The organism is Actinokineospora iranica (assembly GCF_900101685.1).
GTDB classification, from domain to species: Bacteria; Actinomycetota; Actinomycetes; order Mycobacteriales; family Pseudonocardiaceae; genus Actinokineospora; species Actinokineospora iranica.
In genome coordinates, this window is sequence record NZ_FMZZ01000004.1 from 111,686 (window position 1) to 167,294 (window position 55,609).

General features: G+C 69.8%; 59 protein-coding genes and 1 pseudogene (2 of these 60 cut by a window edge). 34 read left to right on the forward strand and 26 right to left on the reverse strand.

The window, feature by feature from the left end; translation table 11 throughout:
• Together BLS56_RS10465 and BLS56_RS10470 are read right to left on the reverse strand one after the other, a co-directional pair.
• Positions 1 to 93 carry the 5' end (the start) of a glutathionylspermidine synthase family protein gene (locus BLS56_RS10465; protein ID WP_091449792.1) on the reverse strand. It extends 1,071 nt beyond the left edge of the window, so only the first 93 of its 1,164 coding nucleotides appear in the window; its start codon is at positions 91 to 93; its stop codon lies beyond the left edge, outside the window.
• Position 94: 1 nt separating this feature from the next.
• On the reverse strand, positions 95 to 808 hold the full coding sequence (locus BLS56_RS10470; protein WP_324187510.1) for a hypothetical protein: 714 nt from the start codon (positions 806 to 808) through the stop codon (positions 95 to 97).
• 132 nt (positions 809 to 940) lie between these two features.
• On the opposite strand from BLS56_RS10470, the gene BLS56_RS10475 reads away from it, so the two are divergent.
• Both BLS56_RS10475 and BLS56_RS10480 read left to right on the forward strand, forming a co-directional pair.
• Complete coding sequence (locus tag BLS56_RS10475; RefSeq protein WP_091449793.1) at positions 941 to 1,912, forward strand: septum formation family protein; 972 nt, start codon at positions 941 to 943, stop codon at positions 1,910 to 1,912.
• A gap of 4 nt (positions 1,913 to 1,916) precedes the next feature.
• Positions 1,917 to 2,267, forward strand: a complete 351-nt coding sequence (locus BLS56_RS10480) for a metallopeptidase family protein (protein ID WP_091449794.1) — start codon at positions 1,917 to 1,919, stop codon at positions 2,265 to 2,267.
• Between the two features lie 21 nt (positions 2,268 to 2,288).
• On the opposite strand, the gene BLS56_RS10485 is transcribed toward BLS56_RS10480, so the two are convergent.
• Together BLS56_RS10485 and BLS56_RS10490 are read right to left on the reverse strand one after the other, a co-directional pair.
• Positions 2,289 to 3,461, reverse strand: coding sequence for a macrolide family glycosyltransferase (locus tag BLS56_RS10485; RefSeq protein ID WP_091449795.1), 1,173 nt, complete (start codon positions 3,459 to 3,461; stop codon positions 2,289 to 2,291).
• Between the two features lie 408 nt (positions 3,462 to 3,869).
• Entirely contained in the window at positions 3,870 to 4,769 is a 900-nt protein-coding gene (locus BLS56_RS10490; protein ID WP_091449796.1) for an AurF N-oxygenase family protein, read from the reverse strand.
• 727 nt (positions 4,770 to 5,496) lie between these two features.
• Here BLS56_RS10490 and BLS56_RS10495 point away from each other — a divergent pair.
• From BLS56_RS10495 to shbA, 5 genes and pseudogenes are all read left to right on the forward strand, one after another.
• Positions 5,497 to 5,839, forward strand: a pseudogene (locus tag BLS56_RS10495) (transposase); the annotation flags it as partial.
• A 207-nt stretch (positions 5,840 to 6,046) separates the two neighbouring features.
• Entirely contained in the window at positions 6,047 to 7,384 is a 1,338-nt protein-coding gene (locus tag BLS56_RS32210) for an SDR family NAD(P)-dependent oxidoreductase (protein WP_228771537.1), read from the forward strand.
• Between the two features lie 457 nt (positions 7,385 to 7,841).
• Positions 7,842 to 9,050 carry an endonuclease/exonuclease/phosphatase family protein gene (locus BLS56_RS10505; RefSeq protein WP_091449797.1) on the forward strand — a complete coding sequence of 403 codons (1,209 nt, stop codon included), beginning with the start codon at positions 7,842 to 7,844 and terminating at the stop codon, positions 9,048 to 9,050.
• A gap of 60 nt (positions 9,051 to 9,110) precedes the next feature.
• Positions 9,111 to 9,800 carry a glucosaminidase domain-containing protein gene (locus BLS56_RS10510; RefSeq protein WP_228771539.1) on the forward strand — a complete coding sequence of 230 codons (690 nt, stop codon included), beginning with the start codon at positions 9,111 to 9,113 and terminating at the stop codon, positions 9,798 to 9,800.
• 139 nt (positions 9,801 to 9,939) lie between these two features.
• A complete protein-coding gene (shbA, locus tag BLS56_RS10515; RefSeq protein ID WP_091449798.1) occupies positions 9,940 to 10,602 on the forward strand; it encodes an RNA polymerase sigma factor ShbA in 663 nt (220 codons plus the stop codon).
• Positions 10,603 to 10,705: 103 nt separating this feature from the next.
• Here shbA and BLS56_RS10520 read toward each other — a convergent pair whose 3' ends face one another.
• The 3 genes from BLS56_RS10520 to BLS56_RS31360 form a co-directional block, all read right to left on the reverse strand.
• A complete protein-coding gene (locus BLS56_RS10520; protein ID WP_091449799.1) occupies positions 10,706 to 11,047 on the reverse strand; it encodes a nucleotide pyrophosphohydrolase in 342 nt (113 codons plus the stop codon).
• Positions 11,044 to 11,376, reverse strand: a complete 333-nt coding sequence (locus BLS56_RS10525) for a PASTA domain-containing protein (RefSeq protein WP_091449800.1) — start codon at positions 11,374 to 11,376, stop codon at positions 11,044 to 11,046. Before BLS56_RS10525 ends, BLS56_RS10520 begins: the two co-directional genes overlap by 4 nt.
• An 83-nt stretch (positions 11,377 to 11,459) precedes the next feature.
• Complete coding sequence (locus BLS56_RS31360) at positions 11,460 to 11,609, reverse strand: hypothetical protein (RefSeq protein WP_175482763.1); 150 nt, start codon at positions 11,607 to 11,609, stop codon at positions 11,460 to 11,462.
• A 191-nt stretch (positions 11,610 to 11,800) separates the two neighbouring features.
• Between BLS56_RS31360 and BLS56_RS10530 the strand changes: the two genes are divergently transcribed.
• A complete protein-coding gene (locus tag BLS56_RS10530) occupies positions 11,801 to 13,516 on the forward strand; it encodes a sensor histidine kinase (RefSeq protein WP_091449801.1) in 1,716 nt (571 codons plus the stop codon).
• Complete coding sequence (locus BLS56_RS10535; RefSeq protein WP_091449802.1) at positions 13,513 to 14,160, forward strand: response regulator; 648 nt, start codon at positions 13,513 to 13,515, stop codon at positions 14,158 to 14,160. Before BLS56_RS10530 ends, BLS56_RS10535 begins: the two co-directional genes overlap by 4 nt.
• A 15-nt stretch (positions 14,161 to 14,175) precedes the next feature.
• On the opposite strand, the gene BLS56_RS10540 is transcribed toward BLS56_RS10535, so the two are convergent.
• Complete coding sequence (locus BLS56_RS10540; protein ID WP_091449803.1) at positions 14,176 to 14,862, reverse strand: DUF4232 domain-containing protein; 687 nt, start codon at positions 14,860 to 14,862, stop codon at positions 14,176 to 14,178.
• 230 nt (positions 14,863 to 15,092) lie between these two features.
• On the opposite strand from BLS56_RS10540, the gene BLS56_RS10545 reads away from it, so the two are divergent.
• A complete protein-coding gene (locus BLS56_RS10545) occupies positions 15,093 to 16,343 on the forward strand; it encodes an MFS transporter (protein ID WP_091449804.1) in 1,251 nt (416 codons plus the stop codon).
• Between the two features lie 73 nt (positions 16,344 to 16,416).
• On the opposite strand, the gene BLS56_RS10550 is transcribed toward BLS56_RS10545, so the two are convergent.
• Entirely contained in the window at positions 16,417 to 18,402 is a 1,986-nt protein-coding gene (locus BLS56_RS10550; protein WP_091449805.1) for a DUF6541 family protein, read from the reverse strand.
• A gap of 112 nt (positions 18,403 to 18,514) precedes the next feature.
• Here BLS56_RS10550 and BLS56_RS10555 point away from each other — a divergent pair, with 112 nt between their 5' ends.
• Positions 18,515 to 19,561 (forward strand): glycosyltransferase family 2 protein, encoded by a 1,047-nt coding sequence (locus tag BLS56_RS10555; RefSeq protein WP_175482764.1) that lies wholly within the window; start codon positions 18,515 to 18,517, stop codon positions 19,559 to 19,561.
• A gap of 12 nt (positions 19,562 to 19,573) precedes the next feature.
• Here BLS56_RS10555 and BLS56_RS10560 read toward each other — a convergent pair whose 3' ends face one another.
• Positions 19,574 to 21,496 (reverse strand): arabinofuranosyltransferase, encoded by a 1,923-nt coding sequence (locus tag BLS56_RS10560; protein ID WP_175482765.1) that lies wholly within the window; start codon positions 21,494 to 21,496, stop codon positions 19,574 to 19,576.
• Positions 21,497 to 21,732: 236 nt separating this feature from the next.
• Here BLS56_RS10560 and BLS56_RS10565 point away from each other — a divergent pair, with 236 nt between their 5' ends.
• On the forward strand, positions 21,733 to 23,673 hold the full coding sequence (locus BLS56_RS10565) for a glycosyltransferase (RefSeq protein WP_091449808.1): 1,941 nt from the start codon (positions 21,733 to 21,735) through the stop codon (positions 23,671 to 23,673).
• A 46-nt stretch (positions 23,674 to 23,719) separates the two neighbouring features.
• Positions 23,720 to 25,630 (forward strand): glycosyltransferase, encoded by a 1,911-nt coding sequence (locus BLS56_RS10570; RefSeq protein WP_091449809.1) that lies wholly within the window; start codon positions 23,720 to 23,722, stop codon positions 25,628 to 25,630.
• A 48-nt stretch (positions 25,631 to 25,678) separates the two neighbouring features.
• Here BLS56_RS10570 and BLS56_RS10575 read toward each other — a convergent pair whose 3' ends face one another.
• From BLS56_RS10575 to BLS56_RS10585, 3 genes are all read right to left on the reverse strand, one after another.
• Positions 25,679 to 26,413, reverse strand: coding sequence for a DUF899 family protein (locus BLS56_RS10575; protein ID WP_091449810.1), 735 nt, complete (start codon positions 26,411 to 26,413; stop codon positions 25,679 to 25,681).
• A 39-nt stretch (positions 26,414 to 26,452) separates the two neighbouring features.
• Positions 26,453 to 28,186 carry a hypothetical protein gene (locus BLS56_RS10580; RefSeq protein ID WP_139190598.1) on the reverse strand — a complete coding sequence of 578 codons (1,734 nt, stop codon included), beginning with the start codon at positions 28,184 to 28,186 and terminating at the stop codon, positions 26,453 to 26,455.
• An 84-nt stretch (positions 28,187 to 28,270) separates the two neighbouring features.
• Positions 28,271 to 28,474, reverse strand: a complete 204-nt coding sequence (locus BLS56_RS10585; RefSeq protein WP_091449812.1) for a cold-shock protein — start codon at positions 28,472 to 28,474, stop codon at positions 28,271 to 28,273.
• Between the two features lie 256 nt (positions 28,475 to 28,730).
• Between BLS56_RS10585 and BLS56_RS10590 the strand changes: the two genes are divergently transcribed.
• The 4 genes from BLS56_RS10590 (at position 28,731) to BLS56_RS10605 (ending at position 31,135) form a co-directional block, all read left to right on the forward strand.
• A complete protein-coding gene (locus tag BLS56_RS10590; RefSeq protein ID WP_091449813.1) occupies positions 28,731 to 29,087 on the forward strand; it encodes a hypothetical protein in 357 nt (118 codons plus the stop codon).
• Entirely contained in the window at positions 29,087 to 29,824 is a 738-nt protein-coding gene (locus tag BLS56_RS10595; protein WP_091449814.1) for a lysophospholipid acyltransferase family protein, read from the forward strand. The genes BLS56_RS10590 and BLS56_RS10595 overlap by 1 nt, the downstream gene beginning before the upstream one ends.
• Positions 29,825 to 30,038: 214 nt before the next feature.
• Entirely contained in the window at positions 30,039 to 30,662 is a 624-nt protein-coding gene (locus tag BLS56_RS10600) for a DddA-like double-stranded DNA deaminase toxin (RefSeq protein WP_139190599.1), read from the forward strand.
• Positions 30,659 to 31,135, forward strand: coding sequence for an Imm1 family immunity protein (locus BLS56_RS10605; RefSeq protein WP_175482766.1), 477 nt, complete (start codon positions 30,659 to 30,661; stop codon positions 31,133 to 31,135). The genes BLS56_RS10600 and BLS56_RS10605 overlap by 4 nt, the downstream gene beginning before the upstream one ends.
• 89 nt (positions 31,136 to 31,224) lie before the next feature.
• On the opposite strand, the gene BLS56_RS10610 is transcribed toward BLS56_RS10605, so the two are convergent.
• Both BLS56_RS10610 and BLS56_RS10615 read right to left on the reverse strand, forming a co-directional pair.
• Positions 31,225 to 31,443 carry a DUF397 domain-containing protein gene (locus tag BLS56_RS10610; RefSeq protein ID WP_324187516.1) on the reverse strand — a complete coding sequence of 73 codons (219 nt, stop codon included), beginning with the start codon at positions 31,441 to 31,443 and terminating at the stop codon, positions 31,225 to 31,227.
• A gap of 5 nt (positions 31,444 to 31,448) precedes the next feature.
• Positions 31,449 to 32,285, reverse strand: a complete 837-nt coding sequence (locus BLS56_RS10615; protein ID WP_091449818.1) for a helix-turn-helix domain-containing protein — start codon at positions 32,283 to 32,285, stop codon at positions 31,449 to 31,451.
• 539 nt (positions 32,286 to 32,824) lie between these two features.
• Between BLS56_RS10615 and BLS56_RS30550 the strand changes: the two genes are divergently transcribed.
• The 5 genes from BLS56_RS30550 (at position 32,825) to BLS56_RS10640 (ending at position 35,392) form a co-directional block, all read left to right on the forward strand.
• A complete protein-coding gene (locus BLS56_RS30550; protein ID WP_139190600.1) occupies positions 32,825 to 33,118 on the forward strand; it encodes a hypothetical protein in 294 nt (97 codons plus the stop codon).
• Positions 33,112 to 33,381 (forward strand): hypothetical protein, encoded by a 270-nt coding sequence (locus tag BLS56_RS10625; protein WP_091449820.1) that lies wholly within the window; start codon positions 33,112 to 33,114, stop codon positions 33,379 to 33,381. The genes BLS56_RS30550 and BLS56_RS10625 overlap by 7 nt, the downstream gene beginning before the upstream one ends.
• Complete coding sequence (locus tag BLS56_RS10630; protein WP_139190601.1) at positions 33,378 to 33,851, forward strand: hypothetical protein; 474 nt, start codon at positions 33,378 to 33,380, stop codon at positions 33,849 to 33,851. Before BLS56_RS10625 ends, BLS56_RS10630 begins: the two co-directional genes overlap by 4 nt.
• A 34-nt stretch (positions 33,852 to 33,885) precedes the next feature.
• A complete protein-coding gene (locus BLS56_RS10635) occupies positions 33,886 to 34,464 on the forward strand; it encodes a hypothetical protein (protein WP_091449822.1) in 579 nt (192 codons plus the stop codon).
• 91 nt (positions 34,465 to 34,555) lie between these two features.
• A complete protein-coding gene (locus tag BLS56_RS10640) occupies positions 34,556 to 35,392 on the forward strand; it encodes a DUF5753 domain-containing protein (protein ID WP_091449823.1) in 837 nt (278 codons plus the stop codon).
• 34 nt (positions 35,393 to 35,426) lie between these two features.
• Here the strand turns inward: BLS56_RS10640 and BLS56_RS10645 are convergent, their stop codons facing one another.
• From BLS56_RS10645 to BLS56_RS10660, 4 genes are all read right to left on the reverse strand, one after another.
• Positions 35,427 to 35,951 carry a hypothetical protein gene (locus tag BLS56_RS10645; RefSeq protein WP_139190602.1) on the reverse strand — a complete coding sequence of 175 codons (525 nt, stop codon included), beginning with the start codon at positions 35,949 to 35,951 and terminating at the stop codon, positions 35,427 to 35,429.
• Positions 35,948 to 36,619 carry a hypothetical protein gene (locus tag BLS56_RS10650; protein ID WP_324187511.1) on the reverse strand — a complete coding sequence of 224 codons (672 nt, stop codon included), beginning with the start codon at positions 36,617 to 36,619 and terminating at the stop codon, positions 35,948 to 35,950. The genes BLS56_RS10645 and BLS56_RS10650 overlap by 4 nt, the downstream gene beginning before the upstream one ends.
• A 130-nt stretch (positions 36,620 to 36,749) precedes the next feature.
• Entirely contained in the window at positions 36,750 to 37,628 is an 879-nt protein-coding gene (locus BLS56_RS10655; protein ID WP_091449825.1) for an N-acetylneuraminate synthase family protein, read from the reverse strand.
• A 38-nt stretch (positions 37,629 to 37,666) separates the two neighbouring features.
• A complete protein-coding gene (locus BLS56_RS10660; RefSeq protein WP_091449826.1) occupies positions 37,667 to 38,857 on the reverse strand; it encodes an acylneuraminate cytidylyltransferase in 1,191 nt (396 codons plus the stop codon).
• A gap of 74 nt (positions 38,858 to 38,931) precedes the next feature.
• Here BLS56_RS10660 and wzm point away from each other — a divergent pair, with 74 nt between their 5' ends.
• The 5 genes from wzm (at position 38,932) to BLS56_RS10685 (ending at position 42,781) form a co-directional block, all read left to right on the forward strand.
• Entirely contained in the window at positions 38,932 to 39,849 is a 918-nt protein-coding gene (wzm, locus tag BLS56_RS10665) for a galactan export ABC transporter permease subunit Wzm/RfbD (protein WP_228771541.1), read from the forward strand.
• A gap of 15 nt (positions 39,850 to 39,864) precedes the next feature.
• Positions 39,865 to 40,656: a galactan export ABC transporter ATP-binding subunit Wzt/RfbE gene (gene wzt, locus BLS56_RS10670; RefSeq protein ID WP_091449828.1), complete on the forward strand. Its 792-nt coding sequence runs from the start codon at positions 39,865 to 39,867 to the stop codon at positions 40,654 to 40,656.
• Positions 40,657 to 40,669: 13 nt separating this feature from the next.
• Complete coding sequence (gene glfT1 / locus BLS56_RS10675) at positions 40,670 to 41,572, forward strand: galactofuranosyltransferase GlfT1 (protein WP_091449829.1); 903 nt, start codon at positions 40,670 to 40,672, stop codon at positions 41,570 to 41,572.
• A 64-nt stretch (positions 41,573 to 41,636) separates the two neighbouring features.
• Positions 41,637 to 42,263, forward strand: a complete 627-nt coding sequence (locus tag BLS56_RS10680) for a NucA/NucB deoxyribonuclease domain-containing protein (protein ID WP_175482767.1) — start codon at positions 41,637 to 41,639, stop codon at positions 42,261 to 42,263.
• Positions 42,263 to 42,781, forward strand: coding sequence for a hypothetical protein (locus BLS56_RS10685; protein WP_091449831.1), 519 nt, complete (start codon positions 42,263 to 42,265; stop codon positions 42,779 to 42,781). The genes BLS56_RS10680 and BLS56_RS10685 overlap by 1 nt, the downstream gene beginning before the upstream one ends.
• A 138-nt stretch (positions 42,782 to 42,919) precedes the next feature.
• On the opposite strand, the gene BLS56_RS10690 is transcribed toward BLS56_RS10685, so the two are convergent.
• A complete protein-coding gene (locus BLS56_RS10690) occupies positions 42,920 to 43,426 on the reverse strand; it encodes a DUF6817 domain-containing protein (protein ID WP_228771542.1) in 507 nt (168 codons plus the stop codon).
• Positions 43,427 to 43,517: 91 nt separating this feature from the next.
• Between BLS56_RS10690 and BLS56_RS10695 the strand changes: the two genes are divergently transcribed.
• Positions 43,518 to 43,787 carry a hypothetical protein gene (locus tag BLS56_RS10695; RefSeq protein WP_091449832.1) on the forward strand — a complete coding sequence of 90 codons (270 nt, stop codon included), beginning with the start codon at positions 43,518 to 43,520 and terminating at the stop codon, positions 43,785 to 43,787.
• Between the two features lie 48 nt (positions 43,788 to 43,835).
• Here the strand turns inward: BLS56_RS10695 and BLS56_RS10700 are convergent, their stop codons facing one another.
• Positions 43,836 to 44,252, reverse strand: coding sequence for a GtrA family protein (locus BLS56_RS10700; RefSeq protein ID WP_091449833.1), 417 nt, complete (start codon positions 44,250 to 44,252; stop codon positions 43,836 to 43,838).
• Between the two features lie 76 nt (positions 44,253 to 44,328).
• Between BLS56_RS10700 and BLS56_RS10705 the strand changes: the two genes are divergently transcribed.
• Together BLS56_RS10705 and BLS56_RS10710 are read left to right on the forward strand one after the other, a co-directional pair.
• Positions 44,329 to 45,696, forward strand: coding sequence for an FAD-binding oxidoreductase (locus BLS56_RS10705; RefSeq protein ID WP_228771543.1), 1,368 nt, complete (start codon positions 44,329 to 44,331; stop codon positions 45,694 to 45,696).
• Positions 45,693 to 46,448, forward strand: a complete 756-nt coding sequence (locus BLS56_RS10710; RefSeq protein ID WP_091449834.1) for a decaprenylphospho-beta-D-erythro-pentofuranosid-2-ulose 2-reductase — start codon at positions 45,693 to 45,695, stop codon at positions 46,446 to 46,448. Before BLS56_RS10705 ends, BLS56_RS10710 begins: the two co-directional genes overlap by 4 nt.
• A 400-nt stretch (positions 46,449 to 46,848) precedes the next feature.
• On the opposite strand, the gene BLS56_RS10715 is transcribed toward BLS56_RS10710, so the two are convergent.
• Complete coding sequence (locus BLS56_RS10715) at positions 46,849 to 47,289, reverse strand: hypothetical protein (RefSeq protein ID WP_091449835.1); 441 nt, start codon at positions 47,287 to 47,289, stop codon at positions 46,849 to 46,851.
• A gap of 215 nt (positions 47,290 to 47,504) precedes the next feature.
• On the opposite strand from BLS56_RS10715, the gene BLS56_RS10720 reads away from it, so the two are divergent.
• The 4 genes from BLS56_RS10720 (at position 47,505) to BLS56_RS10735 (ending at position 52,556) form a co-directional block, all read left to right on the forward strand.
• Positions 47,505 to 48,377, forward strand: a complete 873-nt coding sequence (locus BLS56_RS10720; RefSeq protein ID WP_091449836.1) for a helix-turn-helix domain-containing protein — start codon at positions 47,505 to 47,507, stop codon at positions 48,375 to 48,377.
• 6 nt (positions 48,378 to 48,383) lie between these two features.
• Entirely contained in the window at positions 48,384 to 48,620 is a 237-nt protein-coding gene (locus BLS56_RS10725) for a DUF397 domain-containing protein (protein WP_091449837.1), read from the forward strand.
• A gap of 180 nt (positions 48,621 to 48,800) precedes the next feature.
• Positions 48,801 to 51,941 (forward strand): AfsR/SARP family transcriptional regulator, encoded by a 3,141-nt coding sequence (locus tag BLS56_RS10730; RefSeq protein WP_091449838.1) that lies wholly within the window; start codon positions 48,801 to 48,803, stop codon positions 51,939 to 51,941.
• A 39-nt stretch (positions 51,942 to 51,980) separates the two neighbouring features.
• Entirely contained in the window at positions 51,981 to 52,556 is a 576-nt protein-coding gene (locus tag BLS56_RS10735; protein ID WP_091449839.1) for an NlpC/P60 family protein, read from the forward strand.
• Positions 52,557 to 52,567: 11 nt separating this feature from the next.
• Here the strand turns inward: BLS56_RS10735 and BLS56_RS10740 are convergent, their stop codons facing one another.
• From BLS56_RS10740 to BLS56_RS10755, 4 genes are all read right to left on the reverse strand, one after another.
• Positions 52,568 to 53,476, reverse strand: a complete 909-nt coding sequence (locus tag BLS56_RS10740; RefSeq protein ID WP_228771544.1) for a decaprenyl-phosphate phosphoribosyltransferase — start codon at positions 53,474 to 53,476, stop codon at positions 52,568 to 52,570.
• 144 nt (positions 53,477 to 53,620) lie between these two features.
• On the reverse strand, positions 53,621 to 54,124 hold the full coding sequence (locus BLS56_RS10745; RefSeq protein WP_407640508.1) for a phosphatase PAP2 family protein: 504 nt from the start codon (positions 54,122 to 54,124) through the stop codon (positions 53,621 to 53,623).
• An 82-nt stretch (positions 54,125 to 54,206) separates the two neighbouring features.
• On the reverse strand, positions 54,207 to 55,487 hold the full coding sequence (gene glf / locus BLS56_RS10750) for a UDP-galactopyranose mutase (RefSeq protein WP_091449842.1): 1,281 nt from the start codon (positions 55,485 to 55,487) through the stop codon (positions 54,207 to 54,209).
• 32 nt (positions 55,488 to 55,519) lie between these two features.
• Positions 55,520 to 55,609: the final stretch of an LLM class flavin-dependent oxidoreductase gene (locus BLS56_RS10755; RefSeq protein ID WP_091449843.1), read on the reverse strand. It continues 900 nt past the right edge of the window; only the last 90 of its 990 coding nucleotides appear in the window; its start codon lies beyond the right edge, outside the window — the gene reads right to left on this strand; its stop codon occupies positions 55,520 to 55,522.

Consider the following 55,609-nt stretch of genomic DNA (forward strand, 5'->3'; position numbering starts at 1 on the left):
GCCGCCGTACCGGGCGGGACTGCCGAAGACGAGTCCCTGGGATTCGATCTTCTTGCGCCAGTCGGCGCGGGGCTCGGACCGCTCTCGGCGCAACTCAGCTTCCCCCGCTCTTACCGCCGCTGCTCACGCCAAGACCGCCGCGTTGCACCGTCTTACCGGAAGAGGTCTTGACGGAGGTGTTGCCCGACGGCGCGACATAGCTGCCGCCGGTCACCTTCTGCCCGTATCTGCCGGTGCCGCCGTAGTTGTAGCGGTAAGAGCTACCGCCGATGTAGATGAAGCCGCCGCTGGAGTACCCACCGTGGCTTCTCGCGTAAGAGTCGTCACAGTAGTCGTCGTCCACCACCACGCCGTTGGTGTCGACACAGTGCGCGACCACCTCGTCATCGTCCGGGGTCGCCGCGGCGTAGATCGCCGCGACCACGGCGACGACGCCCACGCTGACGCCGGTCCCGATGAGGATGCGCCTGCGCTTCGTGCGCTTGCGCTCGGCCTCGGCGATCTCGGCCTCTTCCGCTTCACGCTCGCGCCGCAGGGCCTCCCGCCGGGCCCGCTGCTCGGCGAGGGTGGGCTCACGGGGAGTGGTGTTCTCGTCCTGAAAACTGATGGACCCGCGCTTGCGCTCGGGTTCCGGCTCGTACTTCGGCACCGCCAAGGGCGTCGTCTCGGGGTCGCTCGAAGTCGACGCGCCGCCGGTGGGCTCGCTCGTGCCGTCGCCCGCCCCAGTCGCCCGCGGTTCCTCGGTGGAGCCGTCGGGCGTGGCCGGGTTCTTCGGCTTGTCGCTGCTCGACCTGTCGTTGTCAGTCATGAACCACTCCCGGCGCGAACCCTACCCACCGTTGTCCGTTGAGGTCGGATGATTGTCCTGATCGCAACCTGACGCATCTCCGTTCGGTCCCGGTGGCCGCCGTCCCCGGCGGGACACGGCATCATGGAGTAGATGTCTGGACGCGGCGACTGGTTTCGGTCGAATGACAGCACGGCGAAAACCCGGCTCATGATGGTCGGGGCGTTCGTCGGCGCGCTGCTGCTCCTGGCCACCAGCATGGCGTTCTCCTGGCCGGTCGGCGTTGGCGGCGACCTGACCCCGGCCGAGGAGGAGCGCGCCCGCGCGTTCGACGCCCCCACCGGCAGCTGTCTCGACTGGACACCACCGGACGGGGCCGACCTGCGGCAGGTCGACTGCGCGCGGCCGCACCTGTTCGAGGTCACCAGCAACGTCGACATCTCCGCGGAGCACCCGCCGGACGCGCCACCGCCCGACCTGGCGCGCTGGCAGGAGATCGCGCTGGCCAAGTGCGCCCCCGGCGCGACCACGTACCTCGGCGGCAAGCTCGACCCGTTCGGCAAGTACACGGTCAACGCTCTCAAGCCCAGTGACGCCCAGTGGCGCGACGGCGACCGCAAGTTGCGGTGCGGGCTCCAGCGGGCGGGCATGTCGGGCAACCTGCTGCCCAGCACCGGTTCAGCGGCCAATCAGGACCAGTCCAATGTGCACGAGCCGGGCACCTGCCTCGCGCTCGACGGCCAGAACATCGGCGGCCCCATCGACTGCGACAAGGCGCACGCGTTCGAGATCGTCGGCAGCGTCGACCTCGGCCCGGCCTTCCCCAACGAGTTCCCGGACGAGGTGGCGCAGACCGAGAAGGCGATCGAGCTGTGCGCCCCGGTCACCGCCGCCTACACCGGCGGGGCCGACCTCGCGGCGAAGGGCCTCACCCCGTATCCGGACACGCTCCGGCCGGAGAGCTGGGAGGTCGGCTCCCGCAAGGTCGACTGCAAGGTCGGCGCGAAGCTGTCCGACGGCAGCGGCCTCGCCCCCGTCCGCGGCAGCGTGCGGGCCGCGCAGACCCCGTCGAGCACGGCCCCGCCGAGCAGCACGGCCCCGCCGCCGAGTTCGCCGGGCGGGTGAGCCGGTGGCCGTGGAGATGACCCGGCGCCGCTTCGACGAACTGGTGGCCGACGCCCTCGACCTGATCCCGCCCGCGTTCGCCTCGGCGATGGACAACGTCGTCGTGCTGGTGGAGGACCGCGACCCGGAGGACCCGACGCTGCTCGGCCTCTACCACGGCATCGCGCTTACCGAGCGCACGTCAATGTACGGCGGCGAGCTTCCCGACCGGATCTTCATCTACCGCGACGCGATACTCGACATCTGCGACAGTGAAGAGGACGTGGTCGAAGAAGTCGCCGTCACCGTGGTTCATGAGATCGCGCATCATTTCGGCGTGGACGACGACCGCCTCCACGAGCTCGGCTGGGGCTGAGCCCCAGCCGAGCCACGCGGTTCAGAGGTAGGACTCGACCACGTCAGCGGCGGCCCGAGCGCCGCCCGCGGCACGGATCTCCACACGCATCTTCGCGAGGTTGGCCGCGATCTGCGGGTCGGAGCTGACCCGCGAGACCGCCGCGCGCAGCGCCTCCGGCGTGACCTCGTCCTTGGGCAGATGCGCGCCGAGTCCCAGTTCGACCAGGCGGGCGCCGTTGAGCGGCTGGTCGACGGCCTGCGGAACGGCGACCATCGGGACCCCGAAGTACAGCCCCTCCATGGTCGACCCCATGCCGCCGTGCGTGACGAAAGCGCTTGCCTGCGACAGCACGCTCACCTGCGGCACCCACCGCACCACCTCGATGTCGTCCGGGACCTCACCAAGGTCGCGCGGGTCGACAAACCGGCCGACGGAAAGCAGAACGTGCCACCCCATACCGGTAAACGCTTCAACGCACTGCCGGTAGAAGTCGAGCTGGTCGGTGTAAGCGGAACCCAGGCTGACCAACAGCACCGGTTTGTCCCCCGGCGCCTGCCACTCCCCTTGGTGCGCCCGCTCGTCCACACTCGGCCCGACGAACGTGTACCGCTCGTCGACCGTCTCGCCCCGCAACTGCCAGGCGCGCGGAATGGTCACCACACACCGCTTGGGCTGGTATTTGACCTCCGAGGCGCTGATGTCGACCCCCACCCGCGCGGCGAACGCCTCCAATTCGGCCTCCATCGCCGCGATCGCGGGGTCCGGCGCGGCCTCGAGGTCGATGCCGAAGTCCTCGGCCCATCCCTCGTAGGCGACGAACGTCGGGGAGAGCTGGATCGCGGGCACTCCCCACTTCTTCGCCAGCACCGGCGCCTGCCAGGCCCCGATGTCGTACACCACGAGATCAGGCAGATCATCCGCGTACGCGGCCTCGATTCGCGGTGTCACCGCGATGAACTCGTCGTGAAACAACCGCTGCGCCGCGACAACGTCGTCGTCGTCCGGCCACTCCCTGCTCGGGTTCGACTCCGACGGGAAAGTCGAGTCATAGAGGACGGCGGTAGCCCCCGCCTCGGTCACCTGCTTCGCGAACTCCGAATTGATCGCGAACGTCACCCGATACCCCCGCCGAACCAGCTCGGCGACCAGGGACAGACTCGGATTGACGTGCCCGTGGGCGGGCACGGCCAGGAAAGAGATGTGCTTCGACAAGGTTGACTCCCAGGTACTCGATCAGCAGACGCACGACACGGGCTCCACGCCAAGCGCGGCGGGGTGCCCGAGGGCGGGATCAGAGGTAGAAGACCTGGAAACCGAACATGCTTCGACGGTAGCGCAGGCGGTTCGCCACTACACCTGATTTATCGCTCTGTCCACTGTGCTCGGTCGCCTGTGGATGGTTTCGGGGTATGTGGACAACTTCCTGCTCGCCTGCCGCCCCCGACCTAACCTCAAGCCATGACCACGTTTTCCCTGGCACCCAGCACATCCCCGGCACCGACCCACCTCTCGGCCGCGGCCACTACGCCCGGAGCCGTCGCCGCACGCGGCATCGACCCGACCGGCCCCAGGCCCGCCATAGCCCTCAGTGCCGCCGTTCCCGGTTGCGTCGGCCGGAGCTCACCTGATGAGGCGGGCTCGCTTCCAAATGGCCGCCGACGGGCCGCCGATCATCCCCGTCTCGGTGAGGAAGTCGACCACCTTCTCGGTCATCCAGCGGCGGGTCTCCAGGTAGTGCGGGTTCGCCAGGGCCACCGCGCGGCCTTCCCGAGGAGCGATCCCGACCGCCCGGTAGATCCTCGGATTCACCAGCGCGTCCATCACCGCGACCGCCGTGACGGCGGTGACCAGGCGGTGGAACTCCAACTGGGCGCGGCTGAGAGCGGGGACGCCGCGGATCACCTCTTCGCGGGCGTAGCGGACGTGCCGGGCTTCCTCGATCACGTGGATGCGGTTGACCATGCGGATCAGCGGCTGCATGTCCGGGTCGTCCATGGTCGAGCGCTGGAGCCGGTCGGTCGCCTCCTCGGCGACGAGGACGGCCGCGAACATCGACGGGCCGCCCGCGACGGCCTTGTAGACCCGGCCGAACCGGTGCAGCAGCCTGCCCGGGCCGTAGGCGGGCGCGCCGAAGCGCTCGATCGCCTTGGCGAACATGATCGAGTGCCGGGTCTCGTCCCCGATCTCGGTGAGGGCGTACTGAGCGTGCGGGCTGCGCGGGTCCAGGTCGTAGGCGTAACGGACCAGGAGCTGCATGAGGATGATCTCGAACCAGAGGCCGACGCTGGCGATGCTGGCGATCTCGTGCTTGGACAGCTCGACGCGCTGTTCCTCGCTCAGCCCGCGCCAGAGGTCGGTGCCGTAGAGCGAGACGCGCTCGAACGGCATGTAGGCCTTGCCCTCGGCGAGCGGCGCGGTCCAGTCGATGTCGAGGAACGGGTCGTAGGTGTTGCGCACCGACGCGTCAAGGAGCCGAGCGGCGACCTGATCGGCGTCCTTCGGTTGCGGTACCCGCGCCATTGCCGTCCACCCCTCAGCCTGGTGGCGTCGTCGCCACCGGTGTTACTAGCAGTAACAGTTACCTCCTGTTCAGAGTGGGTGACCAGGGCCACTCCTGTCAAGAGTCCGCACAGCTTTGTCGAGATTGCCCCCGCACCCCCTCCCTGGCAAGGGTCTGGACAGCCAAATCCCAGGGAACCGACCGCCCACGCCGCTCCCGTCACCTGGCATCGCCGGACCGCTGAGAGGGACACCGCCAGCCGCCCGGCAGGCCGCAACGCGGCTGTTGGTCGGCGATGCCCGTCCCGCGACCACACAGGACGACACGAAAGGCACCCAGCATGACCATCGGCTCCCAGGTGTTCCTCGGCCCGGACGTGGGCAAGGGCCTAACACCACGCCGTCGCCCTGGACGCCACCGGGCAACGCCTTCACGACGTCCCGCTGCCCAACACAGAACCTCGGCTCCGCCGCTGTTCGACAAGCTCGCCCGCCACGGATCAGCGTCAGTCGTGGTCGCGCCCGGCCCGGTCGCAGCTTGCTCGCCCAAGGCCGCCCGGTCACGACTTGCTCGCCCAAGGCCGCCCGGTCACGACTTGTTCCTCCAAGGCCGCCCGGTCACGGCTTGCTCGCCCGGGGCGGCGGCCCAGAGCTGCTCGACCAGCCGGTCACCCACCTGTGGGCAGCGGGTGCGGCGGCGATCGAGGCGACTTCGCTCCGTCCGGCCTTGCGAATGCAGCGGGACCGCGCCACAGCGGCCGACACGGTCCTGCCCAGACTCACCTACAGCCTCAAATCGTGCTCCAGAAGCGGAAAGCGGTGGTCGACGAGGTCGAAGGGATGCTCGCTGCGCACCCTCTTGCCCGATCCTCCATACCGGCATCGGGGGTCAGGACCGCGGCCCGCAACCTGCCCGAAGTCGGCGACGCCTCCGGCTTCGCAAGCTCCACCCACCTGGCCGCTCACACAGCCATCGCCCCGGTCACTGGCCGCTCCGCCACGAGCGTCAAGGGCGAACACCCGGCCCCTACCGGCGCCGCGAACTCAAACGCGCGTTCTTCCTCGCCGCCTGCGCAGCCACTTTCCGACCCGACGTTTGTTCGCCATGCTCCGCGACAAGACCCGCTACCGGCACCCCGAGATCACTCCCGCCCCTGCTGCGGCCTGGCAACCACATAGGCACCCCCTTCGCGAACAGGAACAGGAGGAAACCATGACATGAGGTGGCCGAACCCGGCCACGATCCGTCCCAGGTGGACGACCTGCGGAAACCCCATTCGGCGGCTAGCGTCGAAGCCATGAGCGTGGCGGCGAAAGTCCTCGACGCGGTGCTGGACCGCACGGTGGTTCCCGGCTACACCCGGCTCGGCTACGCGGTGCGCAGCAGGTTCTGGCCCGCCGATCCGGCGCCCGATGCCCTGGAGGGCTGCGTGGTGCTGGTGACGGGGATGAACTCCGACCTGGGCAAAGCCGCCGTCGTCGGCCTGGCGAGGCTCGGCGCGACGGTGCACATGCTGGTCAACGACCTTGAGGAAGGGGAACGGGGACGGCTCGACATCGCCGAGAAGGTCCCCGACGCCCACCTCGAACTGGAGGAGTGCGACCTGGCGGACCTGCGTGCCGTCCACGAGTTCGCCGAGCGCTTCCTTGGCTCCCACGGCAGCCTCGACGTGCTGGTGCACAACGCGGGCGCCCTCCCACCGGACCAACGGCCAGCCGCGACCGTCACCGACAGCGCGGGCACGAACCAGGCCGCGGCCGAAACGTGGCCTCCGCACGAACGCGACCTCTCCCGAGCGAGCGAGGCCGCCCCCGCGAACACGGCTGCCCCCGCGAACGCGGTCGGTCCCACCGACACGGGTGCCCCGGGGAACGACGCCACGGACGCCAGCGCGAACGCTGTCGTCGGGAACCTCGGTGCGGCCGCCGATGGCCCGGGTGCCGGTGAGGCCACCGACCTCGGCGGAGCCGACGAGGCAGGTGTGCCCGCTGGTTCACGCGAGGCCGTCGATGTGGGACGTGCAGGCGTAGGCGGAACCACTGGTCTGGACGAGGCTGGTACGGCTGCTGGGAAGGGCGCGGCCACCGATGGGAGCGCGGGCCCGGGCGAGGACGCGATCGTCCGGCATGTGCTGGGGCCGTTCCTGCTCACCGGGCTGTTGCGGCCCGCGTTGGCCGCCGCCAAGGGGCGCGTGGTGTTCGTGACCTCCGGTGCCGCCTACACCCATCCGCTGCGAGGGGATGACGCGCGGTTGGCGGGCGGGGAGCACGGGGGAAAGGGCGACGGGCGCATCAAGCGGATGCAGGTGGTGCTGGCCGAGCAGTGGGCGCACCGACTCGCCGACGACGGGGTTGTGGTGCACAGCGCCCAGCCGGGGTGGGCGGAGGTTCCGGGGGTGACGGCGTTGGTGCCCGGAGCCGACAAGGTCGTGGGCTCGCTGCTGCGCACTCCCGAGCAGGCCGCCGACACGGTCGTCTGGGTCGCGGCAGCGGACGAACCCGGGCGGTCGAATGGGCACCTGTGGCAAGACCGCGCCATCCGGCCCACTCACTACCTGCCCTGGCAACACGACGACCCGCGGTCCCGGAAAGACCTCTGGGACCTATGCGAACGGGAAACCGGCCTGCCGATCTGACCCGCGACCGCATCCGAAGCCCACAGCGGGAACAACGCGCAAGCGGGAACAACGCGCAAGCGGGAACCTGACCTCGAAACGCGCGAACGAAGCGCCGCCCTGCGGACACACACGAGTGAATCGCCACCCAACAGGCGAGACGCGCCCGGCCAACGGGCAAGACACCCGCCACGCCAACCCGGAACGGATGCCCGGCCACGGGCGAGACGCGTGCCCGGTCGCACAGCCCGAGCGGCGTTCCGCTCGCACCTAGCCCTTGCTCCCCGCTTGCGTCTCGCCGCTTGGCGCGGGATTCCGCTCGTGACTCGCCTTGGGAGGCACCCCGCTCGCGGCTTGTCCCTTGGGCAATGTGGGCCGGAGCGCGGAGGTGGGCAACGTGGAAGGTGCCAAGCCTTCACTCGGCGCTCACTCTGTGGTTGTGGGCGGGTGCCAAGGTGGCCTACCGCCCACTAGGAGGATGCCTGTGAAACGCGCCCTGTTACTCGTACTCCCGTTAGTCGCGGGGGCCATTGCCGCGCCGGTGGCCGATGCCGCTTCGGGGGTGTCGCCCGTGGTTCGGTTCGCGACGTTCAACGCGTCGCTCAACCGGGCTGTTGCCGGGCAGCTTGTGGCGGATTTGTCGACGCCGGATAACGCTCAGGCGCGGAAGGTGGCCGAGGTTGTTCAGCGCAACCGGCCGGATGTGCTGCTCATCAACGAGTTCGACTACGCGCCCGCGGCTGTTGATCTCTTTCGGGACAACTATCTGGAACGCGGGCAGAATGGGGCGGCGGGGATCGACTACCCGTACGCGTTCAGCGCGCCGGTCAACACGGGGGTGCCGACCGGGTTCGACCTCAACCGGGACGGGCGGACCGGGACTGCGGACGACGCCTACGGGTTCGGGTTCTTCCCGGGGCAGTTCGGGATGCTGGTGCTGTCGAAACATCCCATCGACACCGACGCGATTCGCACGTTTCAGCACTTCCGGTGGAAGGACATGCCGGGCGCGCTGCTGCCAGACGACCCGGCGACGCCCGCCGCTGGGGACTGGTACTCGCCCGCTGTCCTGGATGTGTTCCGGTTGTCGTCGAAGTCGCACTGGGATGTGCCGATCCAGATCGGACGGCACGAGGTGCACTTCCTGGTTTCGCACCCGACTCCGCCGGTGTTCGATGGGGCCGAGGACCGCAACGGGACCCGCAACCACGACGAAATCCGGTTCTGGGCCGACTACCTGACACCCGGTAAGGGCCGCTACATCTACGACGACAACGGCAAGCGTGGCGGCCTTCGGTTCGGGGAAAGGTTCGTCGTCGCGGGTGACCAGAACTCCGACGAGGTCGACGGCGACAGCATCCCCGGCGCGGTCCAACAGCTCCTCACCGCGCCCAGGGTGCTTGACGTGCGGCCCGGGTCGGCGGGTGGGGTCGAGGCGGCCCGGTTGCAGGGCGGCGCGAACAACACCCACATGGGCGATCCGTATTTCGACACCGGTGACTTCTCCGACAACGCTCCGGGTAATTTGCGGACCGATTACGTGCTGCCGTCCCGTGGGCTGTTCCCCCTGGAAAGCGCCGTTTTCTGGCCACTTCCGGACACCGAGTTCGACCGGCTCAACGACACGACCGACCATAAACTAGTCCGGGTGGACGTGCGCCTAAACCGAGTTAACTCGAAAGAGTGACCAACGGTTGCGGGTCATTCTCGACCGCATGACCCTCGAATGATGAATACAGCAACGAGGTTGCGATTGCGGTTCGTGGCCGGGATTGTCGGCGCGGTGGCGGCGTTGTTCCTCACCCAGGGGCAGGCCGTCACTGCGAACGGCCCGGCCGCGACGACCGCCATCGCCGACGCCAAAACCGACGACAAGACCACCATCGAAGAGGACATCGCGGTCGAGCAGGGTGCGATGACCGATCTCGACACCCAGGAAAAGGTGCGTGACCAGGCACTGCGCATGGTCGACGCCAAGTTCCTGACCGTCGCGGAGCCCGCGGCCCGAGCGGTGGCCAGCGAGTACAAGATCCCGGCTTCCGTGACGGCCGCGCAGTCGATCCTGGAGTCCGGGTGGGGTCGCAGCGCCCTCGCGGTGAACGACAGGAACTTTTTCGGGTTCAAGTGCACCGCCGCTGGCCCCGGCCCGATCGCGGTCGGTTGTCGTGACTATCCGACAACCGAGTGCACGCCGGTGTGTCACCCGGCCAAGGCGTGGTTCCGCGTGTACGACTCCCTGGGTTCCTCCTTCCGCGACTACGGCAGGCTGATCACAAGGAGCCCGTACTACGCCGCCGCGTTGCCGCTGGCCGGGGACCCGAACGCGTTCATCGCCGAGGTCGCCACGCGGTATGCGACGGACCCCATGTACGCGGACAAGGTGATCAAAATCATGCAGGACCACGACCTCTACCGGTTCGACCGGCCGAAACCGTGAGTGACGGGCCGTACGCGTTACGCCTCGTGACCGAGAAAGTGCCGCGCCGCTGAAAATAGAGCCCTTCGTCCTGTATTTCGCGCCTCCCTCAGCGCTCTGTAAGTGGTGAGAGCAACGCCCTTGGCGCAGGAGGATCGCGATGTTGTGCACAGTGGACCTGGACGAGGAGCTGGCAACTCTTGAAGCATCGCTGACCAGGGTCGCCGAGCCCGCCCGCCGCGGCACGCGCGTCACGACCCGGGTCGAGCGGGACAACCTGGACGCGGTCGTCGCCGAGGCCATCGGGGGCGACGCCCGCGCGACCGAGCAGCTCCTGGTCTTCCTGCGTCCCCTGGTCCTGCGGTACTGCCGGAGCAAACTGGGCAGGCTCCCGCGCTCGTTCAGCAGCGCCGACGACGTGGCGCAGGAGGTGTGCGTCGCCGTGTTCCGCGCGTTGCCCACTTACCAGCAGCTCGGCCGTCCTTTCCTGTCGTTCGTCTACGGCATCGCCGCGCACAAGATCGCCGACGTGCACCGGGCCAACACCCGGGACAAGTCCGAGCCGATCGCCGACACGCCGGACGTGATGAGCGTCGAAGACGGCCCGGAACAGCTCACCCTGCGGAACGAGCTGGTAGAGCAGACCGGCGCCCTCTTGCGCACGCTGACGCCCCGCCAGCGCGAGATCCTGGTCCTGCGCGTGGTCATGGGCATGTCGGCGCAGGAGACCGCGAGAATCGTCGGCACCACGGCTGAGGCCATCCGCGTCGCGCAGCACCGGGCGTTGAACCGGCTGCGCAAGACGCTGGCCCGCCGCCGGTAAGACCGACCATAAGACCAACACGGTAAGACCCGAGGGTGGGAGACCCGTCGGTCGTGGCCTGGCCGGGGAGGGACAGGCCACGACCGGCGTGGGGTTCGCCCGGTCAGTCCTTGCGCAGGGCCGCTCCGCCGACGCCGGGCGGGAAGCGGTGCTCGTTGCGGTCGATCTTGGCGTTGGCCGCCGCGACGAGGTCGACGCCGAGCACGTCGGCCAGCCGGATCAGGTACAGGAACACGTCGGCGAGCTCGTCCTCGATCTTGGGGCGCAGGGCCGGGTCGTCGGCCGCGCGCGCGGCCTCGGTGGCGGTGAGCCACTGGAACAGCTCGGTCAGCTCGCCCACCTCGCCGGTGAGGGCCATGACCAGGTTCTTCGGGGTGTGGAACGGGCCCCAGTCGCGGGCCTCGGCGAACGCGCGCTGCCGGGCGGCGAGGTCGTCCAGGGTCATTTGTCGGTCTTCTTCTTGGACCGCAGCAGCACCTTGTCCGACTGCGGCATGACCGTGCCCGCTGGTGGTATCTGCTCGACGACCACCCAGTTGCGGTCGGACACCAGGAACCGGCCCTGACCGGTGGCGTCTTCCTCGGTCAGGTAGTGGAAACCGGCCCTCTGCAGGGTGTCCTGGGCGTCCTGGTGGACCATCCCGACCACGTTCGGCAGCGCCAGCGACGCCGTGGACGCGCTGGGCGGGACCAGGGTCGGCACTTCGGGCACCGGGCCCGCCGGGTCGCAGCCCGCGAGGGCGACGGCGAGCAGGACAGCGGCGAGCACGCGCATGGGTCCCCCTGGGTTCGGCCTGGGCGCCCTCCATAGTCACCGATCGCCCCGCCCGGCGCTACCCTCCGCCACCGCTTCTCCGGTCACCCCGTCTCGCGGGCCGCGCGCCGCTGTTCGTGCTTGCGTTCGTAGTGGTTGGCGTCCATTTCCACGATCACCGGGCCGAGCGCCATCACCAGCAGCAGTCCGATCCCCAGCACGACCCCGACCCAGACCAGCACCGCGATCACCATGCTCCCCACCTCCGTGTTGTTTCCGCTGCTCACAGCGTCTCTCGTGACCCGGGGGCAGCGGATCGGCCGGACGGGTGGGCCTGCCGGGCCAACCGGTCAGCGCGCTGTGGCCGAACCGCGGCCGATCGGCTGACCCGCGTTCGCCGGTCGGCCGAGGCGAGGCGGCGCCATCGGCTCTACGTTTGTCCGCCATGGACCTTCACCTGCCCGTTCGGCGGTGGCTGGCTGGACTGCTCGCCTTGGCCTACCTGTTCGACCTGCTGCTGCTCGGCGCCGACGGCGGTGACCTGACGATCGCGCTCGTCCCGCTCCCGCTGATCGCCTGCGCGCTGCTCGCGCTGACCCGGCCGGTCGCGGGCGCGCTGGGCGGGGCGGGCGCCCTGCTGCTGGGCACCGCGGCGCTGCGGCTGGTCGGTTTGGCGCCGCCGAGCACGCCGGGCATCGAGAACCTGCTGCTGTCGGAAACGGTCGCGGGCGGCCTGCTGGTGGCCGTCGTGGTGTGGAAATGCGGGCGCGCGACGGCGGCGGCGACGGTGGCGGCGCTGGTGGCCGCTGGGCTGGCCGCGATGGTGGGGCGGGCGCCCCGGCTGTACCTGCTCGGCTGGCGGGAGATCCTGTTCTCGCTGTTCATGGGCCTGGTCGTGCTGATCGGCGGGTGCGTGGTCGGCATGGCGCTGCGCTCCCAGGGCGACCAGCGGATGGCTCCCCGGGCGCGAACTCTGATGCGGCGGCAGTGGCCGCTGGCGGTCGCGCTGGTGTTCCTGCTCTTCGTGGACCTGGCGGCCGCGGTCGACGGGCTGGGCCCGCGCGGCTTGGCCGATGTGGTCTACCTGGTGCCGTTGCTGCTCATGCTGGCCACCGGGGTGTGCGCGTTCCTCGGTCCGCTGGCCCCGGTGCGGTGGACGCTCACCGCCGCTGCGTTGGTGGCCGCTTCCGCGCTGGCGCTGGCCCCGTTCGACGTGCTGTTCGGCTTCGTGCCGCGGTTCCCGCCGCCCACCAGCGTCGCCGCGGCGCAGATGGCGCTGGTCGCCTACGTGGTGCGCTCAGCCGACCGGCGGCAGGCGGCGTCCTGCGTGGCCGCGCTGGCCGGGGCCGACCTCCTCGCGGTGATCACCACGGCGCACTACAGCGGCAGGGGCGGCTCCAGCGTGCCCGAGTTCGTGCTGGTCGCGGCGTTCCTGCTGGTCGTGTCGGTGGCCACCGGCCAGTATTTCCGCTCCCGCGACCGCGAACGCCACCAGACGGTCCAGGTGGCGGTCACCGGGGCGCAGCAGGCTGAGCGGATGGCGCTGGCCCGGGAGTTGCACGACGTGGTCGCCCACCACGTGACCGGGATCGTCGTGCAGGCCCAGGCCGCGCGGCTGGTCGCGGAGACGTACCCGGCCGCGGCCGTGCAGGCGCTGGCCAAGATCGAGAACAGTGGGACCGAGGCGCTGGCCGCCATGCGGATGCTGGTGGACAGTATGCGCGGGGCCGCGCCCGCAGGCGGGTCCGGCGCGGCGAGCCAGGCGACCAGCGACCTCGAAGCCGATCTGCGCGCCCTCGCGGACGGCTACGGCGGGCCCGCCGTCCAGATGGAGCTGGACCTGCCGGTCGCGCTGCCGCCCGAGGCGGGCCGATCGGTGCTCCGGTTAGTGCAAGAGTCGCTGACGAACGTCGGTAAGCACGCCCGCAACGCGCAGACCGTCCAGGTGCGCATCGAGACCGACGGCGACGAGTTGCGCCTGCGGGTCACCGACGACGCGCCGACCCCCGAGATCCGGCCGACGGCGGACGGGGGCGGCTACGGCCTGGTCGGGATGCGCGAGCGGGTCGAACTGCTCGGCGGCCGGTTCACGGCCGGTCCCGGCGAGACGGCAGGCTGGACGGTGGACGCTCGGATTCCGCTCAGAAGGGACGGCACGTGATCCGCATCCTGATCGCCGACGACCAGGAGATGGTCCGGGCGGGTTTCCGGATGATCCTGGAGACCCAGGACGACATGACCGTCGTCGCCGACGTGCCCGACGGGGTGAACGCGCTGGCCAAGGCCCGGGAGCTGCGGCCGGACGTGTGCCTGCTCGACATCCGGATGCCCGGCATGGACGGCCTTGAGGTCACCCGCGCGCTGGCCGGGCCGGACGTCGCCGACCCGCTCAAGGTCGTCGTGGTCACCACATTCGACCTCGACGAGTACGTCCACGCCGCGCTGGCCAACGGCGCGAGCGGCTTCCTGCTCAAGGACGCGGGGCCCGCGCTGCTCATGGAGGCGGTCCGCGCGGCGGTGCGCGGCGACGCCCTGGTCTCGCCGCAGATCACCGTGCGGCTGCTCAAGCACTTCACCGTGGCCGCGGTGAAGGCGCCCGCGCCCGAGACCGCCGCGCTTACCGACCGGGAGACAGACGTCGTACGCGCGGCGGCCAGAGGTCTCACCAACACCGAGATAGGCGCCGAGCTCTACCTCTCGCTGTCGACGGTGAAGACGCACCTGGCCGCCGTCCAGGCCAAGATCGGCGCCCGCAACCGGGTCGAGGTCGCCGCCTGGGCCTGGCGCACGGGGCTGATGAGCTGACCGGCTAGACCACTGTCATTTGACCACGGTCTTGACGGTGAGCTGGTTGCCCGGCGGGGAGCCCGCGCAGCCGACCCCGGGCAGTTCGACGAACATCGACGCGGTGTCGTGCGGCGGGTAGACCCGCAGGCCGCGCACCTCGGTCGGCTTGCACGCGGCTGCGTCGTAGTTGCGCACGTTGACGAACCCGACGTCGGCGCTCGCGCTCTGGCCGGGCGCCAAGGTCACCGGAGCGCCCTTGGCGCCGACCCGGAACGCGGCCGGGCCGACCTGGTGCCCGTCAGCGCCCGCGACGTAAGAGACACCGGGGAAGCCCTGGATGGTGCAGGTGCGTGTGCCGGAGTTAGTGAAGACCAGCGACCGGTAAACCGTGCCCGCGGCGGCGTCGCCGTCGCGGACGGCGAGCTTGAGGTCGGCGGCCTTGCAGTCGTTGCCGGTGGCCGCGCCGTTGTCGGCCTGGCTGGTTCCGGTGGGGCCTGCGCCCGCGTCGGCGGTCGCGGGCGGCGCCGCGGCGGACGACGTGGCTTCGGTCGTCGTCGTGGCGTCGGCAGTGGTGGTGGTCGTCGGAGTGGTGAGCTGGGTCTGCCCAGCGGATGGGGCAGCGGTGTTGTCGTTGCCGCAGGCAGCGGTCAACGCCGCCAACAGGACTCCGCTCGCGATCAGTGTCTTACGCCCGTGCACGGTGATCTCGCCTCCAGACATGCCTGAAACCGCTGGATCGTCCATACAGAGGACGGGTGACCACGCCGAAAGGTTGCCTGTCCACCGCATACGTCAACGATGGGCTAATTATTCACCATCCGCCACCGATGGTGCTTCCCAAGCCAGGGTGAGCTGGGCAAAGTGCCGCCCGTTCGGGTGTGGCACCACCCCGACGACGGACAGTAACGTCACGGTATGGCGGGGACCGCTGCGGGCGCCGGGGCCAGAGCATGACCAACCCGGACCGAAGACTCGGGTGGCTGCTCGGCTCCAGTGCGCTGTCCAACCTGGGCGACGGTATCGGCAAGGTTGCTTTTCCGCTGCTCGCGGCCAATCTGACCCGGGACCCGGTGCTGATCGCGGGTCTGTCGGCGACCGCGTTCCTGCCCTGGCTGTTGTTCGCGCTGATCAGCGGCGCGCTGATCGACCGAGTCGACCGCCGCCGCGCCATGCTCCTGGCCAACCTGTCACGCGCGGTGATTGTCGGCGTCCTCGGCGCCCTGGTGGTGGCCGACGCGGTCGTCATCTGGCTGCTCTACCTGGCGGCCCTGCTGCTGGGCACGGTCGAGACCGTCGCCGACAACGCGGCGCAGGCGCTGATCCCCGCGGTGGTGGCCCGCCCGGGTCTGGAAGCGGCCAACGGGAAGTTGCAGTCGGTCGAGATCGTCGGACAGACGTTCCTCGGCGGCCCACTGGGCAGCGTGACGTTCGCGGTGTTCGCGGCACTGCCGTTCCTGCTGAACTCGGTGGGTTTCGCGGTGGCCGCCGCACTGCTGATCGCTCTCCGTGGCCGCTACCGCCCGGCCGCGCCCGGCCCCGCGCCGCGCCTGCGGGAACAGCTCGGCGAAGGCCTGCGGTGGGTGGCCCGCCGACCACTGGTGATCCGGCTGGTGGTGTTCGCCGCCTGCCTCGCCCTGACCTCGGAACTCGCCCAGGCGCTCCTGGTGCTCTACGCCCTACAGGACCTGGGCCTGAGCGAGGCCGCGTTCGGCGTCTTCGCCCTGGTCGGCGGCGCGGGCGGCCTCATCGGCGCCGCCATCGCCCCACGCCTGACCCGAGGCCGCTCCCGCAGAACCGTCCTGACCCTGGCGGTCGCCTGCTGCGCCACCAGCTTCACCGCGATGGGCCTGGTGGCCGACCCGGTGACGGCAAGCCTCCTGTTCGGCCTGTTCGCCGCGGGCGTGGTGGCCGTCAACGTCATCCTCGGAGCACTGCGCCACGCCCTGGTCCCCGAACACCTCTTCGGCCGCGTCCTCGGCGTCTGGCGAACAGCCGTGTGGGGCGCGATCCCCGTCGGCGCCCTCCTAGGCGGCGTCCTGGCGGCCTGGCTGGGCACTCGGTCGGTCTTCGTGATCTCCGGCGGCCTGCAACTCATCCTGGCCGTCTGGCTGTGGCTGGCCCTGGCCCGACACCACACGGAAGTCGACACCCTGCGCGCCACCAACCCCGCCAACGGCAAGAACGCCGCAGCCGACGCCTGACCCAAGGACACCCGCCCCCTGCCCAAACGGAACGTCCGCCCCATCGAGCCACCCCGGGACGCCACCCCCGAGATCACGGCGTCGCACACGCGGTAATCCGGTACAGCTTCGCTTCACCATCGGAAGCGACAAGCTCGAACCCAGGTTTGCCAGCAGGGTCCTCGAACCCGGGATAGTTCGCATTGCGCGGGTCCCAAGGCCAGAACTCGGACTCCCCGATAAGCAGATGCGTCACCCCAAGCGCACGCGCCGCGGGACACACCTTGGGGTCGGTGGCGACGTCATCCAGATGCTGCGCGAGGTAAGTCTGCTCCTCAGTGGGGCTAGGCATCGTGAAGTGCGGATACAGGGTCTGCCGGTCCGCCAACGCCCACAAGAGCCCGCTGCCGTCCCACGGGTTGTTGGCGACCACGGCGTCCTCGGGGATCTGGTCCTTGACCCGAGCGAAGAACTCCCGCTGTTCGGCGTCGGCGAGGGTCGCGGTCTCCGGGAGGTTCTGGTACGAGCCCGCGATGCGGGCGGTCCGGTCCGGCAGGTACATGCCTCGGCTGCCGAGAGCGAGCAGCGCCACGACCACAACGGCGGCGGTAGTCGTGTTGGACAGCCCAAGCCGGGGCCTGGACCAGTCTTCCGCTGCCACCCGGCTGGCGATCTTTTCGGCGAGGAAGAGGACGCCAGCGGTGCCCAGGACGACGCCGGTGATGGGGAGCATGGCGGCCAGGCGGTACGAGTCGTTGTACCAGTATCCGGTGAACTTCTGGGTGTCCGGGCGGTTGAACGAGGCGGCAACCAGGTAGAGGAAACCGGTGGCGGCGTGCCCGGCGACCACCCAGCGCAGGGGGACCGACCGCAGGCAGGCGACCACGCCGACCAGGACGACGGCCGAGATGAACCACAGGGCGGGCCTGCCGTTGGTGGCGTTGAGCAGGATCTCGCCGACCGCGCGGGACGGGGTGTCGAACGGGGCCCAGTAGGTGGTGCGGGTGTTGGCGAACAGCGGGTTCGACGTGGTCGCCGTCCAGTACCAGACACCGCCGAGGACGGCGACGACCGCGACCAGTTCCGCGGCGCCGCGGGCGGACCGGCCTGCCTTGTGCAGCCGCCATGAGCGGCGGATGACGGACGCGAGCAGCGGGAACACGGCGAGCACGATCAGGCTGAACGCCGCGCCCGGGTTGGCCAGGCCGATGGCCAGCCCGACCACGGGCAGCAGCACCAGCGACCGGATGCGGCCGAGGGCGTCGTCCTTGGCCAGGCCGGTGATGGACACCGCCAGCGCCAGCGCGGCCGGGACCAGGGCGAGGCCGAGGGCGTTGGGCCAGAGCACCCCGAATCCGAGCAGGCCCCAGGGGAACGCGCCGAAGCCGATGCTCAGCACCCCGGTCACCGCCAGCGCCGCCCGGGACGGGCCGAAGACCTGCCGGGCCAGGACCAGGCAGGACAGCGGCCACACGACGATCGCGATCGCCGCAGAGAGCAGGTTCGCGGCCGCCGGGATGCTGGCGCCGGTGCTCATCACGACCAGCGACCCCAGGTCGTGCCAGGCCGCTGGGTAGAAGCCGCTGCCACCGTTGGTGCGGGCGCCGAGTTCCGCGAGGTTGAGCGAGGAACCGTTGCCGGAGTCGAGGATGAACGCGATGGCGTTCATGTGGAACATCGCGTCGTAGGTCTGCGACAGGTTGTCCGGCCTGCCGAAGCCGCGGAAGACCGTGACCGCGCCCAGCGCCAACGCGGGCAGCAGGCCGAGGACGGCGGCCAGGGTGACCGGGCGCGGATCAGGAGTGCGGGCCACCCGGAACCGGCGGCGCAGCACGAGCGCGCCGACACCGAACGCGACCCCCATCGCCGCGCACACCGCGACCGGTAGCAGCGGCGACCACGACATCCCCACCACATCCGCGACGACGGCGGTCACCGCGGTGGCCCCGGTCGTGATCGCGGGCGCCACTCCCCAGGCCGCCACCCCGCGCAACCCCAGCGGGTAGGTGACCGCCAGACCCGGCAGCAGGAGCCAGAGAGTGCAGACAAGCGCGACCGGAATGGCCTCGAACCAGGTCATGGACGTAGAGGGTAGCCAGCGTCAAGCGCCCTCCCCCGGGGGCCGGTACCCTGGCCCGGCACTCGTCGCCGGGCGTGACCTGCCCGCCCCCATTCCCCCGCGGAGCCAGCACATGGACACGCCATCGTCCCAGCCGACCACCCTGCCCCGGGTGAGCGCGGTCGTCCTCGCCTGGAAGTCGGAGCCGTGGCTGCGGCGCAGCGTGACGGCGCTGCTGGCCTCGGAGAAGGTCGATGTGGACGTGGTGCTGGTCGACAACGGCTGCACCGATGACGACGTCGAGGTGCTCGCTGAGCTTGACCGGGTGACGGTGGTCCGGCCTGGGCGCAACCTGGGGTACTCGGGCGGCAACAACGCGGGTGTCGCCGTGTCGGACGGTGACTACGTCGCCCTCATCAACGGCGACGCCATCGTGGAGCCCGGGACCCTCGCCCGCCTGGTCGATGAGCTGGTGGCTCGGCCCGAGGTGGGCATCGCCGCGGCGAGCGTGCGGCTGGCCGAGGACCCGAGCCTGCTCAACTCCAGCGGAAATATGATCCATGTGCTGGGGATCAGCTGGGTTGGTGGGCTCGGTGAGCCGGAGACCCGCACCGCGCCGACCGAGGTCGCGGGCGCCATGGGGGCCGGACTGGTCACCACTCGCGCGCATTGGGATCGGCTGGGTGGGTTCTTCGAGCACTACTTCGCCTATCACGAGGACGCCGACCTCTCCGTCCGCACGTGGCGGCTGGGGTTGAAGGTCGTGAACGTGCCCGACGCGGTTCTCCTGCACCGTTACGAGTTCTCGCGCAACACGAACAAGTACTACTTGGTCGAGCGCAACCGCCTGATCTTCGTGACGACGCTGTGGAGTGCTCGGGCGTTGCTGCTGCTCAGTCCTGCCCTGCTCGCGCTGGAAATCGCGATGCTGGCGCTGGCCCTCAAGGAGGGCTGGGCGCGGGACAAGGTGCGCGGGTGGGTGTGGCTGTGGAAGCACCGGCGTGATCTGCGGGAGCGGCGGGCGCTGGTGCGGGCCGCGCAGACGGTGCCGGACAAGGAGTGGATGCGGGTGTTGACCACGACTCTGGACACCCCGCTCATCAAGGTCCCCGGCGTGGTCCTGCGGCCGCTGAACGCTGTGACGACGGCGTACTGGAAGGTCGTCCGCCACCTCGTGTGACCAGGTCTGCCCCTAGGGCTTGCGGGTGACCACCACGTAGGGCCTGCTCAGGTCGTCTGAGACAACCCACTCCGGGGAAGCGAACTGGGCTGGGGTGAACGCTCGGTCCAGGGCGATCCAGGTTTGGTCGTCGCGTCGGTGGAGGACGAAGACGTCGATGGGGCCGAACTTGGTGTTGCCGGATGCTCGGGCGAGTTCCTGGGGGTCCTTGGTGTTGGACAGGCGCACGATTTCCTCGTGGCGGTCGTCCCAGTAGGAGAGGGAGCTGGCCGAGGTGCGGTCGGTGCCCATGTATCCGCGCCACGGTAGGAACGCGAAGAGGCGTTCGTCGGTGGACAGGGTTACCGGGCGGTCTTCTGTTCCGCGTACGCGCTGCACCCGATCCTTGATCTCTTCTGCGGGAAGACAGCCCTGCCTGCCGGCCTGTGGCGCGAATTGTGGATAAGAGCAGTCCGGTAGAGGTTCCAGGTGGGCCATCGTCGAGTAGTCGGCGCGGTCGGCGGCTGACTCCGATGTGCCCAGGGTGGGGAGGGGGCGCCACTCGTCCCAGTAGGTGACGCCTGCCCACAGGACTGCCACCGCTGTCGCCGCGACGCCTACCCGGGGTGGGGCGGTCAGGTTGACGCGGCGCAGCAGTGCGGGGGCCGCTTGGGCGAGGGTGAGCACGCCCGCCGCCGCCAGGGTGATGCCGGTGAGGCGGGGAATGTAGTGGATCAGGGTGGTGTGCTGGGTCAGGACGAAGCGGATGCCCATGAGGACCCAGAACAGGGACGAGCCGAGCACCAGGTACAGCATCGGCCAGGCCCAGGACGTGCGGGTGCGGTACCAGATCAGGCCCGCCAGCCCGGTCAGCTCCAAGGCGCCCAGGAGGGTGGGCTGGAGGAACGGGAAGCCGTTCTCCGGGATCTCGTAGCTCATATAGAGGTCGCCCAGGCCCTGTCCGCCTTGGGTCAGGACAGCCAGGGCGTACGGCGCCAGGTAAGGGGTGGCCACGATGAGGGCGACCACGCCGACGCCGACCACGTGCAGGGCGTAGGCCTTGCGGTTGTCGCTGCGGCGCCACGCGCTGACCAGGATCGCGAGGATGCCCAGGACGCCGAAGGGGAACCAGCCGTTGTAGGTGAGCATGATCAGGCCGCCGAGCAGGCCTGCGGGCAGCCAGTGCAGCTTGCCTCGGGCCGGGTTGGTGAACGCGGCGATCAGCCAGGGGACGAACACGAACAGGGTGATCACCGAGAACGCCTTGCGCGGGTCGCCGAAGACCAGCAGGCCGACGCCGCTGACCGCGAGGGCCGCCGCCGTGGGGACCAGCCTGCGCCACATCAGGAACGCGGCGAGCACGGCGAACGAGGTCACCAGCACCTCGGCCGCCGAGAGCAGCTGCCAGGCGGGGATGTCGAGCAGGTTCGACGCCCGGCCGACCAGCCACGGGTACAGCGGGGGGTACTCGGAGGTGATGGTCTCGATGAACGCGTCCGATGGCTTCGGGTTGACGCTGTAGCGGTTGGCCGCCGCCGCCATCCGGCCCATGTCGCCGACCAGGCCGGAGAAACCGAACGGGGTGCCGTTGAGGGCCACCTGCAGCGCGAACGCCACCCAGGCCGCGAACAGGCCCGCCCCGACCGCGGCGATCCGCTCGCCCGCGCGCTTGAGGCAGGCGGCGGCGGTGACGACGGCGAACAGGGCGCCGCCCGCGGCGAAGGGGACGAAGGCGCCGCGCACGCTGAACGGGTCGCTGTCGTTGGAGCGTTCCACGAGCAGCAACAGCGGAGTGGCGACAACCCAGGTCAGGATCGCGATTACCGAAGGGCCGGTAAGTGCGGTGCGCCACCGGCTCGGTTTCGCGGTCCGGGTCTCGCCTGGGGGCTCGTCCAGTGCGGTCGTGGCGGGCTGGGACCGCGCCGTCGACTCTGCCTGTGACGCTGATTCCGGCACCGAGACACCTGCCATGCGAGGGGAGTGGACGCCGCCCAGGCGGACGACCCGGCACGCACGATAACGCTGTCCCTGCCCCACCCCCGACCTGGGGGCCGCCACCCCAGAGGCTGGTAGGCGGACTCGTCCACAGCCGAACGGGTAGCCTGTTGAGGCCTCATTCGACGTGTGCCGTAACTGACCGAAACCGATACTGACGCAGCGCCGCCCCTGGCGACCCGGAGGACGACAGACCTATGCCCAGTAGCACCTCGTCAAGGAGCGGCTCGGCGGAAACGGAGAGCGCGGGCGAACGGGCGAACGCCGCCGCGCAGCCGGACGACAGCCTGGTGGGCCACGCCTCGACCGGTCGTCTGGTCGCCCAGCGCGGGCTGTTCGGAGGACCGGCGGTCATCCCGCAGGAGCTGTACGCGGGCATCGGGCACGGCTCGGCCACCCGGGGCCGCGAGCGCCTGGTGGTGAACCCGAACTCCGCGGTCACCACCGACACCTACTTCGGCCGGTTCCCGGCGAGCTACTGGCAGCGGTGGACGGTCGTCGACGAGGTCGTGGTCGAACTGGCCGCCACCGGGTCGGGCAAGATCGCGCTGGTCGCCTCCGACCTTGAGGGTGAGACCCGGGTCGTGGTGGCGCGGACCGTGCGCGACGCCGAGAACGAGACCGTGCGGCTCACCGCGAAGCTGAACATGTTCCTCGACGGCGGGTTCCTCTGGGTGGAGTTCACCACCGAGGAGACCCCGCTGACCGTCGAGCGGATGCGCTGGACGGTCGACGCGCCGGAGGTCATCCGCCCGACCGCTGTCGTCATCTGCACCTTCAACCGCGCGGACGACTGCGTGGCCACCCTCGGCGCGCTCGCGGGCGACCCGGCCGCGCTCGACGTGGTCGACGCCGTCTACGTCGTCGACCAGGGCACCGACACGGTGTCGTCCCGGGCGGCGTTCCCGGACGCGGAGAAGGCCCTCGACGGCAGGCTGCGCTACCTGCGCCAGCCCAACCTCGGCGGCGCGGGCGGCTTCGGCCGCGGCATGTACGAGGTCACCGAGGTCAGCCACGCCGACCAGGCGAACGTGCTGCTCATGGACGACGACGTGCTGCTCGACCCGGAGATCGCGATCCGGCTCACCGCGTTCGCCAACCGCACCGCGAAGCCGACCATCGTCGGCGGGCAGATGCTGCGGCTGCTGCACCCGACCAAGCTGCTCGCTGGCGCGGAGTACGCCGACTTCGCCCAGCTCGTCCCGGGCAAGGTCGTCAAGGGCGGGCTGGACGACGTCGACCTGCTCGCCGAGGCCGAGGACGACAACGGCAAGCCCACCGGCAAGCCCAACCGGGGCGACCTGCGGGTGGACGCGCACTACAACGCCTGGTGGTCCTGCCTGATCCCGTCCGAGGTGGTCAACCGGCTCGGCTACCCGCTGCCGTTGTTCTTCCAGTGGGACGACGTCGAGTACGGCTACCGGGCCCGCGCCCAGGGCATCGCCACGGTGACCCTGCCCGGCGCGGGGCTCTGGCACGCGGACTTCGACTGGAAGGACGCGGACAAGTGGAACGAGTACTTCGCCGTCCGCAACGCCATGGTCGTCTCCGCGCTGCACTCCGAGACCGACCCCAAGCGGATCGCCCGGGTGCTGCTGTCCCGCGTCGTGCGCTACCTGCTGAGTATGCAGTACGGCTTGGCGCTCACGGTCATCAAGGCCGCGGAGGACTTCCTCAAGGGGCCTGCGATCTTCGCCGACGGCGGCGCCGCGGCGGCGGCTGAGATCCGCAAGCTGCGCGCGGAGTACCCGGACACGATCATGCACTCGCCCGCCGAGGTGGGGCAGGTGCCGATGGTCAAGGCGGGCCCGACCCCGAGCTGGAACCGGCTGGTGCTGCTCAAGCGGCTCGTCTACCTGGCGATGGGCAAGACTGTGCACGACATCGCCGCGGTTCCCGCCGGGGACGCCGCATGGTGGCACGTGTCGCAGTTCGACAAGGTCGTGGTGACCGACGCGTCCCAGGAGGGCGTGCGCATCCGCAAGCGCGACCGGGAGCAGGTCGTCACCCTGGCCAAGCGGGCCGCCGCGGTGGCCCGCCTGCTGGTCTCGGAGACGCCCCGGCTGCGCGGGGAGTACCGGGCAGCGGTGCCCGAGGTCACCAGCAAGGACAACTGGAAACGGCTCTACGACCTGTAGACGGGTCGCCGAAAAACCGGGGCCGCTGGCCCGCTGGAGGAGTGCAGTGACCGAGCAGGCTAGTGCGACACGACCCGGTGGGGCGCCCGCCGCGAGCACGCACACGGTGCTCCAGCGGGTGATCCTCCCGCGCGACACCGATCCGCTGGACGTGCGCCCGCTTTACCTGGACGAGCCGGAGAACGTGCACAGCCACGTGTCGTCCCGGTCGGCGGTGACCGTGCCGGTGTCGGCGCGGGTGTCGTTCGCGTCGTACTTCAACGCGTTCCCGGCGAGCTACTGGAAACGCTGGACGCGGCTGAAGGACGTCGTGCTGCGGCTGAACGTGCGCGGCGGCGGCCGGATCGACGTGTACCGGTCCAAGCCCAACGGCGACCATGTGCACGTCCAGGGCCAGGCCGTGCGCAGCGGCGGCGAGTGGGAGACCGTCGAGTTCCGGATCAGCCTGGCGCCGTTCGAGGACGGCGGCTGGATCTGGTTCGACGTGTTCACCGACGACTCGACGTTCGAGGTCGCCGACGCGGTGTGGGCGACCGACCTCGACCTGCCCGCGAAGAAGCTGTCGATCGGCACCACCACGTTCAACCGGGTGGACGACTGCGTCGGCGCGCTGCTGGCCCTCGGCGAGGACCCGGCCGTGCTCGACATCATCGCCAAGGTCTACGTCGCAGACCAGGGCACCCAGAAGATCTCCGGCCACCCGCGCTTCGCCGAGGCGGTCGACCTGCTCGGCGGCAGGCTGGAGGTCATCGAGCAGGGCAACCTCGGCGGCTCCGGCGGGTTCAGCCGGGCGCTGTTCGAGTCGCTTGAGCACTCCGACGTCGACCAGATCATGCTCATGGACGACGACATCGCCCTGGAGCCGGACAGCATCCTGCGGGCCAGCGCGTTCGCCCGCGCCGCGGTGAACCCGGTGATCGTCGGCAGCCAGATGCTCAACCTGCAGGCCAAGTCGCGGCTGCACAGCATGGGCGAGGTCGTGGACCTGGCCACCTGCGTGTGGCGGCCGGCGCCGGGCGCGGTGGTCGACCACGACTTCGGCGCGCACTCGCTGCGCGAGACCCGCGCGCTGCACCGGCGCATCGAGTCCACCTACAACGGCTGGTGGATGTGCCTGTTCCCGCGCGAGGTGGTCGAGGCGACCGGGCTGCCGCTGCCGCTGTTCATCAAGTGGGACGACGCCGAGTACTCGATGCGCGCGCTGCGCAACGGCTACCCGACCGTCACGCTGCCGGGCTCGGGCGTGTGGCACATGCCGTGGACGGACAAGAACGACCTGTCCGACTGGACGGTCTACTTCCACCTGCGCAACCGGCTGGTCATCGCGGCCCTGCACAGCCCGCACGACCTGCGCAAGACGCTGCTCAAGCAGGGGCTGCGCGCGACGATCCGGCGGCTGCTGTCGATGGAGTACTCGACCGTCGCGATCGAGCTGAAGGCGATCGAGGACTTCCTCGCGGGCCCGGACCGCCTCTTCGACCTGCTGCGCACCGGTTTGCCGGAGGTCCAGCAGGTCCGCAAGAAGTACACCGACGCGCAGACGCTCCCGTCCGCTGGCGAGTTCCCGCCGCCCACGTTGGACTCGGTGCGCGCGGAGCAGATGCTGCGCCCGCCGGTCCACCCGGTGAAGATCGCCGCGCAGGCGTCGAAGGCGCTGCTGCACAACCTGCGCGCCCCCGAGCCCGCCGCGCGCGAACGCCCGCAGGTCAATGTGCCCGCCGGTAGCGCACTGTGGTTCCTCTTGGGCAATCTGGACAGTGCGACGGTGTCCAACCCGGACGGCAGCGGTGTCGCTTTCCGTCGGCGCGACCCGAAGGTGTTCCGGGAGCTGTCCAAGGCCGCCGCGCAGGCTTACCGGCGGCTGGCGACCGAGTGGCCGAGGATGCAGGAGAGCTACCGGGCAGCGCTGCCCGAGCTGACTTCCGCCGAGTCTTGGCGCAAGGTCTTCGAGAACTGACCGCAAGAGGGAGACCCCGCGAACCGCCCGGTTCGCGGGGTCTCCCTCTTAGGCGAGGTTGTCGTCGCGGCCTGCCTTGATTCGGGACCACTGGGCGGTCGGGCGGCCGTCGAGCCGGAACTGGCCGCCCCGCGAACCCCACCGCCGCGGCCAGCCGTCCGGTGAGTCCTCCCAGAACTCCTGCCTGCCGTAGACGGTCAGATCGAGCAGGCCGTACGACGGCGCCATCGGCTCGTTGCCGCGGCCGGTGGTCCAGTAGGTCTCATAGACCTTGTCGTCGTCGCGGAGATAGCTGACCAGGATGCCGAAGTGGCGGCCCGCGACCAGCCGGTCCACGGACTCCTCCGGCACCGAGTACCAGGGGACCGTCCAGCCCATGAAGTCGCGGTAGCGCGCGCTCTCGGCGTACGGCCCCTGGCAGAAGGTCGCGTAGCTGACGTCCCGCGAGTGCAGGTAGGACAGCTCGGTGATGTGGGCCGTGGAGAAGGTGCAGCCCTCGCACTGCTCCGCGGCGGGCTTGCCCAGGTGCCACATGTGGAAGTACGCGATCAGCTGGGACCGGCCGTCGAAGACGTCGGCCAACGGCGTCGGGCCGTCCGCCCCGATGAGCGGAGTCCGCGGATCGACCTCGACCATCGGCAGCCGACGCCGCTGCGCGGCCAGCGCGTCCCCGGCCCGGGTGTGCGCCTTCTCCTTGACCCGGAGCGCGTCGATCTCCGCCTGCCAGGCCTGCCGGTCGGTGACCTGCGGAAGGGGGCGCTCACCTGCGGGCGTCTCTGTCATGGGACGTGTCTAGCCCGGCCGGCGAGCGCCGCACAAGCCTTAGCTGGGTGTCGGTCCCTGGTCGGGGCGCAGCACCGGGCCGCAGGTGCCCCGGGGAGCGGCCTGCTGGAGCTGGATCGCGGGCCGGACCACGGTGTTGGCGTAGGCGCGCAGCGCGGCCAGGGCCTCCTGGCTCGGCACGGCGTCCTTGCGCACCCAGTCGCCGCCCACGACGCCGTCGTCGACGCCGACGACAACGTGGTAGTCCGTTTCCAGGCGTGGGTCGCTGATCAGGCCGGTCTGCGCGCTCCAAGGCGCGTGCATGTGGATGAAGGTCGGCTTCACCTCGGTGAACACGTGGTCGCGCAGGCCGCGCCAGTCCTTGTCGTGCCAGAAGTCGGCGATCGGGGCGTCCGCGAGCCCGGCGAGGTCGACCAGGGTGAGCCGGGTGGACATCGCGGTCGCGCCGAGGTCGGGGGCCAGCAGCGAGGCCTCCCGCAGGCCGAGCACGTCGGCGTAGCCGTTGACACCGCGGCCGAACGCCTCGCCGACCAGGCACATCGGCACGGTCGGGGCCGCGCGGAATGTCTTGCCCGCGGTGGTGAACACGGCCAGGCTCGGCAGCGTCGCCAGCACCAGGCCCGCCGCCAGCAGCAGCCGGGCCCGCGCGCTCACCGACCGCAGCGCCGTCGGCAGGGCCAGCGCCCCGGCCAGCGCGACGAGCACCCAGAACGGGGTCGCGAACCGCAACTCGCCCATCCAGTCCGGCGCGAGGACGCAGAACGCCAGCAGCGACAGCCCCAGCGGAACCAGCACCCCGCCGAGCGCGGCCCGCAGCCGCGACGGGTGCGCCAGCGCGATCCCGACGCACACGGCCCAGCCGAGGAACGCCAGCCCGCCGCCGTAGCCGATCAGCTCCCCGACCCGGGACAGGCTTTCCAACTCCGGGGGCTCCTGGCCCTTGGCGACGGCGGTGTTGGCGACCAGCCTGCCGAACACCATCAGCCGCCACCCGACGTACGCGCCGTACGGGACCAGGCAGGCCAGCGCGCTGATCAGCACCGCGCGCACGCTCACCGCGAACATCGGGCGGGTCAGCCGGAACAGCACGAGCAGCGGGTACGCGTCCAGGTAGATGATGCCGTCCGGCCGGGTCAGCGCCGCCAGGGCGACCAGCAGCCCGGCGTAGAGCGCCACCCGGGGCGACAGCAGGCGGTCGTCCATGACGGCCCGGAACAACAGGGACGCGAGAGCGGCCACGCTCAGCGCGTACAGGGAGTTCTCCAGCCCGGAGAAGGACCAGATCACGAACGACGGCACCACGGCCAGCGCGGCGCCGACGAGCAGTGTCAGCGCCCAGGGGCGGCGGGTGACCTTGGCCGCGGCCAAGTGGACCGCGGCGAGGATGCCCGCGCAGCAGAGCAGGGCGAGCGCCTTCGGGAACAGCACGTAGTCGGGAACCCCGAAGATCGCCCCCCGGTCGAACAGGCCGACCAACCTGCCGATCGCCAGCAGCGCCAGCCAGGTCGGGTTGGAATACCCCTCGACCGGGTCGGCCCCGGGTTGCAGCACCGGGCCGAGCCCGTCGGCGACGCTGCGCGCGTAGGCGAAGGTGATGGCCGCGTCGTCGACCACCCAGTTCCCGTACAGCGCGGCGTGCCCGCCGATCAGCGCGGCGCCGCCCGCGACCGCACCCACCGCGGACACCTGGCCCGCACGGCGTGGACGCTTCAGCGGCTGGTCCGGTTCAGTCGATTCCGCGGCAGGCTCGTGGCCCGCGACCAGTGTCTCCACCGGCGGGAGTGTACGGAACCGGTAAACAGCGCGGCCCCACCTCCCGCGGGAGGTGGGGCCGCGGTTGCGAAGCTCTCAGTCAGATCAGACGGCGCGGACGCCGGTGGCCTGCGGGCCCTTCTGGCCCTGGCCGATCTCGAACTCCACGCGCTGGTTCTCGTCCAGGCTCTTGAAGCCCGAGCCCTGGATCTCCGAGTAGTGCACGAAGACGTCGGCGCCGCCGTCGTCCGGCTGGATGAAGCCGAAGCCCTTCTCGGAGTTGAACCACTTCACTGTGCCCTGTGCCACGTCTATCTCCTCAACAGGTACCGCTTGGACGCTGCGCGGGTGCGCAGGCCCTGGTCGGTTTCAGACGGCGACTTCTCCGGCTTGACCTGGAGGAAAACCGCGCGCCCGCAACGATCTCTTGCGAGCGTGATCTAACACGTACTCAAGAAAATTCACGACCGTTTACAGTCAACCACACACCTGCTCGCCCCCGCACGTGTGACGTTCCACGACCCGGGGGGTTGCGGCGGCCTCCCTGCTGGGAGACTCTTTCAGAGTGAGCGAGCTCGCCAGTGACAAATCCGAGACCATCGCGTTGAACCTCGACGAAGCCGGAGTCTCCGTCGACCTGCCCCGCCCCGCGCACCGGGGAGACCAGGTACAGGGCGTGCCCTACCGCCCAGTCGAGTTCCGCGACGACGATCTCCCCACAGCCCTGGAACGCGCCGCGTCCTGGCTGCGCAGCACCCAGGAGTGGCTCGGCGAACCGGTGGACGTGATCGCCATCCACCTCGACTACGACGACGGCGAAGGTTCCCCGTACTACGACGTCAAGCTCCTCTGCAACGAGGAAGACCTCGCGGGCGCCCCCATCGCCATGCGCCAGCACGCCGCCAAGAGCGTGAGCGGCTAGTGGCCGAGTTCGTCTACCCGCCAGTCGTCCTGGCGGCCAAAACCCTGTTCCGCGTCATGGACTACCGCCTCGACGTCCAAGGCACCGAGCACATCCCGCCGACCGGCGGCGCGGTCATCGCCTGCAACCACGTCAGCTACCTGGACTTCATCTTCTGCGGCCTGGGCGCGCAACCGGCCAAGCGGCTGGTGCGGTTCATGGCCAAGCAGGAGATCTTCGCCAACAAGATCGCCGGGCCGCTGATGCGCGGAATGCGCCACATCCCGGTCGACCGCGCGGCAGGCCAGGCCTCCTACCAGGAAGCCCTGGACAAACTCCGCGCGGGCGAGGTCGTCGGCGTCTTCCCCGAAGCCACCATCAGCCGCTCCTTCACCGTGAAGGACATCAAAACCGGCGCGGCCCGCCTGGCGGCGGAAGCCGGTGTCCCCATCGTGCCGATGGCCCTGTGGGGAACGCAGCGGCTGTGGACCAAGGGCAGGCCCAAGGACCTCACCCAGCGCCACATCCCCATCTCGATCCTCGCCGGGGAGTCCTTCACCGTCGCCCCCGACGACGACCTGGACGAAGTCACCCGGGACCTGCGAATCCGGATGACCGCCCTGCTGGACCGCGTCCAGAAGGACTACCCGGAGTCCCCCAAGGACGCCAACGACTCCTGGTGGATGCCCACCCACCTGGGCGGCACCGCCCCCACCCCCGAGGAAGCCGCGGAACTCGACAAGCGCAAACCGGAGTAGGCCGACAAGCTCAGCGCACCCGCCGGACCAGCCAGGTGCGCTGAGCTCCCAAGCCGCCGATGGTCGCGAGTTATTCACAGCCGCAGCGCACTCTCTTCCACGCGCTTACCTGCGGCGATAGGATGGAGCAGGGCCCGGCGGCCCCAGGGTGGGAGGGGTTTGTTGCTCACGAGAGGGAACCGGCAACCCGACTGACTACTGGATTTTGGGCACCGTGGCATTGAGACCGGCAGGCAAGACCCTGTCGTCCCTGACTGGCATCCTGGTCATGGCAGCCGTGCTTTGGCTGCTCCTGAACTTCGTCTACGCGCCGAGCTGCGGCCGGTTCGCGTGCGGTCTTGAGCCTGCTTGGTGGCCGCAGGCGGAAGCCGACAGCGGGGTTGCCTGCCCGGACAGCATCAGCGCCGCCGCAGAGGACGCCGAGTGGGCAGCCGCCCGGATCGCGTCGCTCCGGGAGGCGGACGCCAAGGTCACGACGGGGTTGTTCTACGACTCGGATGGCACCGAGCACACCATCCGAAGTGGTCGGGACGCGGACGCCAAGCGGGCTGACAAGGCTTTGGTGGAAGCGGGCGTGGAGATGCCGCGCGCGGGGCCTCACCCGGCTGCGTCGCACGTGGAAACCAAGATCGCCGCGCTCATGCGCGAGAACGGCATCACCTACGGGATCGTTGTGATCAACAATGACCGCGGCCCCTGCGGCACCGATCCCGACGCGCTCGAACCGTTCAGTTGCGGAGTCGTCATTCCCGCCATCCTGCCCACAGGTTCGACCCTGGCGATATGGTCGCCGAAGGACCCCGACCGGCCGGTCATGCTGTCAGGAAGGGCGCAATGACTGATCACGTGGTGGTCGGCAAACGAGCGGGCTACGCCAGCGCCGAAGTCGTCGCGCGCACGTCGCACCAGCGTCGTGACCTGGTGGAGATGCTCGTGCTGCCGGACCAGGAGCAGACCGAGGTGTGGATCGGCATCCAGGGGCAGCCGAAACGTTGGAGCCGCGCGGGCTATGCGGGCGACTTCGGCGCCGTGTTGTTCGTAGACGAGACCACACCGCCTGGCGCCGATTGGGCGTGGGCTGCCCTGAGCCCCGAACCGCTGGCCACGCCGCCCACGATCTACTACGACCCAGATGGTGTGACGATCTTCCCGCCTGCCACGGTCATGCCCTTGGAACGCCTGCGCGCCGTGCTCTTGGAGTGGGTGCGCACCGCCCAGCGGCCTGCCGCCGTGGACTGGCTGCCCGTGAACGCCCTGGTCTGGGAGTTGACCGAGGACGGCCGGGTGCATGTGCCCGACCCCGCTCACTAGCCGCCCGCGACGGGTGGGCTATGCGTTGTTCGTGGCGGGTGGCCCCCTCCGTGGAGGGGGCCACTCCAGTTTCCGAACGCCGAGTCCGGTCAGCGCGAAGCGTGGCCTCGGACCCAGGAGACCAGCGACTCCACCGGCGCCGCAAGGGCCGGACCGCCCTGGTTCTTGGAGTCACGCAGCGCGTCGAGAGTCGACCGAACCTCGACACACTCGCCGCCGTTTGCGTCGCTGAAACTGCTCTTCCGCCATGTGACAGACCGGCTCATGCTGGCCCCTTTCTCGCTGCCCAGGATCGTTCCCCCTGCCATCGGGGTCACTCACGGCCCAGGGTAGTCAGCAGGTCAGCGGACTCTTCTGGCGAGAGCGCCATGTCACGCACACGGGTGAAGACCTGGCCATAGCGGATCAGGTCGCCCGGCTTCTCGAAGTACATGCTTCCGCGCTCAGTGGCGACGTAGACGAGATCCATGTCCTCGGTGTCCTCGAAGTCGTCGAACTTGAGCATGGAGAACGCGCCCGCCATCGCCGGATGGGCGCCTGCGGAGAACGGCAGCACGCGGACCTGCCCGCGCTCGGCTTCCGCACGCAGCCGAGTCAACTGCGCTCGCCACACCTCCGGCGAACCGATGGGCCGGTGCAAGACCGCCTCGTTGACCACAGCGGTTACCCGCGCCCGAACCACAGACTGGCGTTCCATCCGCAGTTCGATCAAGCGGTCGATCTCTTCCTGAGCCAACTCTGGACGGAGGGCGAGGTGCAGGGCCGCAAGGACGTCCGCCGTCTGGAAGAGACCTGGAACGAACTCCGCTTGGTACATCCAGATCTCGGCGGCGTCGGGCTCCAACGAGGCGTAGATCTCGAAGCCCTTCCCGATGATGTCGCTGTACGACTCCCACCAGCCGCGTTCTTCGGAAGACACCGCGAGGTCCATCAAACGGTCGGCCTCGGCGTCGGGCACGCCGTAGATCCGCAGGAGGCTCGCGACGTTCCGAGGCACGATGGTGCCGCGACCGCCCTCGATCCGGGACAGCGTCGGCTGCGAGATCCGCGCCTGGGCCATCACCTCGGCCGAGGATCGCTCGCCGCGCAGCGCGCGCAGCCGTTTCCCGAGGTAGCGGCGACGAGCCGCAGGTCCTGCGCCAGCATCCATGGAAACCATCCTGCCTGAGTCGTGACCGTCACCTTGTCCCCCATTCGATGGATATTCACTATGCATATCCACAGGGTATCGTCCCTGGTACCGGCTTCGGCCGGGGGCCGCGCGGCCCCCACTCCAGCCCAGGATCACGGGGCCGCGCAGGTCCAGGCATATCCCCACCATCGAGGGAGTTCGCAGTGTCCCCACACCAATGGGTTCACCGAGCACCGGGCCAGGACGGCGCCGACCAGAACCGACCCCTGACCGTCCACGGGGACGACTGCCCGAGCGTCCCACCCGGGACGAGCGCGCACTTCGTCACCGAGGACGCCACCCCGGTCCCCCATGACACGATCAGGGCATCACGAGTCGCGCGGCGCCGCACGATCCGCCGCCAGCGGTCCGAGTGACGTCATGGGTGCGGCTTGGATAGTCCTGTTCCCTCTCGGCGGGATGGTGCTGGCCGGGTTGCTCGTGCTCTTGATCGTCATCGCCCTGGACCGCCCTTCGAGACGTGCCCAGGGCGATGGCAGCGCGGGCAGGCACACGCGATGACCCCGTTTCAGCGCGGCGTCATCACCTGGTTCGAGTACATGGCCGTCGTCGGCCCACTGGTCATCGCCGCGCAGATCGCCCTCGTGGTCCGGCGACGCAGGAACACCATGCCGCCTCTGCCGTTGTCCCCGCGCTGGCGGGCGCGGCGCCGGTACCGCCGCCGCGCGGCCCTGAGCAGCCGGGCCACCGGTAGCGCTTCCCCCCTGCCGGTGGCCCGGCCCCACACCCCGGGCGGTGCGGGAACCCCCGACCCCGCACCGCCCGGGCACCGCGTGGAGACGCCATGGTGACCCCCGACCCGGAGCAAGTGGACTTGGCCGCGAACCTCGCCCGCCTCGCCGCCCGCCTGGACGAGGTAGCCCACACCATCACCCAGACCGCGAAGAAAGCACGCGTCTACGCCTCCGGAGTGGTGATCGGATGGGCCACCCGCGAACAAGCCGACCAACTCGCCGAACTCTTCGAAGAAGCGGCACGGCAAGTCCGACTACTGCGCCCCGACGACACCAGCGGGACGGTCATCACCGGAACCCCCCAGGAGCAGGACCAGTGACCCCCGCAGAGCACTCCACGCCGATCCAGCCCAGGCACGTCCTCGGCAGGAACGGCGAGCACTCACCCACCAGGCACGGCGAAAGCCTCGACCTGTGCCTGTCGGCATTGCGCGCACGACGCTGGCACATGTGGGCCTACGGAAACGACCCGGTCCAGGCGTTCGGGGCCACGCTGACCTGGCCCCACGTCGTGGACATGATCATCCTCTGGTCGCCCGCCACCGCCCTCGCCTACCGGACACCACGCCACCCGGACACCGACCCCTACTGCCCCACACACGTGACCGGCCACTACACCGGCCCGGCCCTGTGGGCCACCCGCTGGCTGCTGACCATCACCCCACCCGGAAACACGCTCTCGGCCCTGCGTCCTGTCGGGCCGGACTTCGCCGCCCTCCTCGAAATGCGGCTACACCCCGAAAAGACCTGGGTCCCCCTGCCGCCTCCCGGCCCGTCCGACTCTCGCTGACAACCCGCCTGACTCGAACAACGGAACGCTATACATGAGATTGCCGTATGAACCGGATGACGATCGCGCCGCAGAAGAACTGATCAATATCGAACTGCGGAACCCGGTCATCGCCCGCTGGCGAGCGATGACCAGCGACCACTACGTGATACAGACCGACCGAGTGTTGCTCCGCATCTACCGCCGAACCGAGGCAACATATATCACCCGCAACGCGCGGATGGCCGACATGCGCGCCGCGTTCGTCGCCAACGAGATCACCGCCGAACAACGACGCGACGCCATAGCCCAACACGAAGCATGGAAAGCCACGGTCGAGGTATTCCGCGCCGAAGTCGAACAACGCCGCGAACAGATCATCCACCGAGTGCGCACCCTCACCGGCGACAACGGATTCACCATCGCCCGCACGTCACTGCACGCCCTCGCCCGCGCCGTCGCCGAGCACCGAGCGACAGTCGACACCGAATACGAACCCACCAAAGCCGACCGGCTGCTCTGGTCCCGACTGTCGATCGTGACGTACCCGCTGGATCGACACGGCGAACACACCGCCACCCTTGACGAATATTTGCGACACGAAGAGCGAAAACAAAGGGGTCAACACGCATGAACCACCACAGGCGCCTTTCCTTTTAGCGCGCGATTCGCCTGCCGATTTCTTGACCAGCACACCCGCCCGCCTCTCCCCGGAGCCCGCACGAATGCCGCAACACGAACCCTCCCCCCGCGCCCGACGACTCGGGCTACGCCTGGCGCGACTGCGCAAAACAGCCCGTCTGCCCCAGGAGGAAGCCGGTAAGCCGCTGCGCTACGACCTCCGCAAGATGAGCCGCATCGAGAAAGGCCAGATCCCAGACTACGCGGGCCTGACCGCGCTACTCGACGTCTACGGGGTCCCCGTCAACGAATGGGAACCGTATGTCCGCCTCTGGGAACAGGCCAAGGACAAAGGCTGGTGGCACGGGCTCGGCCTGACGGATGCCGGATACATCAGCCTGGAACACCACGCCAGCACGGCACGCGTCTACGCGCTCACCGCCGTGCCGGACCTGCTCCAGACCCCCGACTACACCCGCCTCGCCCTCACCGACCCCATCACCGGCCGCCCTCACCGCAACACTGCCGCCGAAGTCACCGCGCGCGCCCAACGACAGCAGCGCCTGACCACCCACCCACCGCTGGCCCTGCACGCGATCATCCCTGCGCACGCGATCACCCCCCAGCACCAGACACCGGATTCAGTGCTGGACGGGCAACTCCGCCACCTGGCCGACCAAGCCCGCCTGCCGAACATCACCGTCCAAATCCTGCCCACCACCGTCGGCGCCCACCAAGCGCCGTTCACGATCCTGTCGTTTCCCGATGCCGACGACATCGACACCGTCTACACCCACCACGCCTTCGGATCGGTCATCACCGACAACCCCGACCGCGTCACCACCGCCACCCACCGGTTCCGGCACCTGGCGGAACTCGCGCTGAGCGAACCCGACTCCCGCGCCCTCATCGACCACCAGCACTACCTGGCCACAGGCTGAACACCCACCCTGGATGGGACGCCGACGATGCCCGTCAGCCTGCGGCGGCGTCCTCAAGCCGGGCGATGCGTTCCTCGTAGCGGGCGACCAGACCCAGCCGGGCACGGACCCGAGCGTGTTCCATCCGGATCTCCTCGACCAGCGAGAGCACCGAGTCGAGCCCGGAGTCCAGGCCGGAGCCCAGTTCCGGCGGGTCGGCGTCCATCGACGGAATGGCTCTGCCCGCCCGGTGCTCCAACTCCGCCAGCCGCGACTCCAGGGCGGCCAGCTGGGGCGCCATGCGGCGCTGTTCGTTGCCCAGCCAGTCGACCGCCGCGCCGACCTCGCCCAGGCGGTGGTCCAGGGCCTCGACCCGGCCCATCAGGTCGTCTCGGACGGTGTCGCGGAGGGCGGTGAGCTCGTGGGCCAGTTCGTCGTTGCGGCGGCCCGCGTCGTGGGCGACCGGGGCGATCTGCTCCCGGGCGATCGCCTCGATGCGGGGCCGGAGCCTGCGCCACACCGGGCCGCCGACCAGGCGGGCGGTGTCGCGGAGGCGGTCCACCACTGGTCCACTTGTCATGGCAGCACCTCGATCTTTCCGATGTCGATCCAACTTCTCAGTAGCGCCGCCTCGGCCGCCAGCCGGTGTTCCTCGGTGACCCGCACCGCGTCGCCCCAGGCGTGGGCGAAGGTGGTCTGGTCCGGCTGGTCGATGATGGACATGCCCGCCATGCGGACCGTCGCCTTGGGGAACAGTTCGGTGACCAGGTACGCGGTCAGGGTGCCGGTGGTCGACCAGATCGCGGCCCTCGGGTCGTAGCCGAGCAGGTCGTTCAGGGGGACCGTGAAGTCGCGGTTCGAGACCGGGACGAAACCCAGGTCGGCGGGCCACCAGTCCGGGATCAGCTCCGGCTCCCAGTGCAGCCTGCCCGGCTCGACGAGCAGGTAGAGCCGCGACGGGTAGTCGGCGAACGTGTGCGGGCTGGCGATGAGGCCGCGGTGCAGCACGACCACGTCGGTCCGGGAGCCCAGGGCGGGGGGCGCGTCCGGCGTGTCGACGGCGAAGCTGGTCATCCGGATGACCAGGTCGGCGGCGTCGATGGCGGCCGCGCGTTCCGGGTCGGGTGGGACCGGCGCGTTGCCGACGATGGTGACGGTTTCCGGCGCGTCCATGGACGCGGTGCGGCGGGCGTACGTGGCGACGAGCGCGGCCAGATCAGCCCGTGACCTCGCTGACGCCGGGGTCACGGCGTTGAGGGAAATCATCGACAAGTCGGTGCCTCGGGGGGACTAGGCGGGGCGGGAAGCACGTGCGTGGGAGTGACGAACACTACATCGGCTCCGTCCGGTGGGACACTTCAGCGGCCGAGTGGCGCGATCACACGCGGCGCAACCGCTTGCGGGGGGTCTCTTCCCCCGGGAATACCCGCTTCACGCCGTCACCCATGGCGGTTTCCACGATCCGGATGTCGCGCACGAGCCTGCGCAGGCCGTCGGGCTCCAGCGACGCGGCGTGGTCGGAGCCCCACATCGCGCGGTCCAGGGTGACGTGCCGCTCGACCACGCACGCGCCCAGCGCCACGGCGGCCACCGACACCTGCAAACCGCGCTCGTGGCCGGAGTAGCCGACCGGCACCGGGAAGCGTTCCCGCAGCGTGGTGATGCCGCGCAGGTTCGATTCCTCGGGCGGGCACGGGTACGTCGAGGTCGCGTGCAGCAGGATCAGCCGCTCAGTGCCCAGCACGGCCACCGCCTGGTCGATCTCCGCCATGGTCGACATGCCGGTGGAGGCGATGATCGGGCGGCCGGTGTCGCGCAGCGCCGACAGCAGGGCGGTGTCGGTCAGCGACGCCGAGGCGACCTTGTGCGTGGGGACGTCGAAGCGCTCCAGGAAGTCCACGCTCGGCACGTCCCACGGGGAGGCGAACCAGGCGATGCCGCGCGCCTTGCAGTGCCGGTCGATCTCCTCGTACTCCTCGACGCCGAACTCGACGCGGTAGCGGTAGTCGAGGTAGCTCATCTCGCCCCACGGGGTCTCGCGGCGGGTGTCGCGCATGTCCGGCGGGGTGGCGATGTCGGGGGTGCGCTTCTGGAACTTGACCGCGTCGGCGCCCGCGTCGGCCGCGACGTCGATGAGCCGCTTCGCCAGGTCCAGGTCGCCGTTGTGGTTGATGCCCGCCTCGGCGACGACGTACGCCGGGTGGCTGGGGCCCACGACCCGGTCACCCAGGACGACGGTGGGTGCGGCTGCGCTCATGTCCAGGCTCTCCAATTCAGCGTTTCTCGCCGTGCTCTTCACTGCCGCTTCGCGGCCAGGATCAGGTCGGCGACCTCGCGGACCGCGCCCGCGCCGCCGGGGCTCGCGAGCACGACCCTAGCCACAGCGCAGACCTCGGGCCGGGCGTCGGCCACCGCGATGGGCCACCCTACGAGCCGCAGGCAGTCGATGTCGCGCAGGTCGTTGCCCACGTACGCCACCCGGGCCGGGTCGAGGCCGCGCTCGGCGATCCAGTCGCGCAGCAGCACCGCCTTGTCGGCGACCCCGTGCGCGACCTCCACGCCGAGCTTGGCCGCGCGCGCGGCGACGACCGGGTTCACCTCGACGGACAGGATCATCACCGGCACCCCGGCCGCCCGCAGCGCGGCCACGCCCGCCCCGTCGGAGCGGCTCACGACCACCGCCTCGGTGCCGTCCTGCAGCACGATGGCCCGGTCGTCGGTGTGCACGCCGTCGAAGTCGGTGACCAGCGCGTCCACGGCGATCGGCTCCCGCTCGGCGCGGCCAGCGGCGATGCGCCGGGCCAGGTCGAGGTCGTCGGCGGTGTCGATCTCGATGGCGTCCCCGGCTGGCACCTCGACCAGCCCGATCCGGCCGAAGAACCGGTGCCCGCCCTCGCGCAGGCCCGCTGTGCGCATCGCGTAGACGGCCCCGGTCTCGCGGAACTCGGGGTCCCGGTCCTGCCTGCGCGGCCGGTAGGCGGCGGAGTGGTTGACCCCGGACGCGGAGCCGCCCGGCTCGACCCGCCACAGGAACTCGTGCACCCGGACCGCGGTGAACGCGCTGTCGCAGCCCTCGTCGCGGACCCGGGCCACCACCCCGTCGATGGTCTCGACCGCGATGAACGGCGAGGTGCACTGCACCAGCAGCACGGTCTCCGGGTCGCCGCCGTCGCGGGCGCGCAACTCGTCCAGCGCGTGCAGCACCGCCGACTCGGACGAGTTGGTGTCCCCGGACAGGTCCGCTGGCCGCCGCACGACCACCGCGCCCGCTGCGACGGCGACGTCGGCGATCTCGGCGCTGTCGGTGCTCACCACGACCTCGTCGACCCGGCGGGCCGCCCGCACCGCGCGCACCGCGCGGGCCACCAGCGGCACCCCGCCGACCCGGGCGAGGTTCTTGGCTGGCACGCCTTTGGAGCCGCCGCGCGCCGGGATGACGGCGACGACCTGCCCGGTCGATGAAGTGGGTTGAGTCACGGCGGCCATGCTGCCACGAGCGGTCCGCACGGCAGCCGCGCCCAGGGTAAGAGGGCAACAGGCCGCCGGTAGGCTCAACGATCGTGCAAGCAATCAGCGCGATCGACGTCCCTTCAGCACCCGTGGCCCACACCGGCCGCAGCTGGGCGCGCGCGGCCCAGGACATCCGCCAAGGCATCGGCCACCGCGAGCTGTGGGGCCATCTCGGCTGGCAGGACATCAAGCAGCGCTACCGCCGCTCGGTCATCGGCCCGCTGTGGATCACCCTCAGCATGGCGATCACCGCCGCGGGCCTCGGGCTGCTGTACTCGCAGCTCTTCGAGGCCTCGATCGGGACCTTCCTGCCGTACCTGACGGTCGGGTTCATCGTCTGGAACTTCATCCTCGGCTGCCTGACCGAGGGGTCGGACACCTTCATCGCCAACGAAGGCCTGATCAAGCACCTGCCCGCGCCGCTGACCGTCTACGCCCTGCGCACCGTGTGGCGGCAGACGCTGATGCTGATGCACAACCTGCTGGTCTACGTCGTCGTCCTGGCCATCTTCTTCAACGACCTGTCGACCCCCGGCTACGAGATCACCGAGCACGGCACACCGCAGCCGGGGTTGAGCTGGGCGGCGCTGCTGGCGATCCCGGCGTTCTGCCTGATCGCGCTCAACGGCGCCTGGGTGACGCTGCTGTTCGGCATCATCAGCACCCGCTACCGCGACATCCCGCAGGTCGTGGGCGCCCTGACCCAGCTGCTGTTCTTCATGACCCCGATCGTGTGGTCGACCGACATCCTGACCAAGCGGTTCGGCGAGGGGGCGGCGGACTGGAAGATCCTGGTCGCCGAGCTGAACCCGCTGTACCACTTCATCCAGATCCTGCGCGCGCCGCTGATCGGCAACACGCAGAGCTGGCACCACTGGGTCGTGGTCGGCGGCATCACCGTGATCGGGTGGTCCCTGGCCTTCCTGGCCATGCGGAACTACCGTGCCCGTGTTTCCTACTGGGTCTGAGTGAGGCAGCTAGCCATGGTCAGCATCGAGGTCCACAACGCCTCCGTCGACTTCCCCATCTTCGACGCCAAGACCCGGTCGTTGAAGAAGGCCGTCCTCGGCAAGGTCGGCGGCAAGATCGGCACCGAGGCCCGGGTCCCGGTCATCGAGGCCCTGCACGACATCACCCTGACCCTCAAGGAGGGCGACCGGGTGGCCCTCGTCGGGCACAACGGCGCTGGCAAGTCGACCCTGCTGCGGCTGCTCTCAGGCATCTACGAGCCCACCAGAGGCACATCGCGGATCAGAGGGAAGATCGCGCCGGTGTTCGACCTCGCGGTCGGGATGGACCCGGAGATCTCCGGCCTGGAGAACATCATGATCCGCGGGCTGTTCCTGGGCATGTCCCGCAAGGAGATGGAGAAGCGGGTCGACGACATCTCCAACTTCACCGAGCTGGGCGACTACCTGCACCTGCCGCTGCGCACCTACTCCACGGGTATGCGGGTGCGGCTGGCGCTGGGCGTGGTCACCTCGATCGACCCGGAGATCCTGCTGCTGGACGAGGGCATCGGCGCGGTCGACGCGGCGTTCATGACCAAGGCCAGGGACCGCCTGGTCGACCTGGTGCGCCGGTCGGGGATGCTGGTGTTCGCCTCGCACTCCGACGACCTGCTCTTCGAGCTGTGCAACACGGCCATCTGGATGGACGAGGGCCAGGTCAAGATGCAGGGCTCGCTGCGCGAGGTCCTCACGGCCTACAAGGGCCGTGACCCGTTCGAGCACATGAGCAAGGAAACCCTCGAAAGGCTCGGCGAGACCGGATGAGCGGCCTGATCCCATGAGCACAGCGCAGCTTCCGCCGAACTCGGTCGTGGCCGTGGTCGTCACCCGGCACCGCCGCGCGCTCCTCGCGGACTCGCTGAAGATGATCGCGGCGCAGAACCGGCCGCCGGACCACCTGATCGTGGTCGACAACGGCCCGGACGACCCGGCCCGCGACATCGTGGACAACTGCCCGCTGCCCGCGACCTACCTGGTCTCGCACCGCAACCTCGGCGGCGCGGGCGGGTTCGCGCTGGGGATGCTGCACGCGCTGGCGCTGGGCGCGGACTGGCTGTGGCTGGCCGACGACGACGGCCGCCCCGCGGACGAGAACGTCCTGGGCACGCTGCTGGAGGTCGCCGAGCAGCGCGGCCTGGCCGAGGTCTCGCCGATGGTGACCAACATCGACGAGCCTGCGAAGCTCGCGTTCCCGCTGCGCAGGGGCCTGACCTGGAAGCGCACCGCCGACCAGCTCGGCGAGGACTTCCTACCCGGCATCGCGTCGCTGTTCAACGGCGCCCTGTTCCGCGCCGACACCCTCGACGTGGTCGGCGTCCCCGACTACCGCCTGTTCTTCCGCGGCGACGAGGTGGAGGTCCACCGGCGGCTGCTGCGCTCCGGCCTGCCGTTCGGCACCAGCCTCAAGGCCGCCTACCTGCACCCCGACGGCTCCGACGAGTTCAAGCCGATGCTCGGCGGGAAACTGCACGCGCAGGACCCGGAGAACGAGGTCAAGCGGTACTACACATACCGCAACCGCGGATACCTGCTATCGCAGCCGGGAATGCGCAAGATCGGGCTGCTTGAGGTGTTCCGCTTCGGCCTCTACTTCCTGGGCACGAAACGCGACCCGAAGGCTTTCCTGGAGTGGCTGAAACTGGTCCGCAAGGGCCGCCGGGAACGCTTCTTCCGGCACTGATATCTAAATTGAACCACTCGATTGGCGGTTATTATCGGCACATCAGACTGTCACCATGCCCCTCGTGGCCACCAAGACCAGAAGCGGGGCACTGCTATTCGCCGCGATCGCCGTCGTCACCGTTGTCGCCATCCCCGAGTTGCGGGTCAAGGTCACCGACCTCGTTGAGGGAATAACCGGCGGGACCGAACTAGTGGGCGAAGTTGAGACACAATTCATGGTTGCCGCATCAGCCGCGTCACAGGTGCGCAAGTGCGTTTCGCAACGAAATACCCTCGACCAGGATTGCGACGACCTCAAGTTCGTCATGATCGATGCGCAGCGGATGCCGTTCATCGCCCGCAACATCTCCACCGCATGGAAAGCCGGGAAACCCGGCGTGTTGACCAAGGATTCCACACGGGAATCCGTCAACCGCAGGCAGGTATGCAGACCGAGCTTTCCCCGGCCGAACGGCGGGCAATGCGATGAATTTCCGTTCGCGTCAACCAGGCAGGGCGGCGAGGGCGCCCAAGAGCATGAAGTGCCCGCACGTGAGAATCGTTGCCAAGGTGGCACTCTTGGGAGACGGTACGATGCGGCAGGAATCAGGGATGGCGACGACTTCCTTGTTGTGATCACACACCCAAGCAAGATCGCGCCAGGGCCGTACCAAGGTGTTGACATCGCCAAGGAGCGGGGTGACTGCTGATGACGAGGCCAGATATCACGATCAGCACTGAAGTCGAGATCGACTACGGTCAAGTCTACATCTACTCGGCGTCCCCTTGGGGCAGGAAACCTCCGAGCGAGGCCGTGACGCGCGCGCTGAACGACGCCGAACAATCTGAACGATTCGTCGGTGTCGCAGACGGGTTGATTGACCTTGTTGTGCCCTTCCGTAAAAGCTTCAACGCCCCGATGCGGATCGAGGTGTGGCAGCAGGAGCCGCCGCCCGATGACGACACCTGGGATCACGTGGTCGATGTTGATTTCGACGTGGTCGACGGTCGGATCGTGTTCGAGCCCTCCGGAGGGTTCGGATCGCTCAGCACGGAGGAATCAGTGCCGTCCGGAGCGTACCGAGCCCGGGTATCTGGTCGCGGCTACACCGAGGCGGCCAGCGGCGCTGAAGGCAGCGACTCCTATCAGTTGCGACTCTGGCCTCGCGATGCCGACACACCGCCTGCACTGCGCAAATCCTGGTCCGGTTTCCCAACAAGCGGGTAAGCGCCATCTCTGAGGTCAACAGGTCCAGAGCAACTGCTGGGTGTGGTCACCTCGACCGGTCCAGGTTCCCGCTGAACCGGACCTGACTTGGAAGCGCACCACCGACCAGTTGGGCGAGGACTTCGTGTCCCGCGCCGCTCACAGCCGTTCGAGCGCTTCGGCGGCGGGCACGCTGGCGTACGCCGACCACGAGGACAGCAGCGCCTTGAGGTCGCCCGCGTGCCGTTTGCGCAGCTCCGGGCTCTGCGCCAGCACGTCCAACTCGTTGGCGAAGGTCAGCTCGACCAGGTCGCGCACCAGTGCGGGCTCGGCCCGCGACTCGACACCGGTGAACCGGTCGCGCACCACCCGCGACAGCAGCCGGGGGTAGCTGAACTCGCGGTCGAGCGCGCAGTAGGCGTAGACGATCGCCTCCGCCTCGCCGCCGACCAGGTCGACCAGGACGTGTCTTTCCGCCAGCGACACCAGCGACTGCGGAAACCCGGCCGTGCCGTACGCGGCGTGCGCGAATCCGGCTAGCTGCAGGGCGGGTCGGGCGCCCCACGCGACCAGCGCGTCCCGGGTGCGCCCGAGGTGGGCGAGCAGCGTGCCCCCCGGGTGCGCCAGCTCAGCGGCTCCCCTGGCCGCCAAGAAGTCCTCGATCATAGGCCAGAGGCTACGCGCTGTCCGCCGAAAGCGAATCCGCTATTGGTGAACTATTGTTGTGCGCCAAGGGTTTTCGTGGTCGAGTGCTGCCATGAGCGAATCCCGGCAAGCCCTGATCCTGCACCTGGCCAGCGGCGGCGAGCCCCTGGTGTTCTCCCTGTCCGCCAAGAGCGCCAAGAGCCTGGCGCCCCGCCTCCCGGTCCTGCTGGCCTCCGGCGGCGTCGACACCCCGGAACTGGAGGACGGCACGACCGTCGCGGTGAACTTCGCGCACGTGGTCACCGCGCACCTCGACGTCCTGCCCGCGCACGTCCGCGTCTACGGCACCCCGGACAAGGGAAAGCACGGCTTCGGCGTCTGAGCGGCCCGTCGGTGGTGATGCTGGGGGGTGTTCACCACCGGCGGGTCTTCAGTGCCGGAAGACGACCGTGCGCAGCAGCACGAAGTTGATCGACGTGCCGACGCCCTGGGCGATCACCCAGGCCAGCGCGTACTCCCAGCGGAACTCCGGCAGCAGCGCCAGCATCAGCGCGTTCGTGCCGACGTTGACGAAGAACGTCACCGTGTAGAGCAGCGCGAAACCGCCTGCCTGGCCGATGCCGCGGTCGGCGGCGTCGGTGAAGGTGAAGCGCTTGTTGAGGAAGTACGCGGTGGTGGTGCCCGCGACGAAGCTGAGCGCCTTGGCCAGGTGCACCCACAGGTCCGCCTGCAACAGCAGCCAGTAGGTCCCCGAGTCGACCAGCGCGCAGAAACCGCCGACCATGACGAAGCGCGTGAGCTGCCGCAGCAACCCGGCGCGCTGGATGTCGTTCCGGACCTCGGTCATGTCGTCCCGTCTCCGCTGTCGCCGCTTAGGCGGGACAAGTCTAAGAGCGCCGAGACGCGCCGCTACCCTGGGTGCCGTGGAGCCAGCGAAGTTCGAGACGCGCACGCTGACCGGATGGGGTCGCACGGCGCCCTCCGCGGCCCGGGTGGCCGGTCCGAGCACCGCGGACGACGTCATCGCCGCTGTCGCGGCCGCGGGTGAGCGGGGCGTCATCGCGCGCGGCCTCGGCCGCTCCTACGGCGACCCGGCGCAGAACGCGGGCGGGCTGGTCGTGGACATGACCGGGGTGGACCGCGTCCACTCCATCGACGCAGGCAGCGGCCTGGCCGTCCTCGACGCCGGGGTGAGCCTGGACAAGCTGATGCGCGCCGCGCTGCCGTTCGGCCTGTGGGTGCCGGTGCTCCCGGGCACCCGGCAGGTGACCATCGGCGGCGCGATCGGCTCCGACATCCACGGCAAGAACCACCACTCGGCGGGCAGCTTCGGCAACCACGTCCGCTCGATGGACCTGCTCACCGCCGACGGCCAGGTCCGCACCATCACCCCCGACGGCCCGGACTCCGACCTGTTCTGGGCGACCGTCGGCGGCATGGGCCTGACCGGGATCATCCTGCGCGCCACCGTGGCCCTCAAGCACACCGAGAGCGCCTACTTCGTCGTCGACACCGACCGCACGTCCGGCCTGGACGAGACGCTGGAACTGTTCTCCGACGGCTCCGACGACGGCTACGACTACTCGATGGCCTGGTTCGACTCCATTTCCACCGGCCCCAAACTCGGCCGCGCGGTGTTCTCCCGCGGCTCCCTGGCCAAGGTGGACGAGCTGCCCAAGAAGCACCGCGCCAACCCGCTGCGCTTCGACGCGCCGCAGCTGCTGACGCTTCCGGACGTGTTCCCCAACGGCCTGGCCAACAAGCTCACGTTCCGCGCGCTCGGCGAAGCCTGGTACCGCAAGGCGCCCAAGCGCGGCCGCGGCCAGATCCAGAACCTGACCGCGTTCTACCACCCGCTCGACCTGTTCGGGGAGTGGAACCGGGCCTACGGCTCGCACGGGTTCCTCCAATACCAGTTCATCGTGCCGTTCAGCGCGGACGCGGAACTTCGCACGATCGTGCGGCGTATCGCTGAATCGGGGCACGTGTCGTTCCTCAACGTGCTCAAGCGGATGGGTGCGGGCAACCAGGCGCCGCTGTCGTTCCCCCAACCCGGGTGGACGATCACGGTCGACTTCCCGATCACCCCCGGCCTCACCGAGTTCTGCGCGTCGCTGGACGAGGCCGTGCTCGCCGCGGGCGGCAGGCTGTACCTGGCGAAGGAATCCCGCACCGCCCCGCAGACTTTCCACCGGATGTACCCGCGGCTGGACGAGTGGCGCAAGGTGCGCGACTCGGTCGACCCGGACGGACTGTTCACCTCGGACCAATCGCGAAGGCTCGGACTTTGATCAACGCAGTCGGCACCCCGCAGTCCCTGCTCCTGCTCGGCGGCACGTCCGAGATCGGGCTCGCCATCGCCGAGAACTACGCCCGCCAGCGCCCGCTGACCGTCACCCTGGCCGCGCGCCCCTCCGCCCGCCTCGACGCCGCCGCGGCGAAACTCCGCCACCTCGGCGCGACGGTCCGCACCCTGCCCTTCGACGCCCGCGACATCGACTCGCACCCCAAGCTGGTCGAGGACGCGTTCAGCGAGGGCGACATCGACGTCACCGTCGTCGCCTTCGGCCTGCTGGGCGACGCCGAACAGCTCTGGCAGGACCACACCGCGGGCGTCGAACTCGCCCAGGTGAACTTCACCGCCCCGGTCTCCCTCGGCATCGCCCTCGCCGAGCGGCTGCGCAAGCAGGGCCACGGCGCCCTGGTCGCCCTGTCCTCGGTCGCGGGCGAGCGCGTGCGCCGGTCCAACTTCGTCTACGGCGCCACCAAGGCGGGCTTCGACGGCTTCTACCTCGGCCTCGGCGAGGCCCTGCGCCCCGAGGGCATCCACGTGACGGTGGTCCGCCCCGGTTTCGTGCGCACCAAGATGACCGAGGGCATGACAGCGGCCCCCATGGCCACCACCGCCGACAAGGTGGCCGAGGTCGTCGTGGACGCGGTCCGCAAGCGCAAGGACCTGGTGTGGGCCCCGGCCCAGTGGCGGCTCGTCATGTCGGTCCTGCGCCACATCCCGCGCCCGATCTTCCGCAAACTGCCCATCTGACCACCCGCGGCTCGGACCGCGATGCCCGGGGATTGTCCCGGGAAAGGCCTTCCCGGCGGTGTGGGTTATCCACATGCCCCACACCTGTCCACAGGTTTCGCGCTCCCCTTCCCTCGGGCCCCAGAGCCGATAGACTGGAGCGGGGCGGCCCCCCGGGGAGGGTGGGGTATGCCGCCCGCGTGTTATGCCGCCCGCGTGTGATGGGGCGCTTTGTTGTCCTGGCGAGGGCGGTGTCTGTCGCGCGGGTGGGACGCGCTAGCGGCACGAACCAGGTGTCAGCGGCGCGGTCGAGGGATTCGCCGCCACAGTGCGTGCGGGACTTCCGACCGTTGAGTGGCAGGCGCGGCTTCCGACGTGCACATGCCCTGGTTTCGCGGTGGCTCGGGCGCGGCCGCAGGCCTCAGGCGTCGCTGGGGCGGGGGGTGGGAACGTCCGCCTCGGGGGTGTCGACGACTTTGAGGGCGCTCAGGACCCAGGTGGTGGTGGTTTGGCCCACCTGCACCGGGAAGGTGGCCTGGTGCTCGCTGTAGCACTCGTAGTGGCGGACGACGCCCACCCGGCCGTCGGGTAGCTCGACGCGGGTGCCGACGTCGGGGAGGGTGCTGGGCGGCTCTCGGTCGGCCATGCGGCCCACCAGGCGGGGCGGGTAGGTGTGGGTCGGGTCGGTTTCCGGGGCGGGCAGGGTGAGGCCCGCGACGACGTGGCTGACTCCGGTGAGGGCCTTGGTCGCGCTCGACGCCGGATGGGCGACGGGGTGGGCTGGGGCGGCGGGTCTCGCGGTGCCAACCGGACGCTCACCTGCCCGCAGTCGCGACGGCTCGGACGGGCAGAGAACGCTCATCGATCACTCCAAATCGGACAGGCGGGTCGGGCGCCGATGGCCGGGGCGCCTGCCGCCGTTGGGTTCGACCGCGCGGTGGTGGTGACAGTCGCCTACGGTTGCCGCTACGCGCCTGGGGGCGGGCGCCAGCGGAATGAGACCATAATATTCCGAATCATTCGCCCCGGGCGATCCCTCGAAGGGTGGAAACGTCCGTAACCAAGGAGTGACTCTCTGTGCCCGCCGGCCCTCCCTCACACCGCCGTGTCCGCCTCGGCCTCGCGCTGCGCGACGCGCGCAACGCGGTCGGACCGAGGGGAATGTCGCAAGTGGACGCCGCAGAACAGGCCGGAATGAGCCAGCCCAAACTGGCCAAGCTGGAAAACGCGCACATCGTCCGGATAAAGATGGACGATTTGAACCGGCTCATCGCGCTGTACGGCATCGATGACGCCCAGGCCGAGGAATTGCGCCGGTTCGCGCGGTCGCCGTACAGCGAAAGCGGGACCTTTGTGGAAACCTCGCCGAACGCGGCGTGGTGGCAAAAGCACGAAGAGGTCGAACGCGACGCGCGCGTCATCAACGCGGTGCACCTGCAAGCCCACGACGGCCTGCTCCAGAGCGAAGAGTACATGCGCAGGCAGTTCGAGTTAGGCGGCGCGGTCAGTGTCGAGCCGAAGATCCGAACCCGACTCGCCCGGCAGCGCGCGATCCTCATGCAGGACTCCCCACCGGACTGCACGTTCATTCTTGATCAAGCCTGTCTGCACACCGACATGGGCGACCCGATCATGATGGCCGCGCAACTGCGACACCTGCTCGCGCTGTCCGATCTGCCGCACATCACCATTCTCGTCAAACCCTTCGGCGCGGCTTTTCCAGCGGCCACCTACGGGTGGACTTTCCTTAAATTCGACAGTGTCCTCATGCGAGACTTCGTCAGCGTGCAGTACGAGGTCGGCGCCGCCACGATCGATGACGACGAGGCCCTGCGCCTGTTCCAGACCCGATGGGAACAGATTCGCGGCGCCGCACTGTCCGAAGTCGACACGCGTAAGCTCATCCGTCGCGTACTGACCGACACCGTCAAGAAAGCGAAAGGGCTGTAGCGACACATGCAGAAGTACGACCCGATCACCTCCGCCGCCCGGTTCCCCGAACAGAGCTGGCTCAAGGCCACCGCCAGCGACGCCAACGGCACCGGCTGCGTCACGGTCAACATGGCCCTCAAGAGCCAGGGGATCATCGGCCTGCGCGACAGCAAGCAGCCGGAGGTCGGCGCGTTCGTCTTCGACCTCGACGAGTGGGCGGGGTTCCTGCACGGCGCCAAGAACGGCGAGTTCGACCTGTGAATCGCGGGCGCCGTTTCCGGCGCCCGTCAGGCAGACCCCTGGCGACCGGTCCCAGACCGATCGCCAGGGCGTCGAAGCTGAGAACAGCGCAGGCCCACTTCCGGTAAGCCCCTCCGGTGTTACACAATGCGTCGGGGGCTCAATACGCGTGGTTGAGCACACCTACCTGGGGGTAAGCACGTGCGCATCCTGGTGCTGGGGCCGGTGCGAGTCCGGATCCGGGACGCCGAGGCCCATCTCGGCGGACCCGAGTCGAAGGCTCTGCTCTCGGCGCTGCTGCTACAGGCTCGGCAGGTCGTCCCGACCGACCGGCTGATCGGCCTGCTCTGGGACGATTCGCCGCCGCGGTCGGCGGCCGCGTTGGTGCGGGACTACATCTCGCTGCTGCGGCGGGGTCTCGCCGCGGCGGGTTGGGCGGAGGCACTGGCGGCGCGCTCGCAGGGCTACCTGCTCGCTGTCGACGCCGCCGACAGCGACTTGGAGACGTTCGAGCGGACTCTCGCCGCGGGCAGGCAAGCCGAACGCGCCGCCGACCACGGCGCCGCGGCCGAGCGGTACGGCCAGGCCCTTGGCCTGTGGCGCGGGCCAGCGTTCTGCGGGATCGACGCCGGTTTCGCCCGCGCCCGCGCGCGGGTGCTCGCCGAGGAACGGCTGAGCGCGGAGGAGGGGCTGGCCCGGTGCCTGCTCGCGCAGGGCCGCGCGGGGGAGCTGTGCGCGTCGCTGCGCGCGTTGGTCGTGGCGAACCCGCTGCGCGAAGAGGCCCGCGGTCTGCTCATGCGGGCGCTGGTCGAGACCGGCAGGCAGGCCGACGCGCTGGCCGTGTACCGCGAACTCGCCGAGCCGGGCGAGCCGCTGCGCGACCTGCACGAGGCGATCCGGTCCGGCGCGCTGGAGCGGCGGGTGCCGCGGCAGCGGGTGGAGACGACCACGCCCATGAACTTATCCGGGTTACCCGGCCCGCCGAGGGTCGTGCCGGGAAACCTGCCGCCGGACATTTGCGACTTCACCGGCCGCGCCGAGCCCCTGGCCACCGTGCTGCGCCTGGCCGAGGCCCCCAAACCCGATAAGTCCGCTGGGTCCGCTGAGTCCGCTGAGTCCGCTGAGTCCAGCGGCGCGCGCACGAGCCCGCCGACCGTGGTGGTGTCCGGTTTCGGCGGGTCGGGGAAGTCGGCGCTGGCCGTGCACGCCGCGCACCGGCTGCGCGCGCGCTGCCCGGACGGGGCGCTGTTCGCCGACCTGCGCGGCCGCGACCGCGACCTGGGCGCGTTCGATGTGCTGGGCCGGTTCCTCGGCGCCCTGGGCGTCGCGGGCAGCGACCTGCCCGCGACCGTGGCGGATCGGGCGGCGCTGTTCCGGCGGACGGTGGCGGGCCGCAGGCTGGTCATCGTGCTGGACAACGCGCGCAACGAAACGCAGGTGCGCCCGCTGTTACCCGACGACCCGCACTGCCTGGTGATCATCACCAGCCGGTCGCGGCTCACCGGCATCGACGGAGCCACCCCCGTCGAGCTGGACTTCTTCAGCACCGAAACCGCCGTGGAGATGCTCGGCAAGATCATTGGCGCGGACCGGGTGGCCGCAGCGCCCGATGCGGCCGCGCGGATCGCGACCCTGTGCGGGGGCATTCCACTGGCCATCCGGGCGGCCGGGGCGAAGCTGCTGGCCGAGCCGGACTGGCCGCTGCCCGCGCTGGCCGCGCGGCTGTCCGACGAGCGCCGCAGGCTCGACGAACTCGCCGTCGGCGACCTGGCGGTCCGCTCCAGCCTGCTGCTCAACTACCGCGAGCTGGACGACCTGCAGCGGCGCGCGTTCCACCTGCTCAGCGTGCTCGACCTGCCCGACTTCGGCTGGTGGCTGGCCGCCCCGCTGCTCGACATCCCGCTGGAAGATGCGCAGGACGCCGTGGCGCGGCTGGTCGACCTGCGGCTGCTTGAGGTGGCGGGCCTCGACCGCATCGGCCGGGTCCGCTACCGCCTGCACGACCTCGTGCAGCTGTTCGGGGCGGAGCACGCCGAGGTGGACGAGCCTGCGGACATGGTGGCCGCCGCGGTGTCGCGCACGCTGGCCACCTGGATGGCGCTGGTCGAGGCAGGCTCACGCAAGCTGCCCAGGGTGACGCTGCGGCTGCGGCCGAATCTGGCGGCCAACGTGGAGGTGGACCCCCGGCTGGTCGCCGAGGTCGAGGACAACCCGACCGAGTGGCTCAAGTCGGAGACCGCCACGGTGGTGCGGGCCGTGGAGCGGGCGCACGACCTGGGCATCGACGGCATGACGACGCTGCTGATCACGACTCTGCTGTCGTCCCCGTTCGCCGCGCGCAACGAGTTCGACGGCTGGCAGCGCACGCACGAGGTCGCGCTGACCGCGGCCCGTTCGACCGGCGACCGGCAGGCCGAGGCCGTCGTCCTCGCCGGGCTTGGCCAGTTGCACTACGAGAAGGACGAGTACGCCGCGGCGCTGGAGCACTTCACCGCTGCCGTGGCGCACACGGCAGCGACCGGCGACGACGCGACCCGGGCGGTGGCCCTGGTCGGGCTCGGCACGGTCCGCCGCGACCTGGCCGAGATCGCCGGCGCGCGGCGCGACCTGGCCGCCGCCGCGGACGTCGGCGCGCGCATCGGCGACGGCAGCGTGGTCGCGGCGGCCCGCTACGGCCTGGCCGCGATCAGCCGCGACCACGGCGCGATGGCCGACGCCGTGACCGGGTTCGAGCGCTGCGTCGAGCTGTACCGGGGGCTTGCCGACCTGCGCGGCGAGGCGCTGGCGCTGCGCGGGCTGAGCCTGTGCCACCGCGCGCGCGGCGAGCACGGGCAGGCCGCGGAGCTGAGCGAGCGGGCGGCGGCGGTGCTGTCCGCCGCGGGCGACGAGTTGGGTGAGACCTACGCGCGGCAGTCGTGGGCCAAGGCGCTGCTGCGGCTGGGCGCCAGCGGTCACGGTCAAGACACCACTGGCAAGGGCATCGCTGGCCAAGACATCATCGACACGCTCACCGGCTGCCTGGCGACCTGTGTCAGCCAGTGCGACCGGTTCGGGGTGGCCCTGATGACCAGGACCCTCGGCGAGGCGCACCTCGCGCTCGGCGACCGGGCCCTGGCCGCGGACGTGCTTGGCGCCGCGCTGCGCGGCTGGGAGGACCTGGGGCTGCCGCTGTGGCAGGCCAGGACCCTGCGCGATCTCGCAGCGGCCGACCCGGCGCTGGCCGACGCGCACTGGCGGCGGGCGACCGCGCTGTTCGCCGCGTCCGCAGGGCGCGAGGCGGCCGAACTCGCCGCCCACACCCCGGCCTCCTGGTACGAGCACGTGCGATCAACCCACCGATAGTGGCGGCTAACTCCGCGCGTACCGGGCATCCGAGGTGCCATGAAAAGCACCCACGGACGCGGAAACCGCCTGGTCCGCGCGATCCTGGCGACTCTCGTCGCCACGACAGCACTGACCGGCGCCGCCTTGTCGACCGATAACGACCGCCTCCACGAAGCGCGCCACAGCACACCGGTAGACCGGGGGAAGCTGCCCGCGCTGACGACTACCGCCGCGCCGATAACCGGCGAAGAGGTCCTTGCCCGTGCCAAACACTGGGTCGACCTCGCCGTCCCCTACGACAGCGGCGCCACCTTCGAGGGCTACCGCCAGGACTGCTCCGGCTTCGTGTCGATGGCCTGGAAAGCCGACCGCAACCACACCACCAACGACCTCGACACGGTCAGCCACCGCATCGACAAGGACGACCTGCGCCCCGGCGACATCCTGCTGTGGAAGAACCCGAACTGGCCCGCCGAGGCGGGGCACGTGCGGGTCTTCGGCGGCTGGGTGGACCAGGCGCGCGACAAACACTGGGTGTACGAGCAGAACCCGCCGCACACCGTCCGCCGCGACTACCGGTGGACGGACACAGCCGCGCACTACCAGCCGTACCGCTACCACCAGCTGATCTAGGTCCTGAAGACCTACAGGTAAACCGACAGCGCCAGGCACCCGATCCAGGACGCGCCGAGGACCTGTAGCACCCGGTCCCTGAGGGCGATGTCCTCCGGCTCACCCGCGTGGCCGCCGTCGACGTCGACCGCGTAGCGCAGGACGGCGATGACGAACGGGACGATCGAGATGACCGCCCACACCGAGTTGTTCACCTCGCGGATCTCGAACGCCCACAGCGAGTAGGTGGTGATCATGATGGCGGCCGAGGTCGCCCACACGAACCGCAGGTAGCTCGACGAGTACTTCGACAGCGACGAGCGGATCTTCGCGCCGGTCTGCTCGAACAGGATGATCTCGGCGTAGCGCTTGCCGGACACCATGAACAGCGAGCCGAACGCGGTGACCAGCAGGAACCACTGCGACAGCGGAATCCCGGCGGCGACACCACCGGCGATCGAGCGCAGCAGGAATCCGGACGCGACGATGCACAGGTCGATCACCGGCTGGTGCTTGAGCCCGAGGCAGTAGCCAAGCTGCACGGCCGCGTAGACGGTGAGCACGATGACCAGCGGCCAGCCCGACAGCAAGCCCACCGCGAGCGACGACAGGAACAGCACCACCGCCAGCCCGTAGGCGAGCTGGACCGGCACGATCCCGGCCGCGATCGGGCGGTTGCGCTTGGTCGGGTGCTCGCGGTCGGCCGCGACGTCGATCGCGTCGTTGACCAGGTACACCGACGAGGACACCAGGCAGAACGCGGCGAACGCGATCGCCGCGTCGACCAGCACGTCCCGCTCGAAGATCCGGTTCGCGGCGAACGGGGCCGCCAGCACCAGGACGTTCTTCACCCACTGGCGCGGCCGGGCCGTGCGGATCAGGCCGCCGACCACACTGGTGCGCCCCGACACGGCGGCGGGCTCGGTGACGGTCCCGCTCACCAGACCACCTCACAAGTTCGGTGGTCTCGCGTGCCTACGCACTGCGTCAATGATTCGCTCGCAAGCTCGCTCATGCGACCACCTCACAAGTTCGGTGGTCTCGCGCGCCCACGCACTGCGTCAAAGACTCGCTCGCAAGCTCGGTCATCGCCGTCCCCTTCGCAACCGCCTGCGCAGCACCCCGCCGAGCACCGCGCCCAGCGCGGAGCCCGCCAGGACGTCGGTCGGGTAGTGCACGCCCAGGACGAGCCGGGAGACCAGCATCGGCGGCACCAGCACCGGCACCAGGCTGCGCCCGGTGAGCCCCGAGTACAGCACCGCGGCCGCCGTCGTGGACGTCGCGTGCGAAGACGGGAAGCTGAGCTTGCTCGGCGTGCCGACCAGGATCTTCACCGACGGGTCGTCCGGTCGGGGCCTGCGCACGACCCGCTTCACCGCGATCGACGCGGCGTGCGCCGCGACCACGCCGCCCGCGGCGACCAGCCAGTCCTTGCGCCGCTTGCGGTCGACGGCGGCGCCGACCAGGCCGAGGGCGAACCAGCCCGCGCTGTGCTCGCCGAACAGGGACAACCCGTGGGCTGCCTTCACCACCGCCGGTGTGCCGATGGCGCCCTGCACCCGGCTCAGTGCGGCGGTCTCCCGCCCCACGGCGGACGCGCTGCGGTCCACAATTACCTCCTGATCGCGGGTGGCTCCCCCGACCTGAATCGGGGGAGCGCCCACGATGTTTCTATACGTCGATGGAGCCCTCCAACGGGGCCCCTTCAGTGAGATGCGGAGCGATCTTGTTGTCGAACACCGACAGCGCCGAACCGATCGCCATGTGCATGTCGAGGTACTGGTAAGTGCCCAGCCGCCCGCCGAACACGACGTTCTTCGTCGCCGCCTCAGCCTTGGCAAGCTCGCGGTAAGCCGCGACCTTCGCCCGGTCCTCGGGGGTGTTGATCGGGTAGTACGGCTCGTCCTGCCCCTCGGCGAACCGGGAGAACTCGCGGACGATGACCGTCTTGTCCGTCGGGTAGTGCTTGCGCTCCGGGTGGAAGTGCCGGAACTCGTGAATCCGGGTGAACGGGACGTCCTCGTCGTTGTAGTTCATGACGGAGGTGCCCTGGAAGTCGCCGGTCGGCAGGACCTCGGTCTCGAAGTCCAGGGTGCGCCAGCCCAGCGTGCCCGCCGAGTAGTCGAAGTACCGGTCCAGCGGGCCGGTGTAGACCGTCGGCGTGCCCGCGGGGATCTTGTCGCGCACGTCGAAGTAGTCGGTGTCGAGGCGGACCTCGATGTTGGGGTGCGCGGCCATCTTCTCCAGCCACGCGGTGTACCCGTCGACGGGCAGGCCCTCGTAGGTGTCGTTGAAGTACCGGTTGTTGAAGGTGTAGCGGACCGGCAGTCGGGTGATGATCGACGGCGCCAGTTCCTTCGGGTCGGTCTGCCACTGCTTGGCGGTGTACCCGCGGACGAACGCCTCGTAGAGCGGGCGGCCGATCAGCGAGATCGCCTTCTCTTCGAGGTTCTGCGCCTTCTCGGTCTCGATCTCCGCGGACTGCTGCGCGATCAGCGCCCGCGCCTCGTCCGGGGTGAAGGACTTACCGAAGAACTGGTTAATCAGCGCCAGGTTCATCGGGAAGGAGTAGACCTGTCCCTGGTAACGCGCGAACACGCGGTGCTGGTAGTCGGTGAACTCGGTGAACTGGTTCACGTAGTCCCACACCCGCTTGTTGGAGGTGTGGAACAGGTGCGCGCCGTAGCGGTGCACCTCGATGCCGGTCTCGGGTTCCGGCTCCGAGTAGGCGTTGCCGCCGATGTGCGAACGCCGGTCCAGCACAAGCACACGCTTGTCCAGCTGGGTCGCGGTCCGCTCCGCGATCGTCAGGCCGAAGAATCCGGACCCGACGACGATCAGGTCGTAGCCGTCGTAGTTGTCATGGGTGTCTGCCGCCGCGCTCACGGTGCTGGAGGCTACCCGCGTCAGCCCCCGGGGTCGCCCCCGGGCGCGGGACGGCCCCGGCACCATTCCCCCCTGCGCCGGGGCCAGGTGTCCCCCACTCACCCCTCCGGGTTTCCTCCCCTGCCTTCTCGGACGCCCAAGGGCCCCGGTCCGTTGCCCTCCGGGCCATTCCCTTGTGCCGCGGATTG

Coding starts and splice junctions, on each gene's coding strand:
- BLS56_RS10470 (WP_324187510.1), bottom strand. CDS start 808: ATGACTGACAACGACAGGTCGAGCAGCGACAAGCCGAAGAACCCGGCC.
- BLS56_RS10475 (WP_091449793.1), top strand. CDS start 941: ATGTCTGGACGCGGCGACTGGTTTCGGTCGAATGACAGCACGGCGAAA.
- BLS56_RS10490 (WP_091449796.1), bottom strand. CDS start 4,769: ATGGCGCGGGTACCGCAACCGAAGGACGCCGATCAGGTCGCCGCTCGG.
- BLS56_RS32210 (WP_228771537.1), top strand. CDS start 6,047: ATGAGCGTGGCGGCGAAAGTCCTCGACGCGGTGCTGGACCGCACGGTG.
- BLS56_RS10505 (WP_091449797.1), top strand. CDS start 7,842: ATGCCTGTGAAACGCGCCCTGTTACTCGTACTCCCGTTAGTCGCGGGG.
- shbA (WP_091449798.1), top strand. CDS start 9,940: ATGTTGTGCACAGTGGACCTGGACGAGGAGCTGGCAACTCTTGAAGCA.
- BLS56_RS10520 (WP_091449799.1), bottom strand. CDS start 11,047: ATGACCCTGGACGACCTCGCCGCCCGGCAGCGCGCGTTCGCCGAGGCC.
- BLS56_RS10525 (WP_091449800.1), bottom strand. CDS start 11,376: ATGCGCGTGCTCGCCGCTGTCCTGCTCGCCGTCGCCCTCGCGGGCTGC.
- BLS56_RS31360 (WP_175482763.1), bottom strand. CDS start 11,609: ATGGTGATCGCGGTGCTGGTCTGGGTCGGGGTCGTGCTGGGGATCGGA.
- BLS56_RS10530 (WP_091449801.1), top strand. CDS start 11,801: ATGGACCTTCACCTGCCCGTTCGGCGGTGGCTGGCTGGACTGCTCGCC.
- BLS56_RS10540 (WP_091449803.1), bottom strand. CDS start 14,862: ATGTCTGGAGGCGAGATCACCGTGCACGGGCGTAAGACACTGATCGCG.
- BLS56_RS10545 (WP_091449804.1), top strand. CDS start 15,093: ATGACCAACCCGGACCGAAGACTCGGGTGGCTGCTCGGCTCCAGTGCG.
- BLS56_RS10550 (WP_091449805.1), bottom strand. CDS start 18,402: ATGACCTGGTTCGAGGCCATTCCGGTCGCGCTTGTCTGCACTCTCTGG.
- BLS56_RS10555 (WP_175482764.1), top strand. CDS start 18,515: ATGGACACGCCATCGTCCCAGCCGACCACCCTGCCCCGGGTGAGCGCG.
- BLS56_RS10565 (WP_091449808.1), top strand. CDS start 21,733: ATGCCCAGTAGCACCTCGTCAAGGAGCGGCTCGGCGGAAACGGAGAGC.
- BLS56_RS10575 (WP_091449810.1), bottom strand. CDS start 26,413: ATGACAGAGACGCCCGCAGGTGAGCGCCCCCTTCCGCAGGTCACCGAC.
- BLS56_RS10605 (WP_175482766.1), top strand. CDS start 30,659: ATGACTGATCACGTGGTGGTCGGCAAACGAGCGGGCTACGCCAGCGCC.
- BLS56_RS10610 (WP_324187516.1), bottom strand. CDS start 31,443: ATGGCAGGGGGAACGATCCTGGGCAGCGAGAAAGGGGCCAGCATGAGC.
- BLS56_RS10615 (WP_091449818.1), bottom strand. CDS start 32,285: ATGGATGCTGGCGCAGGACCTGCGGCTCGTCGCCGCTACCTCGGGAAA.
- BLS56_RS30550 (WP_139190600.1), top strand. CDS start 32,825: ATGACCCCGTTTCAGCGCGGCGTCATCACCTGGTTCGAGTACATGGCC.
- BLS56_RS10625 (WP_091449820.1), top strand. CDS start 33,112: ATGGTGACCCCCGACCCGGAGCAAGTGGACTTGGCCGCGAACCTCGCC.
- BLS56_RS10635 (WP_091449822.1), top strand. CDS start 33,886: ATGAGATTGCCGTATGAACCGGATGACGATCGCGCCGCAGAAGAACTG.
- BLS56_RS10640 (WP_091449823.1), top strand. CDS start 34,556: ATGCCGCAACACGAACCCTCCCCCCGCGCCCGACGACTCGGGCTACGC.
- BLS56_RS10645 (WP_139190602.1), bottom strand. CDS start 35,951: ATGACAAGTGGACCAGTGGTGGACCGCCTCCGCGACACCGCCCGCCTG.
- BLS56_RS10655 (WP_091449825.1), bottom strand. CDS start 37,628: ATGAGCGCAGCCGCACCCACCGTCGTCCTGGGTGACCGGGTCGTGGGC.
- BLS56_RS10660 (WP_091449826.1), bottom strand. CDS start 38,857: ATGGCCGCCGTGACTCAACCCACTTCATCGACCGGGCAGGTCGTCGCC.
- wzt (WP_091449828.1), top strand. CDS start 39,865: ATGGTCAGCATCGAGGTCCACAACGCCTCCGTCGACTTCCCCATCTTC.
- glfT1 (WP_091449829.1), top strand. CDS start 40,670: ATGAGCACAGCGCAGCTTCCGCCGAACTCGGTCGTGGCCGTGGTCGTC.
- BLS56_RS10685 (WP_091449831.1), top strand. CDS start 42,263: ATGACGAGGCCAGATATCACGATCAGCACTGAAGTCGAGATCGACTAC.
- BLS56_RS10690 (WP_228771542.1), bottom strand. CDS start 43,426: ATGATCGAGGACTTCTTGGCGGCCAGGGGAGCCGCTGAGCTGGCGCAC.
- BLS56_RS10695 (WP_091449832.1), top strand. CDS start 43,518: ATGAGCGAATCCCGGCAAGCCCTGATCCTGCACCTGGCCAGCGGCGGC.
- BLS56_RS10700 (WP_091449833.1), bottom strand. CDS start 44,252: ATGACCGAGGTCCGGAACGACATCCAGCGCGCCGGGTTGCTGCGGCAG.
- BLS56_RS10715 (WP_091449835.1), bottom strand. CDS start 47,289: ATGAGCGTTCTCTGCCCGTCCGAGCCGTCGCGACTGCGGGCAGGTGAG.
- BLS56_RS10725 (WP_091449837.1), top strand. CDS start 48,384: ATGCAGAAGTACGACCCGATCACCTCCGCCGCCCGGTTCCCCGAACAG.
- BLS56_RS10735 (WP_091449839.1), top strand. CDS start 51,981: ATGAAAAGCACCCACGGACGCGGAAACCGCCTGGTCCGCGCGATCCTG.
- glf (WP_091449842.1), bottom strand. CDS start 55,487: ATGGTGCCGGGGCCGTCCCGCGCCCGGGGGCGACCCCGGGGGCTGACG.